Origin of the sequence: Pseudomonas sp. GW456-L13 (assembly GCF_017350115.1) — a bacterium.
In the GTDB taxonomy this organism is placed as follows: domain Bacteria; phylum Pseudomonadota; class Gammaproteobacteria; order Pseudomonadales; family Pseudomonadaceae; genus Aquipseudomonas; species Aquipseudomonas jessenii.
Map to the genome: position 1 here is coordinate 285,026 of NZ_JACNAS010000001.1, position 57,099 is coordinate 342,124.

At 58.0% G+C, this 57,099-nt stretch carries 53 protein-coding genes and 4 pseudogenes (2 of these 57 only partly in view); 21 read left to right on the plus strand and 36 right to left on the minus strand.

Annotated elements, in window-relative coordinates:
- Positions 1-273 carry the 3' portion of a metallophosphoesterase family protein gene (locus J4D25_RS01250; RefSeq protein WP_057716606.1) on the plus strand. Its footprint begins 186 nt before the window's first position, so 273 of the gene's 459 nt are visible here — the last part of the coding sequence; its start codon lies off the left edge, out of view; the stop codon is at positions 271-273.
- A 20-nt stretch (positions 274-293) separates the two neighbouring features.
- Here the strand turns inward: J4D25_RS01250 and J4D25_RS01255 are convergent, their stop codons facing one another.
- On the minus strand, positions 294-752 hold the full coding sequence (locus J4D25_RS01255) for a helix-turn-helix domain-containing protein (RefSeq protein WP_057714854.1): 459 nt from the start codon (positions 750-752) through the stop codon (positions 294-296).
- A gap of 134 nt (positions 753-886) precedes the next feature.
- Between J4D25_RS01255 and J4D25_RS01260 the strand changes: the two genes are divergently transcribed.
- The gene (locus J4D25_RS01260) at positions 887-2,164 is read left to right on the plus strand and encodes an MFS transporter (protein WP_057714855.1); all 1,278 of its coding nucleotides are present in this window, start codon (positions 887-889) and stop codon (positions 2,162-2,164) included.
- On the opposite strand, the gene J4D25_RS01265 is transcribed toward J4D25_RS01260, so the two are convergent.
- Both J4D25_RS01265 and J4D25_RS26870 read right to left on the minus strand, forming a co-directional pair.
- Positions 2,123-2,554: a GFA family protein gene (locus J4D25_RS01265; RefSeq protein WP_079246753.1), complete on the minus strand. Its 432-nt coding sequence runs from the start codon at positions 2,552-2,554 to the stop codon at positions 2,123-2,125. The genes J4D25_RS01260 and J4D25_RS01265 overlap by 42 nt on opposite strands.
- A gap of 191 nt (positions 2,555-2,745) precedes the next feature.
- Complete coding sequence (locus J4D25_RS26870; protein ID WP_008053401.1) at positions 2,746-2,991, minus strand: hypothetical protein; 246 nt, start codon at positions 2,989-2,991, stop codon at positions 2,746-2,748.
- Positions 2,992-3,321: 330 nt separating this feature from the next.
- On the opposite strand from J4D25_RS26870, the gene J4D25_RS01275 reads away from it, so the two are divergent.
- On the plus strand, positions 3,322-4,644 hold the full coding sequence (locus tag J4D25_RS01275) for a DUF1329 domain-containing protein (protein ID WP_057714857.1): 1,323 nt from the start codon (positions 3,322-3,324) through the stop codon (positions 4,642-4,644).
- 107 nt (positions 4,645-4,751) lie between these two features.
- Here the strand turns inward: J4D25_RS01275 and J4D25_RS01280 are convergent, their stop codons facing one another.
- The 14 genes from J4D25_RS01280 to J4D25_RS01345 form a co-directional block, all read right to left on the minus strand.
- The gene (locus J4D25_RS01280; protein WP_057714858.1) at positions 4,752-6,248 is read right to left on the minus strand and encodes an aldehyde dehydrogenase; all 1,497 of its coding nucleotides are present in this window, start codon (positions 6,246-6,248) and stop codon (positions 4,752-4,754) included.
- Entirely contained in the window at positions 6,245-7,150 is a 906-nt protein-coding gene (locus J4D25_RS01285) for a dihydrodipicolinate synthase family protein (RefSeq protein ID WP_057714859.1), read from the minus strand. The genes J4D25_RS01280 and J4D25_RS01285 overlap by 4 nt, the downstream gene beginning before the upstream one ends.
- Positions 7,151-7,245: 95 nt before the next feature.
- Entirely contained in the window at positions 7,246-8,577 is a 1,332-nt protein-coding gene (locus tag J4D25_RS01290; protein WP_057714860.1) for an MFS transporter, read from the minus strand.
- Between the two features lie 172 nt (positions 8,578-8,749).
- On the minus strand, positions 8,750-10,069 hold the full coding sequence (locus J4D25_RS01295; RefSeq protein WP_057714861.1) for an FAD-binding oxidoreductase: 1,320 nt from the start codon (positions 10,067-10,069) through the stop codon (positions 8,750-8,752).
- Positions 10,070-10,168: 99 nt separating this feature from the next.
- Positions 10,169-10,891 carry a GntR family transcriptional regulator gene (locus J4D25_RS01300; protein ID WP_057714862.1) on the minus strand — a complete coding sequence of 241 codons (723 nt, stop codon included), beginning with the start codon at positions 10,889-10,891 and terminating at the stop codon, positions 10,169-10,171.
- Positions 10,892-11,167: 276 nt separating this feature from the next.
- Positions 11,168-12,151: a GlxA family transcriptional regulator gene (locus J4D25_RS01305; protein WP_057714863.1), complete on the minus strand. Its 984-nt coding sequence runs from the start codon at positions 12,149-12,151 to the stop codon at positions 11,168-11,170.
- Between the two features lie 112 nt (positions 12,152-12,263).
- Positions 12,264-13,262 carry a 4-hydroxyproline epimerase gene (locus tag J4D25_RS01310; RefSeq protein ID WP_057714864.1) on the minus strand — a complete coding sequence of 333 codons (999 nt, stop codon included), beginning with the start codon at positions 13,260-13,262 and terminating at the stop codon, positions 12,264-12,266.
- 12 nt (positions 13,263-13,274) lie between these two features.
- A complete protein-coding gene (locus J4D25_RS01315; RefSeq protein WP_057714865.1) occupies positions 13,275-14,126 on the minus strand; it encodes a proline/glycine betaine ABC transporter permease in 852 nt (283 codons plus the stop codon).
- Entirely contained in the window at positions 14,123-14,971 is an 849-nt protein-coding gene (locus J4D25_RS01320) for a proline/glycine betaine ABC transporter permease (protein ID WP_057714866.1), read from the minus strand. The genes J4D25_RS01315 and J4D25_RS01320 overlap by 4 nt, the downstream gene beginning before the upstream one ends.
- On the minus strand, positions 14,968-16,086 hold the full coding sequence (locus J4D25_RS01325; RefSeq protein WP_057714867.1) for a glycine betaine/L-proline ABC transporter ATP-binding protein: 1,119 nt from the start codon (positions 16,084-16,086) through the stop codon (positions 14,968-14,970). The genes J4D25_RS01320 and J4D25_RS01325 overlap by 4 nt, the downstream gene beginning before the upstream one ends.
- A 78-nt stretch (positions 16,087-16,164) precedes the next feature.
- On the minus strand, positions 16,165-17,013 hold the full coding sequence (locus J4D25_RS01330) for a glycine betaine ABC transporter substrate-binding protein (protein WP_057714868.1): 849 nt from the start codon (positions 17,011-17,013) through the stop codon (positions 16,165-16,167).
- Between the two features lie 194 nt (positions 17,014-17,207).
- On the minus strand, positions 17,208-17,894 hold the full coding sequence (locus J4D25_RS01335; RefSeq protein ID WP_057714869.1) for a GntR family transcriptional regulator: 687 nt from the start codon (positions 17,892-17,894) through the stop codon (positions 17,208-17,210).
- Between the two features lie 426 nt (positions 17,895-18,320).
- Positions 18,321-18,482: a DUF2986 domain-containing protein gene (locus J4D25_RS01340; protein WP_079246754.1), complete on the minus strand. Its 162-nt coding sequence runs from the start codon at positions 18,480-18,482 to the stop codon at positions 18,321-18,323.
- A gap of 57 nt (positions 18,483-18,539) precedes the next feature.
- Complete coding sequence (locus J4D25_RS01345; RefSeq protein ID WP_057716607.1) at positions 18,540-19,106, minus strand: nucleotidyltransferase family protein; 567 nt, start codon at positions 19,104-19,106, stop codon at positions 18,540-18,542.
- A gap of 228 nt (positions 19,107-19,334) precedes the next feature.
- Here J4D25_RS01345 and J4D25_RS01350 point away from each other — a divergent pair, with 228 nt between their 5' ends.
- The 9 genes and pseudogenes from J4D25_RS01350 (at position 19,335) to J4D25_RS01385 (ending at position 25,975) form a co-directional block, all read left to right on the plus strand.
- Positions 19,335-20,672: an MFS transporter gene (locus J4D25_RS01350; protein WP_057714870.1), complete on the plus strand. Its 1,338-nt coding sequence runs from the start codon at positions 19,335-19,337 to the stop codon at positions 20,670-20,672.
- 114 nt (positions 20,673-20,786) lie between these two features.
- On the plus strand, positions 20,787-21,323 hold the full coding sequence (locus J4D25_RS01355) for an AAA family ATPase (RefSeq protein WP_057714871.1): 537 nt from the start codon (positions 20,787-20,789) through the stop codon (positions 21,321-21,323).
- Between the two features lie 215 nt (positions 21,324-21,538).
- A pseudogene (locus J4D25_RS27220) lies at positions 21,539-21,841 on the plus strand (PAS domain-containing protein); the annotation flags it as partial.
- Positions 21,842-22,129: 288 nt separating this feature from the next.
- A pseudogene (locus tag J4D25_RS27225) lies at positions 22,130-23,104 on the plus strand (methyl-accepting chemotaxis protein); the annotation flags it as partial.
- 169 nt (positions 23,105-23,273) lie between these two features.
- Positions 23,274-23,609 carry a hypothetical protein gene (locus J4D25_RS01365; protein WP_079246825.1) on the plus strand — a complete coding sequence of 112 codons (336 nt, stop codon included), beginning with the start codon at positions 23,274-23,276 and terminating at the stop codon, positions 23,607-23,609.
- Between the two features lie 312 nt (positions 23,610-23,921).
- A complete protein-coding gene (locus J4D25_RS01370) occupies positions 23,922-24,200 on the plus strand; it encodes a DUF2790 domain-containing protein (RefSeq protein ID WP_057714874.1) in 279 nt (92 codons plus the stop codon).
- Positions 24,201-24,478: 278 nt separating this feature from the next.
- Positions 24,479-25,132, plus strand: coding sequence for a hypothetical protein (locus J4D25_RS01375; RefSeq protein WP_057714875.1), 654 nt, complete (start codon positions 24,479-24,481; stop codon positions 25,130-25,132).
- Positions 25,133-25,204: 72 nt separating this feature from the next.
- On the plus strand, positions 25,205-25,411 hold the full coding sequence (locus J4D25_RS01380) for a co-regulatory protein PtrA N-terminal domain-containing protein (RefSeq protein WP_057714876.1): 207 nt from the start codon (positions 25,205-25,207) through the stop codon (positions 25,409-25,411).
- 111 nt (positions 25,412-25,522) lie between these two features.
- Positions 25,523-25,975 carry a thiol-disulfide oxidoreductase DCC family protein gene (locus J4D25_RS01385; RefSeq protein WP_057714877.1) on the plus strand — a complete coding sequence of 151 codons (453 nt, stop codon included), beginning with the start codon at positions 25,523-25,525 and terminating at the stop codon, positions 25,973-25,975.
- A gap of 114 nt (positions 25,976-26,089) precedes the next feature.
- On the opposite strand, the gene J4D25_RS01390 is transcribed toward J4D25_RS01385, so the two are convergent.
- On the minus strand, positions 26,090-28,213 hold the full coding sequence (locus J4D25_RS01390; RefSeq protein WP_057714878.1) for a TonB-dependent siderophore receptor: 2,124 nt from the start codon (positions 28,211-28,213) through the stop codon (positions 26,090-26,092).
- A 267-nt stretch (positions 28,214-28,480) separates the two neighbouring features.
- Here J4D25_RS01390 and J4D25_RS01395 point away from each other — a divergent pair, with 267 nt between their 5' ends.
- The 3 genes from J4D25_RS01395 (at position 28,481) to J4D25_RS01405 (ending at position 32,489) form a co-directional block, all read left to right on the plus strand.
- Positions 28,481-29,989, plus strand: a complete 1,509-nt coding sequence (locus tag J4D25_RS01395) for a PLP-dependent aminotransferase family protein (RefSeq protein WP_057714879.1) — start codon at positions 28,481-28,483, stop codon at positions 29,987-29,989.
- A gap of 112 nt (positions 29,990-30,101) precedes the next feature.
- A complete protein-coding gene (locus tag J4D25_RS01400; protein ID WP_057714880.1) occupies positions 30,102-31,172 on the plus strand; it encodes a sugar phosphate isomerase/epimerase in 1,071 nt (356 codons plus the stop codon).
- 51 nt (positions 31,173-31,223) lie between these two features.
- Positions 31,224-32,489, plus strand: a complete 1,266-nt coding sequence (locus J4D25_RS01405) for a nitrate/nitrite transporter (protein WP_057714881.1) — start codon at positions 31,224-31,226, stop codon at positions 32,487-32,489.
- 66 nt (positions 32,490-32,555) lie between these two features.
- On the opposite strand, the gene J4D25_RS01410 is transcribed toward J4D25_RS01405, so the two are convergent.
- Positions 32,556-34,346, minus strand: coding sequence for an acyl-CoA dehydrogenase C-terminal domain-containing protein (locus J4D25_RS01410; RefSeq protein ID WP_057714882.1), 1,791 nt, complete (start codon positions 34,344-34,346; stop codon positions 32,556-32,558).
- Between the two features lie 82 nt (positions 34,347-34,428).
- Here J4D25_RS01410 and J4D25_RS01415 point away from each other — a divergent pair, with 82 nt between their 5' ends.
- Positions 34,429-35,346: a LysR family transcriptional regulator gene (locus J4D25_RS01415; RefSeq protein ID WP_057714883.1), complete on the plus strand. Its 918-nt coding sequence runs from the start codon at positions 34,429-34,431 to the stop codon at positions 35,344-35,346.
- Between the two features lie 91 nt (positions 35,347-35,437).
- Here J4D25_RS01415 and J4D25_RS01420 read toward each other — a convergent pair whose 3' ends face one another.
- From J4D25_RS01420 to J4D25_RS01455, 8 genes and pseudogenes are all read right to left on the minus strand, one after another.
- Positions 35,438-36,805, minus strand: coding sequence for an ATP-binding protein (locus J4D25_RS01420; protein WP_057714884.1), 1,368 nt, complete (start codon positions 36,803-36,805; stop codon positions 35,438-35,440).
- Positions 36,802-37,464, minus strand: coding sequence for a response regulator (locus J4D25_RS01425; RefSeq protein WP_057714885.1), 663 nt, complete (start codon positions 37,462-37,464; stop codon positions 36,802-36,804). Before J4D25_RS01425 ends, J4D25_RS01420 begins: the two co-directional genes overlap by 4 nt.
- Positions 37,465-37,475: 11 nt before the next feature.
- Complete coding sequence (locus J4D25_RS01430; protein WP_057714886.1) at positions 37,476-38,120, minus strand: tetratricopeptide repeat protein; 645 nt, start codon at positions 38,118-38,120, stop codon at positions 37,476-37,478.
- A complete protein-coding gene (locus J4D25_RS01435) occupies positions 38,117-38,926 on the minus strand; it encodes an SDR family oxidoreductase (RefSeq protein ID WP_057714887.1) in 810 nt (269 codons plus the stop codon). Before J4D25_RS01435 ends, J4D25_RS01430 begins: the two co-directional genes overlap by 4 nt.
- The gene (locus J4D25_RS01440) at positions 38,913-39,587 is read right to left on the minus strand and encodes a TenA family transcriptional regulator (RefSeq protein WP_057714888.1); all 675 of its coding nucleotides are present in this window, start codon (positions 39,585-39,587) and stop codon (positions 38,913-38,915) included. The genes J4D25_RS01435 and J4D25_RS01440 overlap by 14 nt, the downstream gene beginning before the upstream one ends.
- Complete coding sequence (locus J4D25_RS01445; protein ID WP_057714889.1) at positions 39,584-41,065, minus strand: AMP-binding protein; 1,482 nt, start codon at positions 41,063-41,065, stop codon at positions 39,584-39,586. The genes J4D25_RS01440 and J4D25_RS01445 overlap by 4 nt, the downstream gene beginning before the upstream one ends.
- Positions 41,055-41,732 (minus strand): thermostable hemolysin, encoded by a 678-nt coding sequence (locus J4D25_RS01450; protein ID WP_057714890.1) that lies wholly within the window; start codon positions 41,730-41,732, stop codon positions 41,055-41,057. Before J4D25_RS01450 ends, J4D25_RS01445 begins: the two co-directional genes overlap by 11 nt.
- Before the next feature lie 206 nt (positions 41,733-41,938).
- A pseudogene (locus J4D25_RS01455) lies at positions 41,939-42,130 on the minus strand (LysR substrate-binding domain-containing protein); the annotation flags it as partial.
- Between the two features lie 468 nt (positions 42,131-42,598).
- Between J4D25_RS01455 and J4D25_RS01460 the strand changes: the two are divergent.
- Entirely contained in the window at positions 42,599-45,490 is a 2,892-nt protein-coding gene (locus tag J4D25_RS01460) for a multicopper oxidase domain-containing protein (RefSeq protein ID WP_241781152.1), read from the plus strand.
- 268 nt (positions 45,491-45,758) lie between these two features.
- Here the strand turns inward: J4D25_RS01460 and J4D25_RS01465 are convergent, their stop codons facing one another.
- The 8 genes and pseudogenes from J4D25_RS01465 to J4D25_RS01500 all read right to left on the minus strand — a co-directional run bounded on the left by J4D25_RS01465 (position 45,759) and on the right by J4D25_RS01500 (position 52,897).
- A complete protein-coding gene (locus tag J4D25_RS01465; RefSeq protein WP_057714892.1) occupies positions 45,759-47,264 on the minus strand; it encodes a multiheme c-type cytochrome in 1,506 nt (501 codons plus the stop codon).
- Between the two features lie 411 nt (positions 47,265-47,675).
- A complete protein-coding gene (locus tag J4D25_RS01470; protein WP_057714893.1) occupies positions 47,676-48,134 on the minus strand; it encodes a MarR family winged helix-turn-helix transcriptional regulator in 459 nt (152 codons plus the stop codon).
- A gap of 127 nt (positions 48,135-48,261) precedes the next feature.
- Positions 48,262-48,714: an Ohr family peroxiredoxin gene (locus tag J4D25_RS01475; protein ID WP_057714894.1), complete on the minus strand. Its 453-nt coding sequence runs from the start codon at positions 48,712-48,714 to the stop codon at positions 48,262-48,264.
- Positions 48,715-48,792: 78 nt separating this feature from the next.
- A pseudogene (locus tag J4D25_RS01480) lies at positions 48,793-49,262 on the minus strand (Ohr family peroxiredoxin).
- A 271-nt stretch (positions 49,263-49,533) separates the two neighbouring features.
- Positions 49,534-49,740 (minus strand): hypothetical protein, encoded by a 207-nt coding sequence (locus tag J4D25_RS01485; RefSeq protein WP_057714895.1) that lies wholly within the window; start codon positions 49,738-49,740, stop codon positions 49,534-49,536.
- Between the two features lie 118 nt (positions 49,741-49,858).
- Positions 49,859-50,509 carry a hypothetical protein gene (locus tag J4D25_RS01490; RefSeq protein WP_079246755.1) on the minus strand — a complete coding sequence of 217 codons (651 nt, stop codon included), beginning with the start codon at positions 50,507-50,509 and terminating at the stop codon, positions 49,859-49,861.
- Positions 50,510-51,133: 624 nt separating this feature from the next.
- On the minus strand, positions 51,134-51,829 hold the full coding sequence (locus J4D25_RS01495) for a tRNA (adenine(22)-N(1))-methyltransferase TrmK (protein ID WP_305734407.1): 696 nt from the start codon (positions 51,827-51,829) through the stop codon (positions 51,134-51,136).
- 111 nt (positions 51,830-51,940) lie between these two features.
- Positions 51,941-52,897, minus strand: a complete 957-nt coding sequence (locus tag J4D25_RS01500) for a threonine dehydratase (protein WP_057714897.1) — start codon at positions 52,895-52,897, stop codon at positions 51,941-51,943.
- A gap of 96 nt (positions 52,898-52,993) precedes the next feature.
- Between J4D25_RS01500 and J4D25_RS01505 the strand changes: the two genes are divergently transcribed.
- Complete coding sequence (locus J4D25_RS01505) at positions 52,994-53,872, plus strand: AraC family transcriptional regulator (protein WP_241781139.1); 879 nt, start codon at positions 52,994-52,996, stop codon at positions 53,870-53,872.
- A gap of 110 nt (positions 53,873-53,982) precedes the next feature.
- A complete protein-coding gene (locus J4D25_RS01510) occupies positions 53,983-54,606 on the plus strand; it encodes a DUF4157 domain-containing protein (RefSeq protein ID WP_258536524.1) in 624 nt (207 codons plus the stop codon).
- A 54-nt stretch (positions 54,607-54,660) separates the two neighbouring features.
- On the opposite strand, the gene J4D25_RS01515 is transcribed toward J4D25_RS01510, so the two are convergent.
- The gene (locus J4D25_RS01515; protein WP_057714899.1) at positions 54,661-55,617 is read right to left on the minus strand and encodes an AraC family transcriptional regulator; all 957 of its coding nucleotides are present in this window, start codon (positions 55,615-55,617) and stop codon (positions 54,661-54,663) included.
- 199 nt (positions 55,618-55,816) lie between these two features.
- On the opposite strand from J4D25_RS01515, the gene J4D25_RS01520 reads away from it, so the two are divergent.
- Both J4D25_RS01520 and J4D25_RS01525 read left to right on the plus strand, forming a co-directional pair.
- Positions 55,817-56,770 (plus strand): diiron oxygenase, encoded by a 954-nt coding sequence (locus tag J4D25_RS01520; protein WP_057714900.1) that lies wholly within the window; start codon positions 55,817-55,819, stop codon positions 56,768-56,770.
- 78 nt (positions 56,771-56,848) lie between these two features.
- On the plus strand, positions 56,849-57,099 hold the 5' portion of the coding sequence (locus tag J4D25_RS01525) for an MAPEG family protein (protein ID WP_057716609.1). The gene runs 172 nt beyond the window's last position; 251 of the gene's 423 nt are visible here — the first part of the coding sequence; the start codon lies at positions 56,849-56,851; its stop codon lies beyond the right edge, outside the window.

Sequence of the window (57,099 nt, forward strand, 5' to 3'; positions counted from 1 at the left end):
CGGGAGTTGCCCGATTGTCTGCACCTGGAGTTCAACGGCTGGACTGTTCTACTGGTGCATGACATCGCCGACGTGGCGGCCGATCTTGATAGCCGCATCAAGCTGGTGATCACCGGTCATTCGCACAAACCGCGCATCGACTGGCGCGGTGAACGGCTATTCCTGAATCCAGGCAGTGCCGGGCGCCGACGCTTCAAGTTGCCTGTCACCCTGGCGTTGCTTGAAGTGGTTGACCAGGCAATCGAACCGCGGCTGGTGTCGCTGCTCGACTGAATCGCCTTCAACCGTTCGATTCAAGACTCGCCGGCAACCACCCTCACTCTGTGGCAGTCGGACGGTCCAAGTTTTTGGCCGCTCGAGGAGCGAACTTCAATTGGCATCAGGGACTGGCCGTACTCATTGTCCAACAGCACTGAACGCGTCTCGTCCCCCGTGAACAGAAACCGTTCGCCCCACTGCCTCATACTGACCACCACAGGAAAGATCTCACGCCCTTTCTCCGTCAGGACGTATTCCTTGTAGGCACTTCCATCCGACGCCGGTTGAACGTCGAATACACCGACCTCAACCAACGTCTTCAGGCGCGATGCCAGAATGTTCCTGGCCACCCCCAGGCTTTTTTGAAATTCGCTGAATCGGCGAATGTCGTCAAACGCGTCGCGAATGATCATGAGCGACCACCGATCCCCGATGGTTTCCAGTGTTCGTGCTACCGGGCATTCGCTGCTTTGCGATGAAGGGTCTACGACCATCGTGTTTACCTTTTGGATAACGACTGCCAAGTCCGTCGACCGGTCTTGAGCAATGTGGTTGCAATATGAAACCTGATTCGATAACAATAAATCCAGTTGCTAATTGAAACCAGTTTAGCGCCACGGAGGCTCACGTGAAAGCAGATACCGATTCAGCCACCCATCCTTTCCTCGCGCAGGCTTCGGGGCTGTCTGCGCAACTCACGTTTCTATTTTCTGTCACCTGCGCGCTTGCCGTCGCCAACGTCTACTTCGCACAACCCTTACTGGATTCAATGGCCCGCAGCCTTGATGTTGCCCCATCAATGATCGGGTTTGTGGTGACGGCGACTCAAGTCGGTTACGCGCTGGGGTTACTGTTCATCGTCCCTCTGGGCGACTTGTTAAACCGTAAAGGGCTGATTCTGACGCAAATGCTGCTGTCTGCGATTGCGCTGGCGGGAGTCGGCGCCGCACAGCAATGGCTGACCCTGTTGGGGGCCATGATCGCCGTGGGTTTGCTGGCCGTGATGGTTCAAGTGCTGGTGGCCTGCACCGCCGCGCTGGCAACGCCGTCACAACGTGGCCAGGCCGTGGGAACCGTCACCAGTGGCATTGTCCTGGGCATTCTTCTGGCGCGCTTCACCTCCGGGCTGATCGCCGATCTGGCGGGCTGGCGCGCCGTGTATTTCGTTTCCTCGGGATTGATGCTGACCCTCGCGGCGGTGTTCTGGAAAGTGTTGCCTGCGGCAGTGACGCCACGCAGTCGATACACCTATCCGGCACTCATCCGTTCGCTCTTCACGCTGTTCATGACCGAACCGGTGTTGCGAATCAGGGGCCTGCTGGCCTTGCTGATCTTCGCCGCTTTTTCCGTGTTTTGGACATCCATGGTGCTGCCGTTGAGCGCCCCACCACTGTCGCTTTCGCACACGGTCATCGGCCTGTTTGGCCTGGCGGGCGTCGTCGGCGCCCTTGCGGCCAGAAGATCCGGGCGCTGGGCCGACCAGGGTTTGGGGCAACGCGTCACCGGCATTTCGCTGGCGATCCTGACGCTGTCCTGGCTGCCCATCGCCTTTGCACAGTCGTCACTGATCGCGCTGGTTTGTGGAGTGGTCTTGCTCGACTTCGCTGTGCAGGCCGTACACGTCACCAACCAGAGCCTGATTTTCGCGGCACGGCCCGACGCCCATAGCCGCATGGTCGGCGCCTACATGTGCTTTTACTCGGTGGGCAGCGCGCTGGGTGCCGCCGCCGCGACGCAGGTTTATGCGCTATGGGGGTGGGTTGCCGTCAGCTTGCTGGGCGCTTCGATCAGTGTGACGGCCCTGGTGCTGTGGTTGTTCACCTTCCAACTGTCAACGGGTCCCAAAGCCGACCTCGCGCCTGAGTCAAGCATCGACCTGCAACTCATGCAGAAGAAACCCCAGTGAATCAGGGGCTGCGCAATGACTTTTTGCCGAGCGTTGTTCATCCCACGACATCGCATCATCGGTGCAGAAATCTCCAACACACTCCATGCTCAACTCGCCATCGAGAAGTCCAAGCGGAATCCAGTAGTAAGGCGTTTCGCGAAGAACATTAGGCACGGTCGAGCCACATCGTGAGCAAAAGTCATTTCTGTACCCGCTGGGTTTGAGCCACCCCGTGATCATCCCTTGCCCTTCCTCCCACCGGAAGTCGCGAGCGTTGACCAGCGAGGCAAGATTATGGCCAACCCCGGTTTGCTTGCGGCACAGGGTGCAATGGCAGCGATAGAAAAATCGGGGTTCAACCGCCAGGGAAAAACGTACCGCCCCGCAAAGACATTGCCCTGATGCCATGAGTATCTCCCTTGAAAAATGCTTCATCCGTATTTGCCGGTTAGTGGGTTGGTACTGGAAAAGGGGGACTGTCCTGTTACTGGCCCCCTGTTGCCACGTCGGCTTGGCAAAATGATAACCTTGGGCTTTTCCTGCCCCTATTTTACGCAGCTCCCCACTAGCCCCCCTGCATTTCAATGACGTTGAACCTATCAGTCGTCGTTGTCATCACGATCACGGTAGCGACGGTGATCGCGATCATAGTCACTGCGATCATAGCCACGACGATCATAGTCACGGTCATAACCTCGATCATCGTCCCCTCTCTGGTCGTAACCACGTCGATGGTCATGATCGTGATATCGCCCGTACCGCTCTCCGTCATCCCAGTGCGGGCCGCACCCTCCCAACAAGACGGCGCTGGAAATGGCCACGATCAAGATTACTGCGCGATTCATATGAACGTCCTAAACGTCGGAAGTATGGAAGGGTCATGGCTGCTCGAAACCTTCGTCCGGGCAGTGTTCAGACATAGCTATGACCATTCGGTAACCCAATGATTCCGCTGAAAAATACAAACAAGTGACAGTCACTCTCCCATCGAATGCCCGCCGAGACAGCCCGGGCCTGTCATCAATAGCCAAGGGGCTGTCGTCGAATGAAAAGCGCCCCTGATAAGGGGGCTATCTAATGGCAGTACTGAAAAAGTCTCTGGTGATGAGTCGACGTAAGCGACTGCTGCGCCTGAGTCACGAGTTGCCTGGTACGCCAGGCAGGAGAATAACAATATGACATTCGTGAAAAGTCTTCTGGCTGCCGTACCCCTCATGGCGCTGGCGATCGATGCCCACGCCTATGTATCGAGCCAGGAAGCCGCCCGGCTGGGCACCAGCCTGACCTGGGTGGGAGCCGAAAAGGCCGGTAATGCCGACGGTTCCATTCCGCCCTACAACGGTGGCCTGACCACTGCGCCGCCCGGTTTCAAGACCGGCGACAGCATGCGCCCGGACCCTTTCGCGGGCGAAAGACCGTTGCTGGTGATCAACGGCAAGAACGTCGACGCTTACAAAGGCATGCTGACCGCCACCACTGTAGCGTTGGCCAAGCGCTACCCCGCCTTTCGCGTCGACGTCTATCCGACCCACCGCACGGCATCGCTCCCACAGGCGGTACTGGACAACAGCCGCAGAAATGCCACCAACGCCAGGTCGCTCAACGGCGGGATCGCCATCGACAATGTGATGCCCGGGGTGCCTTTCCCGATTCCGCAATCCGGCGCCGAAGCGATGTGGAATTTCCTGCTGCGCTACCAGGGCGTCAACATCCATTCCAAGTACGACTCCTGGAGCGTCGACACGGCGGGCGTACCGAGCCTGGCGGTCACCGGCGAGGCATTCGTCTCCTTCCCGATCTACGAGAACCTGTCGAAACCGTTCAACAGCTCCGACATCTACTATCAGTTGAAACTGTCCTATACCGGACCTGCGCGCCGAGCCGGCGAATCGATCATGCTCAAGAACGCGACCAACCCGGCGGAGTTCCCTGGCCGCGCCTGGCAGTACATGCCTGCCCAGCGCCGCGTCAAACAGATCTCGATCCTGGCCTACGACACCCCCAACCCCGGTACTGCCCGTGCACTTGAGTTGTACGACTGGACGCTGGTGGGCAAGCAGGAAATGATCGTGCCCTACAACACTTACAAACTCACCTACGCTCGCGCTGCCAAGTCGCTGACCACGCCTGACTTCATTTCCCCGGACTTCGTACGTTGGGAAAAGCACCGGGTCTACGTCGTGGAGGGCAACCTCAAGCCGGGGGCGAAGCACATCTACCAGAAGCGCCGCTTCTACCTGGATGAAGACACCTGGGCCGCGGTGGCCTCCGATCAGTACGACACCAGTGGCCAGCTATACCGCGGCTCCTTCGCGTTCTTCAGCCAGAGCTACGACCAGCAGGTCCCGGACGCCACCCCTTTCATGACTTACGACCTGTCCAAAGGCACCTACAACATCAATGGCGTGGTGGGCCCCCATGGCGGCATCCGCTACATCGAGCCGCTATCGACGGCGCAGTGGGTGCCAGAATCCATGGCGGGTGCCGGTATCCGTTAGGACCGCGGCGAACTCCCGATCATGCATGACCGATGAATAACAAAGCCCCCAGGTTCAAAAGAACCAGGGGGCTTGAGATTTCGGACCGCCGTCATCCGTTCGGTAGATTACCGCTCAGAGACGTCGATCCAGATGGTCTTGATTTCGGTGTACTGATCGTGGGCCCAGATTGACTTGTCGCGCCCGCCAAACCCGGACTCCTTGTATCCACCAAACGGCGTGGAAGCATCACCCTCACCGAAGCAGTTGACCGTCACAATCCCCGCGCGAATTTCGCGCGAGAGCTTGATGGCGTTGCGCAGGTTGTCGGTGTACACCGATGCCGCCAGGCCATACACCGAGTCATTGGCCAAAGCGATGGCTTCGTCGACGGTGTTGAACGTAGTGACCGCCAATACAGGGCCGAAGATCTCTTCCTGGAACAGTCGGCTGTCGGCACCTACGCCATCGACAACGGTAGGCTCGACAAAGATGTCACTCTCGGTGTTGCCGCCATAAACGACGTCGAGTTTTTCAACGGCCGCTTGCTCGAGGTATGAACGAACCTTCTCGAAATGCGCTTTGCTGACCATGGCGCCAAGGCGATTGTCCGGATCCAGTGGATTGCCCATTTTCCATTCGCGCATCTGCACGCCGATGCGCTTCAACAACTCGTCCTTGATGTCCGCATGCACGATCAAGCGCGAGGAAGCCGAGCAGTTTTCGCCCATGTTCCAGAATGCGCCATTGACGACGTGGCTGGCGACCAGATCCAGGTCTTCAACGTCATTCATCACCACTGCAGGATTCTTGCCGCCACACTCCAGCACAATGCGCTTGAGGTTCGAATCCGCCGCGTAGTTAAGGAACCGGCGCCCGGTGGCTGTCGAGCCGGTGAAGCTGACCATGGACACGTCCATGTGGCGGCCAAGCGGCTCGCCTACTTCACCGCCCCCGCCGGACAGCACGTTGAACACACCGGCGGGCACGCCAGCTTCATGAGCCAGTTCGGCGACACGCAGTGCCGTCAAGGTGGTTTCCTTGGCCGGCTTGACGATGATGGAGCAGCCCGCGGCCAGCGATGGGCCGATTTTCCACGCCAGCATCAGCAGCGGGAAGTTCCAGGGCAGCACCAGACCGACGACCCCGATGGCTTCACGCACCACCAGACTCAACGCGCCGGGACCGACCGGTGCGGTGCTGTCGTAGATCTTGTCGATCAACTCCGCATGCCAGCGGATCATGTGAATGGTTTCCGGAACATCCGTGAGTTGGCACTCGCGAACGGGTTTCCCGCTATCCAGGCTTTCCAGGACAGAAAGCTCGTGGGAGTTCTGCTCCAGCAGATCGGCAAAGCGCAGCAACACCTTCTTGCGCTCGCTAGGGCTCAGTTTATGCCAGCGACCATCTTCGAAGGCTTCCTTGGCCTTGGCCACCGCGAAGTCAACGTCTTGAGCGTTGCAGGCCGTGATCTCGGCCAGCACGTCATTGGTCGCCGGGTTGGTTGTCGTAAAGGTGTTGCCCGACACCGATGTGTAGGACTCACCGTTGACGAACGACTGAGTCGGGAACTTCAGGTCCCGAGCGATGGCGGCATATTCTGCCGCGCTGAGAAGGCCAGTCATTTTGCGCTCCCGGTCACCTGGGCGACGTCACGTTTCAGAGTGGTGATGATGTCCTGCAAGGCCTGTTTCTCGTGTTCGTACAGAGGTTGCAGAGGCGAACGTACACCGCCAGTGCGAAGGCCGTTCAACTCGCAGCCAACCTTGATCGACTGCACGAATTTTCCGCTTTCCAGGAAGTCCATCAGCGGCATGAAGGCGCTCATGATCTTGCGGCCTTTATCGAAGTCTTTTTCCACGACACAGGCTTCGTAGAGCGCAACGTGCTCACGGGGAATGAAGTTCGATCCGGCGCAAACCCAGCTGCGTGCGCCCCAGGCGAAGAACTCCAGCGCCTGATCATCCCAGCCGCAGGACAGGCTGATGTTCGGGTATTCCCGTGCCAGGCGATGGACTTGCGCCATGTCGCCGGAGCTTTCCTTGATGGCCACGATGTTTTTGCTTTCGGCAACGGCCGCGAAATACTCCGGGCCCATGCTGACGCCCATGCGTGCCGGGTAGTTGTAGAGCATGATCGGCAAGCCGGCGGCACGATCCACGGTCAGCGCATGGATGGCGTTTTCTTTCTCGGTAGGCAATGCATAAGGCGGAGAGCCCACCAGAATCGCATCGGCCTTGATCTCGCGAGCGGCCTTGGCATATTCGACGGAGTCTTCAGTGCGGATTGCACCGGTACCAATCACCAGTGGCAGTCGTCCGCCGATCACATCTTTAGCCTGGGTCGCCAGTTCGATACGCTCTTGAGAGGTGTGGGCGTAGTACTCGCCGGTCGAACCGCCAATGATAATGCCGTGCACTTTCGACTCGATCAGATACTCCAGCACGTCGGCGAAAGCGGCCTTGTCGATTTCACCGCTCGCGGTCAAAGGGGTAATTGCCGGGGTATAAATGCCTTCGAATTTCATGATTGCCTCTCCATTACTAAGGGAATGTTATTCAACCTGGCGTCCACCGCCATTTATCAGGGACAACTCATCGCTTACGGCTCAGTTGCAGCGTCTCAACTGCTCAGCGCCGCTGCGTCGCGCAAGTTCAACGAACGTGTTTCAGGTGCCATGGCCCAAGCTGCCATCAGCCCGATAAAGGTGACCACGGCGGCCACATACATCGTGTTGCCGATACCCAGGGTCTGTAGCGAAACAGGTACCAGGTAAGTGCCAACCGCTGCTCCCACTCGGGAAAGGGAAGTTCCGATGCCTACGGCAAATGCGCGAATCTCTGTAGGGAACAACTCGTTCGGATAAACAAGCTGCAGAACTTGTGCTCCACCGATAAACACCGCATAGGCACCGAACAGGAAGAGCACCAGTACTTCATTGCTGTGTGAAAAAGTCGCCAAGCCCAACAGCGCCAGGCCCGACCATAGAAAGCTGTGAATAAGCATGCAGCGCCGGCCAATCGTGTTGATCAGCCTTGTCGCGAGCACACAACCGACCACAAACAGCATCGTGATGATCATGGAACCGTATGAGGCCCACTCCCCTTTCAAATTCAACGCCAGGAGAACCTTGGGGGCGAACGCATAGACTGCAAAAACAGGAATGATCGAGCATGACCAAAAGACGGAAACAAAGAACAACCGTTTCCCATATCCGGAATGAAGCAAATCCAGGAATGACGTTTTCTTCTGATCTGGCTCCTCAGGGAGATCGCGAAGCGAATAGTGCTGACCGTACACATGCTTGATCACGCGCTCTGCATCAGCCTCGCGCCCCTTGCTCAAGAGCCAGCGCGCGGACTCCGGGGTGCCGACACGCAGCAATAGCAGCAACAGCCCGATGACGGAGGCACTCGCCAGCGCATAACGCCAGGCGTCATCTCCGCCCACATTGAGGATTGATGTACCGACAACGTAGGCAAATGCCGCACCGGCAAACCACAGGATGGTCAGCGCCGCGAGCCTGGGACCGCGTTGTTTCTTCGGCAAGAACTCGACCAACAACGACGTGGCCACTGGATATTCAATGCCCACCGCCAGACCGATGATAAATCTGAGGGCGAACAATACCGGTGCTGACTCAACCCAGAACTGTGCCAACGAGCAAACGATGAACAGCGTAGGCCCAACGAAATAAACCTTTTTGCGACCCAGCCTGTCGGTCAACCAGCCACCGATGAAACCGCCAAAAAACACCCCCATGAGTGCCGATGCGGCAATCATTCCTTGCCAGAACTCCGACAAGTTCAGGGCGGATGTTATTTGCATCATCGCTATACCGATAATGCTCAGTACATAACCGTCTACAAATGACCCGCCCCCGGAGCGGGCGGTCAGTAAACGATGGAAATTATTGAGAGGAACATCCTCAATAGAGGTATTAGGACTTGTCATTATTGTCTCCTATTCCGCTTCGGTCATTCAAAGGGCTGAAGCTCAAACCCAAAATCCGGGCGAATCAAAGCCGCCTCGATAAGAAACCATCAGCCTTAATGGACTAACCAATAAGCTAAAAACTTCTAACCAATTACTTAACGTTTAACTTGCCTGTCAGAGTGTTGCGAAATCAGCTTTCTTTCCCTGCCCGGCACTGTCCCCATAGCAAGTTCATATTCACGCCTGCTGAAAGTAAGGGTTCCGGTGGGTTTCTGTTAGGTCCTGGGGACGACAACAGAAAATCGATCAGTGGGTCCTTCTTGCCTGCCAGCCAGTCTGCCAGCAAGGTGCCTGTCACCGTGCCACGGGTCACGCCCAGTCCATTGCAGCACAGTGCACCATAGACGTTGTTGGCCAGTTGCCCGAAGTGCGCCATGTGGTTGCGCGACAACGCTAGCGACCCGCCCCAGGTGTATTCGAAATTGACATCGGGGAGCATGGGGAATCTGCGATCAAACGAATCCTTGTGTCGCTGGATAAACCGCTCCAGGTATTTCTGATGGCTGCGTCCGTCGGCATTGAAGCTGAAGCTGTTGCGCACCAACAGGCGGTTATCCGTTGTCCGGCGCAATGTGGTGCCGAAAGGATCGGCAGGAATAACACCCCAATAAGGCCGACCTCCCAAGCGTGCCTGCTCATCTTCCGTGAGCTGCCGGGTCAGGCTTGCGTACGTAAAGATCGGTAGCATGCGCCCTTTCAAAAAGCCGAAGCTCATGGCGAACGCGTTATTGGTCAGCAGCAACTTGTCCGCAACAATACGACCGTTCTTATGGGTGAGGATGGTTTTGTCGCCGTACTCCACGTCGGTAATCGGCGTATTTTCATAAAGCGTCACGTTGGCCGGCAGGCTGTCGGCCAAGCCCTTTACCAAGGCGGCCGGCTGGATGAGTGCCGTGCCCGGGGTGAACAGTGCCTTGCGATAGAAAGGCGTGCCGATGTGATCCGGCAAGTCCTTCTCTTCGATCATTTCGTATTCTTGACCGAGTTTGTCCAGCCCACGGCGATAAGCATCCAGAACAGAGATACCCCGGTCTTCAATGGCCGCCTGATACTTCCCGCACATGCGCAACTGACAGTCGATCCGGTGTTTTTCCACGAGGCTTTTCAGAATGTGTTGCCCTGTCAGGTTCAACGCCATACTGATTTTTGCCGTCTCGATATCGCCGATATAGTCATCGGCACCGATATCGTGTGGCAGGTCGATGGCGAAGCCGGCATTTCTGCCGGAGGCCCCGTAACCGACCTCCTGGGCCTCGATCAGGATAATCTCGTCATCCGGAAAATTCAGCGCCAGTTGCCGAGCTGCCGCAAGCCCGGTAAACCCGGCACCCAGCACGACCCAACGGGCCGAGCGGATGCCCGAGTGGGACGCACGGGCCACTCTCGGCTGGCTAAGGTGGAACCAGCCGCATGTAGAGTCATCTGCAGGTGTGTATCTGATTTTTGCCATTTTTCGCGACCTGGGCTCTTTTATATTTGTAGTTACTAAAAGCGTCCCTTCTGCACGTTCTCGTCACACGGTTCATGCAAGTGGCATCGGTACTGCTTTTTAGTAGGTAAGTGCCACATCCAACCCTTCCGGCGCGGCGTACTCGGACATACGACGTCGCGACAATTCCAGATGCGCGCGCACGATATCTCCCGCCAGAACCTGATCATGGTTTTCAATGGCACTGATCATTTCGTCATGTTGTTGCGCCGCCACTTCCAGGTCTTCTTGCATGTCCACTGTCGTGGGATGGCGATAGAAGATCTTCCCCAGCCGCGCATGGTCGATCAGCAGGCGTTGCAGGCTTGGCATCAAGTAAGTGTTGTGAGCCATCTTGCCGATCTGCAGATGGAACTCGTCGTTGTAGAGCACTCGCTTCTCTACATCTTTCTCTTCGATGGCCGTGCGGAAGAACGCCTGGATGCGCTTGAGCTCTGCAATCTCGGATGGCGTTGCATGGGCGGCCGCCAATTGGGTGGTGGCGATGTAAATCAACGGGGCTGCCAGGAAAAAGCTTCTGAGCGACTGGTAGCTCATCGACGACACGCGGGCGGCACGGTTCGCTTCAAGATCGATGTATCCCTCGGCCGCCATCTGCCGCATGAGCTCGCGCACAGGTGGTCGGGAAAGACCGAACTCGTCGCACAAGGCCAGTTCGTCAACGACTGCGCCAGGTGCCAGCTCCATGCTCAGGATCCGGCGACGCAACGCCTCTCCCAGCACAGCTTTACGGTCAACGGGCAGATCCGCGGTGGCTTGCAGATCGAGTTCTTTGGTAGCCATTTATTAGAAACCTTTGTACGGGTGAGTGAACGCTGTCTACTACCTGTATTCTCACTATAAAACAACGTTATTCTTTGTGTCTACAATTAAAATACACATTCAAAACAGCCTTCATCCCCAGGCGACGGGTGGTTTTTGGGAGGCGGATTTAGGGTGGCGTCAGGGCGCCGGATTTTGGCAAAAACAGGCATTGGCACGCCCAGGCATACCCTGAGCGCACTCGACTCATAAATGGCGGATGGAGAGCGCCGTGAGCATCAAATCAATGGGGTTTCTTTACTTGACCAGACGAACTTCCTTCGACGGGCGATAGCCAAAATAAGAGCTGTAGCACTTGCTGAAATGGCTGGGTGAAACAAAGCCACAGGCAACCAGCACGTCGACTTGCGAGAGCTCGGTATGCTGCAGGAGCCGACGCGCTTCGGTGATGCGCAACTCCAGGTAATAGCGTTGCGGTGTAGTACCCAACTGCTCCCTGAACAGGCGTTCGAGTTGCCGGCGTGAGCGGCCGGCGTAGGCCGCCAGTTGCTCCAGTTCCAGGGGCTCTTCGAGGTTGGCATCCATCAGCTTGACCACCTCCCGTAGCGGCGCACTCAAACAGATGTTTTCTGTCGGCTTGATGCGCCGGTAGCGAGACTCTTCAAAAGCAAGAATGTCCTCGATGCCTTCGACCAGCGCTTTGTCGTGCAGCCCCTTGATCCAGTCCAGCGCCATGTGGAATGCCCCGGAAGGACTGGAGGCTGTAAGCCGGTCTCGGTCTATCACATAAGGCTCACTGCTGACCTGTGTCGCCTTGCAGAACTCGGCGAGTGCGGGACGGTGCTCAGGATGTATGGCGCAACGGTAACCCGTGAGCAATCCGGCGCGCCCCAGGAACCATGCGCCATTCCACAATCCGGCGAGCGTGATGCCCAGGCCCGCAGCTGTCTTGAGTAACTGTATGAACTCATCGCTAGCCCTGAGCTCTGTCCGGTAACCGCCACAGATGACCAGCATGTCCAGGTCTTGAAGTACCGAACAATTGATACGGGCATCTGGCCGGATGACCAGGCCCAGGTCACTGATGACCTCCCCGTCGTTCAAGCCGAACGTCTGGGACGAGAACAGCTTGGGACGCAGTAGATTCGCGGTGACAATCGTATCCAGCGCCTGGGTGAACGCAGGTAAAGAGAAATGTTCGAGCAACAGGAATCCGGCTCGAACCATTTGCGTCGGCTGGTTGGGGTTGTCATTCACATAGCGAAGATTCTTCCCCTTCATGCCTCCGCTAAACTGGCGTCTTTCGATCAATCTTCAATCCACTCTATTACGTTCGAGAATGCGTCATTTGTAGCGTTGAGAAGCCCATCATCCTGACGCCACTCCTGCCGGGTCAAGCCAGCTGAAAGCCATGACGAAGGGGATCTTTGTCATCCACAAAAATGGTGTTGTGTCCGGTGATCTGCGCCCAGCCACCGATACTTGGCCTGATACCGTCAAACGTTCCCACTTTCACCGACGCTTCGACTTTTCCTTCGAAGATCGTACCGATCAGGCTTTCGTTGCGGTACGTGTCCCCGATCTTCAACCGTCCTTTGCCAAACAGTTGCGCCATTCGTGCCGAAGTACCTGTGCCACCGGGCGAGCGATCAATCGCCTTGTCACCGTAGAATACTGCACCGCGCCCGTCTGCTGCCGTCGAGTGTTCCTCGTCACTCCAGATGACATGGTGAACGCCACTGATCCTGCTGTTCTCTGGATGCACGGGGTCACTGACTTCAGCCAAGGCGGCGCGCAGCTTCTGACTCAGGCTGACGATGTCTGCCGTGGTCAATCCGTTCAAACCCGGCCAGTTTTCCTGCGGCTCGACCACTGCGTAAAAATTACCGCCGTAGGCAATGTCCACGACAAGCTCACCTACACCGGGCACATCCACCACCACATCGGCACTGTGCAGATAACTGGCCACGTTGAACAGGCGAATCGAGTCAACGTATTCACCGTTCATGGTGTAGTCGACATCCACGCGACCTGCCGGTGTCTCGATGGCCAGCCGACCAGGTTCGCGAGGCGTGACCAGGCCTTCTTCGATGACGACGGTAGATAATCCGATGGTGCCCGCCCCGCACATCGGCAGGCACCCGCTAACCTCGATAAACAAGGCACCGAAGTCGCAATCCTCGCGGGAGGATGGATAGATGATCACGCCGGACATGATGTCGTGCCCTCGCGGCTCAAACATCAACGCCGTGCGTACCCAGTCATGCTCACGAACGAAAATCTCGCGTCGCTCCGCCATCGACACGGATGGCAGCAATGGCCCGCCACCCGTGACGACGCGAACCGGGTTCCCGCACGCATGGGAATCGACACAAAAAAAGCTACGTCTCATTCTGAAAATCTCTTACACGAGTTTGCGCGGGGAGTGACGCTGCAACGCGCCGCGAGACAGCCGATCCAGAAGGAGTGCGACAGCGACGATCGCCAGGCCGGCACGCAGGCCCAACCCCATCTCCATCCTTGTAAGGCCTCGGGTGACTTCAGCACCCAGTCCACCCGCCCCCACCAGGCCTGCCAACACCACCATTGCCAGCGACAGGAGGATGCATTGGTTCAGCCCCACCAACAGCGTCGGCGCGGCAGTCGGCAATTCGATCTTGAACAGTATCGCCCTCGGCGAAGCACCGATGGCCTGGCCCAGTTCAAGGAACTCCTTGGGCAGTTGCTTGAAGGCAAGGGTCGTCAATCTGAGCATCGGTGGAATGCCGTAGACGATGGTCGCAATGATCGCGGGCACCCGTCCCAGGCTAAACAGCATCACGGCCGGGATCAGGTAAACCCAAGGCGGTACGGTTTGCATGATGTTGAGGATCGGCAAGAATGCCTCGTCGACCCGCTTCACCCGTGCTGCCAGAACGCCGAGCGGAAAGGCGATGGATACCGAAATCAGCACCGCAACCGAGACCAGGGCAATGGTCTGCATGGACGCGACCCACAGCCCGGAGAACAGGCAGAATGCCAACATCAACCCGGCAAACAGGGCCACTTTCTTGTTGGCAAAAAACAATGCCAACACCACTACCCCACCGATCAGGGCATAGGGATGCGGCGCAAGCAATGCACCCTCAACGCCGCCCAGTACCGCCTCGATCACCTGGCTGATGACTTTGAACAGCCCATGCAAATTGGCGTTGAGCCAATCGACGGCGGGTGCGAGAAATGCGCCTGGTGAAAAATGGATTTCTGCTGAACTCATTTCGATTCTCCCATCCGGGAACGTGCGGCGCTCTGCGCCAATCGATCCAGGATCATGGTCAAAATCACGATGGCAATGGCGGCGTTGATCGACTTGGCGATGTCCAGCGTGCGAACAGCGCCATAGATCGATTCACCCAGGCCGCCGGAACCGACGATGCCGGCGATGACCACCATGCCGAAGGCCATCATCAGACTTTGATTGACCCCGGCCATGATGCTTGGCATGGCAAACGGCAGGCGGATCTTGAAGAACATCTGCCATCCGGTGACGCCGCTGGCGTCCCCCAGTTCGATGAACTCTTTTGGCGTCATGCGAATTCCCAGGGAGGTCAGGCGCATGGCGGGTGGCACAGCCACGATAAAAGTCGCCAACAGTGCCGTGGCGGTGCCATAGCCCAGCAGCGCAATGGCCGGCAGCAAGTAGATGTAGGGCGGCATGGTCTGGATCAGATCCAGGAACGGATCAACGACCCGATCAAACGACGGCGCGAGCCCCGCCAGTACGCCCAGTGGAATCGCCACCACCAAGGCAAGCACGGTAGATGTCAGCACCAGGGCAAGCGTGCTGACTGTTTCTGGCCACAAACCAATGACATCACAAAACAACAAGGCCAGCCCGGTGAGGATCGCGAAACGCAAACCGACAGCCCGCCAGCCGATCAGGGCAATGGCTATCGCAATGACGTAGTAAGGTGGGTAGGCGATGCACCACTGCACGCCTTCGTAAACGCCCTTCAAAAACGTATTGGTCGTGTCGAACACGGACTCTCCATTGTCCATTAGCCATTCAAGGCTCGAGTCGACGACCGAATCGAATTGGCTGGAAAAGTCAGGCGTGCTCATGTTGAGGCCTCCAGTGCAGTGGCGGCCTTCGATACCGCGAACTCGTTTGGAATACCTTGGACGCCACGCAGCAAATCACGCGGCGTAATGATCCCCACTACCACTCCGTTATCAACCACAGCGAGTGCGTCGCGCTCGGACTTCATCGTCAAGCCGATAAGCTCGTTGATATCCGCATCGACTGAGGTTTTGATGAGCCTGGCGATGTCGCAGCCGGGGTTTGCTACCTTGAATGACTCCACGGGCGTCATGACGGAATTTGCCCTGACCAGATGCAACCTGGAGATACCGGCGACAAATTCCGCGACGTAATCGTCTGCGGGGTTGAGGACGATCTCCTCGGCAGTTCCCACCTGAATGATCGCGCCGTCCTTCATGATCGCGATCCGGTCGCCGATACGAATCGCTTCGTCCAGATCGTGAGTGATGAATACTGCAGACTTGCCCAGTTCCTTGGTCAGTTGGCGGAACTCATCCTGCAACTGTCGGCGAATCAACGGGTCGAGCGCACTGAAAGGCTCATCCATCAGGATCACTTCCGGGTCTGCGGTGATTGCCCTGGCAAGCCCTACCCGCTGTTGCATGCCCCCGGACAATTCGCTGGGGTAGCGCGACATCCAGTCGCTCAACCCGACTTTGGCCAAGGCCTGCTCGGCAACCTTGTAGCGCTCGGCCTTGCCCACGCCTTGTACTTCCAGTCCAAACGCCGTGTTCTCCAGAACCGTACGGTTAGGCAGCAACGCAACGCTCTGAAAAACCATCCCGATATGACGTGCCCTCACCTCACGCAGTTGTGCGGCATTCAACGACGAGAGTTCTTTGCCCTTGACTACGATCTTGCCGGCGCTGGGTGTGATGAGTTTGTTCAACAGCCTTATCAGCGTAGATTTGCCACTGCCTGACAATCCCATGATGCAGAAGATCTCTCCCCGGCGAACCTGGAGACTGACATCCGAGACCCCGACCACGCAGCCGTAGTTTTGCAGGATCTGAGTCTTGGTGAGCCCCTGCTGAACGACGGCATTCATCGCAGCAGGTGCGGCTTTCCCGAAGATTTTCCAGACTGACTGGCAATCTATCAGCACTTCGTTGGTATCAATGTTGGGCGTTGTCATTTTTCGTACCCGTCGAACCAGTTTTTCTGGTTTTTCTAATGAATCAAAGGGCGGCAGTGGCGTTTAAAAAGATGCTCGTTATTTCTTTATGTTTTCCCAGCGCTTTAACAGGTCAGCGTGCCCATCAGTCCAGCCTTGAATGGCTTGCTCCATGGTCTTGCCGTCCTTTACTTCACCGTTTATTGCCGTGATATCTGAAATCGGCACGTATACGCTGGCCATTACTTCACGTGCACGTGGGTTTTCCTTTGAGAAATCCTTGTGGCCAATCCAGTAGTAACCTTGTGGCGGTGGGAACACATCCTTTGGATCCTTGAGGAACTTCAGGTCGAACTTCTGCGCCATCCATGAAGGCTCCCACACAGTGACGGCAACCCACTCTTTACGATCGACTGCCGATTTCAATGCGGCTGTCATGGCAGCGGTACTGCCTTCGAGCAGTTGCAACTTGATGCCGTAGTCCTTGACCGCCTTGCTCGCGTCATTCATCAAGCCCGAACCTGGTTCGATACCGATGATCTTGTTGCCGAATTTCTCGGCGTTGTCATTGAGTTGTTCGATTGAATCGATGTCGACGTATTTAGGTACGGCGATCGCCTGGTAAAGGCCATAGGAAACCGGGGATAGTTTTTCCAGGCGGTTCTTGTTTTTGTTCCAGTAGTCATTCGCCGCGTAGTCGGTTTGTGAGGCAAGTACCTGGATATCACCTTTGGTCAGAGCGGCATAAGCAATACCCCACTCGGAAAACTCGATGACTTTTACGCTATAACCGGAATCCTCAAGCACCTTTTTGGTAATACCGGTAATGGGTGTCAAGTCTTCCCAGGTCAACGTGCCCATGGTGATTGTTTTTTCTTCCGCGTGAACAGGCAGCATTACCATGCCCATCATCGCGACCGCGCAGACTGCCTTCCAAATCTTCTTCATGGCGTTCCTCGATCTACGTTAATACTTTTTATATTAGTCTCTAAACAATAGAGGCCCGTGGTGCACAGCTATAAGCTCACCATCTGTTTCAGTTGTTGTTGCCTATCAATCCGTACCCGGATTGATATTCAATGCCGCCGTTTCTGCGACATCAACTCGTATCGATCCTCATGCCAATTAAGCGAGGACCGGTATTATTTAAATGGAGTTGGCAGGTCTGCCTTCATTCCATTGGGCGCGATAAACATTTCCATGTTCTCGCGGGAGAGCTCCCAATGCTCAAAGACCAGGTCAACTACAGCGCTCTCGTCACGACGCTCAATGGCTTCAATAAAAGAATCGTGGTGCTCTGCGGAAAGCTGTAGCCGTTGTTCCATGTCCTCATCGCGAGGGCGGAAAAATGTATGACCAATCCGTGCGTGATCAATCAGCAGTCTTTCGAGGCTGGGCTCAAGGTACTGATTGCCCGACATTTCACCCATGATTGCGTGGAATCGATTGTTTTCCACCACCATCATCAGGGCATCACGGGACACCGTCGCAGCACGGAAACGGCGTTGCGTTTCCTTCAGGTCAACCAGCTGCTGAGCCTTGAAATTCTGAACGGCCAGGCGACCTATCGCGGCGTACACCATGGGAGCCACCAGGAAAAAATTTCGCAGTGTCGAGTGGTTCATGGGAATCACCCGGGCACCGCGGTTCTCCCTGATATCGATGTACCCCTCACCGGCAAGACGTCGAAATACTTCTCGCACCGGGGTTCTCGAAAGCCCGTACCGTTCGCTGATGGCAACCTCATCCAGCGCCTCGTCAGGATCGAGCTCCATCGTGAGGATCTGACGCTTGAGGTCGTCATAAAGAGTGCTCTTGCCGTTTTTCACAATGACCTCCCGAGGCAGTCAAATCAGCGGTTACGGCTTGTTGTTGAATTCAGATTCGCACGGGTTTCGGGTGTCGTCAATGATTTGTATTTTTTATGTATACACAGAAAATACTGTAAGAACACACATAGAAAACAGATTATTTCATTACAAATCAAATAGTTAAGATTTCAAACCGAAATCATAGGGTCGTTAACAGAAATGTAACCTGTCGCAAATTGAACGGCCCTTCGGCCTCGGGATCGGGCACCTGGCCGGGTCGGATGTCCGACGGCGCCATTTTCAAGACCGCAAACGACATGCTGCCGACATGACAAACAGGGCAATGTTCGAGAAATGTAGCGAGGGGGATCTGGTCATTCAAAGCCGCGAAGCGGCTTCGACTTGAAGGAAGGGGTCGACCACGTCTACGCGGTCCGACCTGAATCAGCTCTCAGAGGCGATCGTTGACTCGCCAACGGTTTCTGCCGCCAGCTTCAATCGGTCCGCTTTACAAATGTATTTAGGCTTGCTCTTCGGTGCCAGTTTGGCACTGGCCTTTTTGGCCTTAGCCTTGAACAGTTGCTTTAGTTTCTTTTGACGGTTCATGTTGTTCTACTCAGCCTGTAATTCTTGAATGATATCAGCTTGAGACATTTAACCGATTCAACGTTGCTGTTCCACGATCCTGAGCCAGGGCCAGCGAGCCTGATAACTTCTCGCCTTCTGATCGAACAGCTCTGGCTTGAGATTCTTCGGGTTGATTCGAAGTAGCCCGTGCTCGGTGTCGGCCAGGCCGTTGGGCGCATAGACCTCACCCGTTTCGATATCCAGACCAATGCAGGTGCCGGCAATCAGGTAGCGATCTATCCCGTCTTTAGCCGACTGAAGCCTCGGATAATCCCCGCCAAAGCGCTGGCGGTACCACAGGTGGACGCGGGCCTGATTCTTGATCTCAATGTTCACGTCCAGGTCCTGGAACAGACGCTGACCTGATTCGATGACCTCATTCTCAGCTTCCCATGACAGGTCATCATCGAAGTAAAAGACGTCGTAATCCTTCACGCCCCACTCTGGCGGTCGCTGTGCCTGTTGATTCCAGACGGCCTGGAACAGGCAGCCGGCCGTTAGCATGCACTGGTTCAAACCGAGCTCCGGCAAACGAGCGGAAATCTCTGCGTTTACCGGATTGGTCATTGCGATCCTGACCAGGCTTTCGACAGTCAATGTCATCTTCATCCCTTCTGATTGATCTAATCCCGGCGACCGACAATACCCTCAACGCTGTTCAAATTTGCAAAAAAGTCGCCCTTTTCTCTCCCTCGGCCAATCTGGCGCGAATCATGCCTGATGCAATGGCCTGAAGTCGGTACTGACTATGTGGGTGACACTTTTGAAGTGAACCACCTCAGTGCCTGCCACGATAATCGATAGCTTACTGACGAACTGTCGAGGTCAAGCATGACGAACGCAACTACGGAACAAGTCAGCCCACAAACACTGAGAAGAGTGATTGTGGCTGCCGGCATCGGCAATTTCGTCGAGTGGTTCGACTTTGCGGTGTATGGCTTTTTGGCCACGACCATCGCCCAGCAATTCTTCCCCAGCGGCGATGCCAGTGCCGCGCTGCTCAAGACCTTTGCGGTATTCGCCGTGGCCTTTGCGTTTCGGCCCCTTGGAGGGATTTTCTTCGGCATGCTGGGCGACAGGATCGGCCGCAAGCGCACCCTTGCGATGACCATCCTGCTGATGGCCGGTGCCACGACCTTGATCGGCCTGCTGCCCACTTATGCGGCAATCGGGGTCATGGCGCCGATTCTTCTGTCCCTGATCCGTTGCGCCCAAGGCTTTTCCGCCGGGGGAGAATACGCAGGTGCCTGTGCCTACCTGATGGAACATGCGCCGAGTGACAAGCGCGCCTGGTACGGCAGCTTCATTCCGGTGTCGACATTTTCCGCCTTCGCCGCGGCCGCCGTGGTGGCCTACGCGCTCGAGGCATCATTGTCGGCCGAAGCAATGGGGAGCTGGGGTTGGCGCCTGCCGTTCCTGATTGCCGCCCCCTTGGGCCTGGTGGGTCTTTACCTGCGCTGGAAGCTCGATGAGACACCGGCATTCCAGGCGGTGACTCAGGAACATGCTGTCGCACATTCTCCACTCAAGGAAACCTTGCGCAACCATGGTGCGGCGATCTGTTGCCTGGGCGCTTTTGTGTCACTCACGGCACTTTCGTTTTATATGTTCACCACCTACTTCGCGACCTACCTGCAAGTCGCCGGAGGCCTGAGTCGCGCAACAGCCTTGCTGGTGTCACTGATTGCATTGCTGTTCGCTGCGGCGATCTGCCCACTGGCCGGGCTGTATTCGGACCGGGTCGGACGTCGAGTCACAGTGATGACCGCATGCGCGCTGTTGATCGTGGTCGTGTATCCATCGTTCCTGATGGCCAGCTCCGGCTCGTTCGCCGCGTCCATCGTCGGCGTCATGCTCCTGGCAATTGGCGCGGTGTTGTGTGGCGTGGTAACCGCAGCCTTGCTCTCGGAAACCTTCCCTACCCGTACTCGGTACACCGCCTCGGCGATCACCTACAACATGGCGTACACCCTTTTCGGTGGCACCGCGCCGTTGGTGGCAACGTGGCTGATCAGCACCACCGGCAGCAACCTGTCGCCAGCGTTCTACCTGATTGCGATTGCATTGCTCGCATTGGCGGGCGGGCTGGCATTACCGGAGACTTCAAGGATTTCCCTGCACGACGTTGCGGCGCAGGAGAAAGCCGAGGGCGTGGGCGCATCCGCCTGAAAACACGAAACGAGCCGGCCAGGCGTCACGTGATCGAGGTTTCCCTAAGCGGCCGTTGACTGGTCGTCAAAACCCTGCACAATTGCCGGCTTTTTTCGCGACAGGACGTCACTCATGCAACGGATTGTAATTCTAGGCAATGCCGGTAGCGGCAAATCCACCCTCGCCCGCGCCCTTGGCAAGCGTCTGGGCCTGCCCGTGGTGCACCTCGACACCTTGTTCTGGGAGCCCGGCTGGATAGAACCCGACGCGGAGCAATTCCGCGCGCGGGTCAGCGCCGCGATCGCAGCGGATACCTGGATTTGTGAAGGCAACTATGCCCGGCGCACCTTTGACCTTCGCCTGCCCCGGGCCGACCTGATCATCTGGCTCGATACGCCGCGCCTGACCTGCTTCGCCCGAGTGATCATGCGCAGCATCAGCAAGCGCCCTCGCCCTGACCTTGCAGCCGGTTGCCCGGAGAAGCTCGACCGGGCGTTCCTGACCTTTCTGAACTTTGTGTGGAATTTCGATCAGGGTTACCGCCCCGGTATCGAGGCGGTGCGCCTGACCACAGGCCCGCGGATTCCTGTGGTGCATATGCGCAATAGCCAGCAGATTGCCGCCTTTCTCCATGGCTTGCCCGCAATGCCAGGCACCTGCCCTGTATAGAGGGCGCATGATTTCACATTGATATCGCCGATTTGTCATGAAATGACAAGAAATTGTCGTCGAATGAATGGTCGATAGCCTCCCCCGTCCATAAATTTCTCTTCGGGCCCGCGCGTTGAATCCCCCGATCTGACGCCTTGCCCGGCTGGCGCAATGCCTGGGCGCATTTCTGATTTATATGCTCAACATAATAATAATCCGAGGGGTCGCATTGTATGCGTGTGAATTTACCCGTAACCGAGCATGAAAGAGTTTTCCCCACCGAACAGCGATTGATCTCCACGACCGATTTGGATAGCCGAATCACTTACTGCAACGAAGCCTTTGTTGCCATCAGCGGTTTCACCTACGACGAACTGGTGGGTCAGACCCATAACCTGGTTCGACACCCCGATATGCCACCCGGGGTATTCGTGCATATGTGGCACACCATCAAGCAAGGCAAACCCTGGATGGGTATTGTGAAAAACCGCTCGAAGAATGGTGATTTCTATTGGGTCAGTGCCTACGTCACGCCCATCTATGAAAACGGACGCATGAGTGGCTACGAGTCGGTCCGCTCGGTGCCCAGCCGCGACCAGGTCCGCCGGGCATCAGCGCTCTATTCCAGGATGCGGGCCGGCAAGCCGATCATTGCGCGCAGCGCGCGGATTTTCCGGCCACTGCGACAGGGGTGGCCATTATTGATGGCTGGCGGGGTTTCAATGCTGGGTAGTCAGTGGCTATCGACAACCGCGGCACAAGGGGTCCTGATCGCGAGCCTTGGCGTTGCCTGGTACCTGATCGAGTCCCGAAATCGCAAGGCCATCGAGCGTACCCTGGCCGAACATCCGAAAGCCTTTTCCGATCCGTTGGTCGCCCTCACCTACAGCGATAACTACGGCCCCCAGGGGCAACTGGACATGGCCATGGTCAGTGAGGAAGCGCGCCTGCAGACAGCCCTGAGCCGGCTCGTCGATGCCGGGGTCAATGTCAAGGCCAAGGCGGCGCAATCATCCGAGCTCTCAGGTTCCCAGGCGCAGTCGCTTGATCGTCAGCGCAGTGAAACCGATCAGTCTGCCGCCGCCATTTCACAGATGGCCGCCACCATTCAGGAAGTCACGCAGAACGTCATCAGCACCGCACATGCCGCGTCGGAGGCTGACCAGTTGACCCGTGACGGTAGTGAGTTGGCCCGGCAAAGCCTCAGCGCCATGAAAACCATGCATGAGGCGGTCAACGAGATTGGCCAGGCGGTCGATGCATTGGCGAGCGAAACGCAATCGATCGGCAGTGTCGTGGATGTCATCACCTCCATTGCCGAACAAACCAACCTGCTGGCTCTCAATGCGGCCATCGAGGCGGCCCGGGCAGGTGAGCAAGGTCGCGGTTTTGCCGTGGTTGCCGACGAGGTGCGCTCCCTTGCACAACGCACCCGCACCTCCACCGAACAGATCCACGGCATCATCGCTTCACTGTATGCCGGTGCCGATCGCGCCGTATCAACGGCCAATCGTGGCGAGCAGATTTCCCGCGAAAGCATGCAAAGTGTCGAGGCGGTGCAGTCGGCGTTGGTCGGCATCAGCCAGGCCGTCACCCGGATAACCGGCATGAGCCAGCAGATGGCCTCGGCGTCTGAAGAACAAAGTCACGTGGCTGAAGATATCAATCAGCAGATCACCCGGATTGCCCAACTGTGCGACCACAGTGCCGGGCAGGCCAAGCAAGGCGCGGCGATCAGCCAGGATCTGGAAGTAATGGCCGATTATCTGCACAGCCTGGCCGAACGTTTCAGCCGATAGCCATCAGTGCCTGTTGACCATCTTGCATCCGGACAACAGGCAGCCTCAGTGGAAAACAGCGACGCGTCCCTCAACGCCCCTAGTCCCAATGATAGAATCCTGTTTTGAAAAAGGAGTTTCATCTGTGGAGGCTGGAAAAATGAGTTGCCCATATTGCGCGGAAGTCATCATGGCTGAAGCCATTCTATGCAAGCACTGCCAATCCGACCTCAGGCAGAAGATACAAATCCCGCCTGGGCGGCCACTACCGTCAGAAAAGAGAATGGGCCCTGTCAGCAAGGTCCTGATCGGAACCATTATCACCATCACCTTGTACCTGGCTTTCGGCTCTTCTGTCAGTAACAGGTCGCAAGACAAGGAAATGATGCAGGCCCGAGATGCCGTCGAACTATGCCGCCAGGAAGTAAACAGCTACTCCGGCCCTGCAGTCGGGAAAAGCATAATCGTAGAAACTTGTCAGAAGCTTGAAGACGAATTCCGTAAGGGTTTTGGCGACGCACTATAGGAAAAACCGATTACGAAGCCCGCCATTGAGCGGGCTTTTTTGCCTTTGGCATCAGGCAACAAATCACTGATTCACCCAGCATGAAAATCCATCATGACATGTTATGACATCGTTCAAAAACGGACTTTGGTCAACAAATACGGGGTTAAAAGGACGAATGGTCGAGAGGCGTCAAGCGTGGGGAATTGCCGGGAGTTTGCAGCCACTACAGGCTTTTCAGGCAGGCACGTTCGTCGCGGTAAGGTGAACTTCACTTACTCAACGTGTCACATTAGGTCCCCGTCAAGCGAACTTCAGTGGAGGTATAGCCTTATGAGCATGGCCACAATTGTCAGTGCCGTGATTTCCAGTCTCGCACCCAGTGTCTTTGACCAGAACAACCTGCAAGAACCCGGCGCGCATGTTTCAGCCGTCGATTATCACTACGGTATGGACATCGATGTGAAACAGGTACTGCAGCGCACCGATACATCCGACAAGACCGGCGTAGTACCAGTGACTGTGGTCTACCTGGACAGCCAGGGTGAGCTTCACAAGATCCGTTTCCTCGAATGGGGTGCAAGCCCTGCCAACCCCACCAGCATTGCCTGATCCGCTCGTCGATCGGATTCCGGGCCTCACCGCCCCCCCCAGAAGCGGAAGTTAAACCTCCCATGCACTCAGTGCGATTGAGGTTTTTTGTTACCTGAAAATGGACATGATCGAATGACTAAACGTTCATTCGAGAAACTCACTTTTATCTTGGTGGCTTAATGTCGCAAGATTAATTGATAACAATTGCTGGATCTAAATGGCAGTCAGCAACGGTAAGTTCCAATCAAGCCGTGCACAGAGCCAAGTTGATTCACTATTGAAACCAAGAGGTCACCATGGAACTTAGTATGTTCTCTTCGTCCACCGTGGAATATGTGCGTTTAGGCGTTGTATATTTTCATCTTATCGCCTGCTGCGTAGCAATCGGGCTGGTATTGACCAGCGACATTGCAATGGTCAAGCAACTCCTGAAGGGAGATGCGTCAGGCCACCACGATGACGCGCACATGGAAAGCCTTCAAAAAACCGTAGTGCTTGCACTTGTAGCGCTCTGGATTACGGGCATTGGTATTGTCGGGATCGATTATGCCGGCAAGGGGATGGAATATTTCCTCAATCCAAAATTGCAAGCCAAAATCGGCATAGTTGTGCTGTTGACCTTTAACGGTTTCCTGTTGCATAGCGCGGTATTGCCGGCGCTGAAAAAAGCCGGTTCGTTACTCAAACTCTCCTTCAGCTTGCGCATGCTGGCGCTGTTCTCCGGCGCCCTCTCTGGCGTGTCGTGGTTCTATGCCGCCATGCTGGGTGTTGGTCGTCCGCTGGCCTGGAAGTATTCGCTGGTGGAGTTGCTGGCAGCCTATCCGGTACTCATCGTCGGTGGTTTCGGAGCGATGGTACTGCTCACTACCTGGGCAAAAAGCAGAGACACCGAAGCACGTAGGGACCAAGGCACCTGGTCACCAGGAAACGCCGCCCTGGCTGGATGGTGAGACAAGGAAGTTCAGCTTTAGCCAAAAAACCCATTTTTAGCAGTTCGTAAAATGTCACTTGAGGATACCCAAATGAAATCCATGAAAGCCCTTTTCGTAATCGCCGCTCTGACCGCTTCTTCTCTGGCGATGGCCACAGGTGGTGGTGACAAGACGTTCAATCGCATGGAGTCGGCCCGGAAAGTCTCGATGGAGGCCTTCCAGGTTGCACAGAAACAGAAGGCTGAAGCCGCTGTCGCTGAAAGCAAAGCCAAGGCTGCCAATCACACCAACAGCTGATCGATGTAGCCTGTCCTCCCGGCTGACAGAAATGTGCAGCCTCAAGCCTCGCTAGCAGTACCCAAGGTGTTGCTAGCGCCGGTTTAACCGAGATCCCTTGGACCCACGCCTATGCCAGTCTCGCAAACCCGCCCCTCACCCGCGCCGTTGCTCAAACCGGGAGAGACGGTTGTTTTGTTCGACGGTGTCTGCAAGCTATGCAATGGCTGGGTGAGATTCTTGATTCGCCATGACCGCCAGCGGCGCGTGCGGTTGGCGGCGGTTCAGTCACCCGAGGGGCAGGCGCTGCTCGCATGGGCAGGTTTGCCCCTGGATCAGTTCCACACCATGGCGGTGATCCGCGACCGACACTACTGGGAGCGTTCGCAAGCATATTTCGAAGTCATTGCCCAGTTGCCCGCACGCTGGCACCCCGTGCTTCTGTTGCGCATCTTTCCTCGCACGCTTCTGGATTGGGCATACGACCGCATTGCGCTTAATCGTTATCGGCTCTTCGGGAAATACGACACATGCCTGTTGCCGGACCCTGATCATGAACAGCGCTTTTTGAAAGCCCCCCTATGAACGCCCTCACGCGCATTAACCGGATCGCCCCTGAGGAGCCGGCAATCGCTTCAGGAGACAATCCCCTCAAACAAACGCCCGACAATGCCGGGCGTCTGTTCTTCAGGTCTGTACTCAGAAGCGATAGTTGGTGCTCAGTTCCAGCGTCCGTGGGGCACCGGGTGTGATCAGATCCACTGAGCCATGCGCCGAAGCGTAATAGTCCTTGTCGAAAACGTTGCGCAGACGCAGGGCCATGTCCCATTTCGGCTCGTTGTACAGCAGTGCGGCGTCCACGGTTGTGTAAGCCGGCATGACCACATTGTTATCCAGCGCGGTATAGCGATCATCGACATAGTTGGCCCCCATGCCCACACGCCAGGTTTGCGTCAGTGAACGCACCAACCACAGGTTGGCGCTGTGGCGCGGCGTCAGGGTGGGCACCTGCCCTTCGTTGGCGACCCCGTTGGTAAAGCTGTTGGACTTGGTGATTTCGGCATCCAGAAAGGCGTAACCGGCATAGACCTGCCATTTGTCACTCAACTGCCCGCTGGCGGTCAGCTCAAGACCGTCGGTGCGCTGCTCACCCGCAAGCACCAGTTTGGTCGGGTTCGCCGGATCGCTGGTTTTCATATTGGTGCGTTCCAGGCGGAACAGCGCTGCGGTCAACGCCAGGCGATTGTCGAGCAGGTCCCACTTGCCGCCAATCTCGAAGTTGGTGGTTTCCTCTGGTTCAAGATCCTGGTTCGTCGTACTCAGAGCGAACATCTCGGCGGAGGGTTGGTAGGAGCGGCTCACCGAGACGTAATAGGACTGCACTTGATCAGGCTGGTAGACCAGACCGACTCGCGGGCTCCAGGTCGTATCGGTGCGGGACAGCTCGCTGTGCGTCAGGTCATCGGCGTACTCCTGGTCGAACACGTCGTAACGCACACCCAGCAGTGCCTTCCACTGTGGCGCCAGTTCGATCAGGTCCTGTACGTAGAAGCCGGCGGTGTCCTGGGTGTTGGTACCCTTGGCGGTTTGCCGGTTGGCCTGGAACGGCACGTCGACCAAGGCATCGCGGTACACCGGCACCCTGGCCACATTGGATTGGCTGAATACGGACTGGTCCTTCACCTGGCGCCCCAACTCCACACCATAGAGCAGGTTATGGTTCATCCCGGCAAGCACGGCGCGCTGCTTGAGTTCGGTCTGGTTGAACCACCCGTCCTCCTTGCGCTGCACGTTGCCGCGGTTGAGTTTTACCAGCAGTTCACCATTGGGAGCAGTGACGAAACGTGTCGGGCTGGAGTCAGCGAGTGTGTTGTTGCGATCCAGGTCGTAGTGGTAGTAACGACTGGTATTGCTCAGGCTGAAATCGTCGTTGATCCGGTAGTCGACACCCGCCGTGAACGAGAACACTTCGCTGCGGGTGTAGTCATCATCCGGGTCGGCGGCACCGAAGCGCTTGTCGCGGTCCACATCGACCGGTCGGTCGCCTCGTGCCGGGATGCCGAAGTCAATCAGGCGCTTGTCATACAGATAGGTAGCACCCAGGTCCAGTTCCAGATCATCCGAGAGCTTGAAGTAGGCCGAAGGCGCGATGGCCTTGCGGTCGATGTAGCCGTCATCCCGGTAGGTGTCACTGTTCTCCAGCGCGCCTGTCACACGAAAGGCTTTATTGCCTTGCTGCTGATCGGCCCAGCCGGCATCGAACTGAGTGCGTTTTTCGCCCTCGCTGTCGACACTGACGCCGACCTCCTGCTTAGGTGCGAAGTTGGGTGTCTTGCTGATGCTGTTGATCAGCCCCCCCGAAGAGCCTCGGCCATAGAGCACCGCAGCCGGCCCCTTGATCACTTCCACCCGCTCGACGTTGGACAGATCCCGGAAGTACAGCGCATCGTCGCGAATGCCGTCGACATACATGTCGCCAATGGCACTGAAACCACGGATGGTGACCTGATCGCGCTGACCGTCGCCATTGGACAGGCCGATACCAGGGACGTTCTTCAGCACGTCCTCCATCGACCGCGCCCCCTGATCCTTGATGACGCTTTGGGGAATCACATTGACGGTTTGCGGGATATCTCGCAGAGGGGCGTCGATCTTCAGCGCGCTCCTGCTCTCGGTCGACATGTAGCTCTGCTCGCTGTACTCACTGTTCACAGCGGTTGCCGGTAGGGTTAGAGCAGACTCCGTTTCTGCCTGTAATTCAGGTACAACCAGAACACCCAGCAACGACAGAGAGGCTGGGTAAATGCGCGATCGAGCCACCATGGACACCTTTGTTTGAATTATCGCGCGAATAATAACGATTATCTTTTGTAAGTAAATACATATCATTCCTATATGCAACTCAGAACGATCGTCTCAATTTCATGGGCGGTCGACAGAAGCGTTAGTGCAATGCCGTACTCGGCAGCCATATTATTGAGACGCTGACGCTGTGGTGGATGACTTATCCAGCCCCCCTCGATACCCTTTCGCCCCCGGGTGCCTGACGGCAATTCAGGTCAAACCACACTTCATCCAGACGAACCAAAAATGAAATCCTCCGCAGGTTTGCTGTTGTCAGGTATCGAGCTGGACCGTGCCAGTTCCATCCCCTTGTACCGCCAACTCTACTTGCAGATTCGCAAACAGATCCTCAGTGGCAGGATTCAGGGTGGCGTGCGCCTGCCCTCCACCCGGACCCTGAGCAAGGAACTGCAGTTGTCGCGAATCAGCATTCTCAATGCATTCGATCAACTGATTGCCGAAGGTTTTCTGACGTCGAGGACCGGGGCCGGGACCTATGTCGGCCATGAATGGGAAAGCCGCGGTATTGAAGACGATGAACACAAGCGCCAGCCTCCGCGCCTGTCCGACCTGAGCCAGTCCATGCTGTCATTGCGCAGCGATCATTTTCGCGGCGTTTCCTATGCGGACTGGGCGACCGGGAGCCCGACCTCGTTCCTGCCCAGCCACAGCGCCTACGATGCATTCCCGCAATCGGTCTGGAAGCGGCTGTTGAACCGTCACCTGCACAAGCCGACCAAGGCCATGCTTGGTTATGGCGAACTGCAGGGATTGCTGGCCCTGCGCGAGGCGATTGCCGAGTACGTCTTCGATGCCCGTGGCATCGATTGCACTGCCGATCAGGTGGTCATCGTGTCCGGCGCCCAGCAAGCCTTCAACCTGCTGGGCATGCTGTTGCTCAATCCGCAGGACAGTTTCTGGATGGAAGATCCGGGGCATATCGCGGCGCGAATTGCGCTCCAGGCCCAAGGTGGTCAGGTCGTGCCGTTGCGTATCGACGAACAGGGGATCGATGTCCGGCAAGGCCTGGCTTTGTGTCCTGACGCCCGCCTGGTGTTTACCACACCTTCCCGTCAGCATCCCTTGGGCGTCACCATGAGTTATGGGCGACGCCAGGAACTCATCGACTGGGCCGCCCAGAATCAAAGCTGGATCATCGAGGACGACTGCGACAGTGAATTTCGCTACAACGGTCGCCCCCTGCCGGCACTCTATGCCATGGACCAATGGGCCCGGGTCATCTACGCCGGAACCTTCAGCAAAGTGCTCTTCCCCTCGCTGCGACTGGGTTACGTGATACTGCCGAACGCCTTGATCGAACCCTTCTGCACTCTGCGGGCGGTCATGGATCGCAGCCCGCCCACGCTGCTACAGGCCGCCACGGCGGACTTCATGCGCGAAGGCCACTTTCTCGGCCATATTCGTCGAATGCGCGCCCTGTACCAGGCTCGCCAGCAGGCACTGGTCGAACAACTGCAGAAACGACTGGGCTCTTTCTTCAGGATCACGCCAGTGGAAGCCGGCATGCACCTGATCGCCTGGTTACCCGCGCATCTCGATGACGACGCCCTGGCCAGGGAACTCGGCCAGCATGACATTCATACCTATCCCCTGAGTGACTACTGCGTCGAACATGTCTTGCCACCGGCGCTGTTGATCGGTTTTGCCAGCACCCCCGAGGACCAGGCCCAGGCGCGCGTCGAAGCACTGGCCCAGGCCTTGGACAAAATGGGCTACCTGCAACCGGCCACTTGACCCAAGGCAAGTGGTCTTATGATTTAACTGATAATGGATCTATCGAGAGTTCCTGACTGGCGCGATAAAGGCTGCGCCGGTAGACCCGGTGTCTGAACCAGGAACGACTCGAATGAACAATAAGATCCAGGAACGATTCAACGCCTTGCTCAGCCATAAGGCTGTCGAGGCCGGAACTCCCCCCGTACTGACTGAGGCACTGGCCGGCCGGTTGCTCGACCGACTGGCACAGTTGCGCCTGTTTGCCCATGCGTACCCCTTGCTGACCAACCTGACCCACGGCCGTGTCACCCCTGGCGACCTGCTGGATTTTGCCTATCGCCACGAACTGCAGGGCCTGAGCCTGCACCTGCTCGACGGTGAGGAAAACAGCCTCAGTCAAATGACAACCGCGCAGCTTCTGGCGTTCGCTGCCAAGGCCAATGCGCTGGGGCTGGATGTGCATCTGGAAATCAGCAGCACGCTGAAAAAAGACGTCGATCAAGTGATCGCCATTGCCAAGACGCTGGGCACCCGCAACATCCGTGTCTACTCACGCTACGAAGGGGCGTTGTCCCGGGTCATGGACGTGATCGAGTCAGACCTGCACTACCTCGCGCAACAGGCAGACGAGCACGACCTGTTCTTCGACTTCGAACAGCATGAAGAACTCAAGAGCGCCGAAATCGCGCAACTGCTGAACCGGCTGAACCACCCTCGCCTGCACGCGCTGTTCGACTTCGGCAACATGATCAATGCCTGTGAGCAGCCCCTGGCGGCACTGCGCACCCTGGCGCCGCACATACGCCAGACCCACCTCAAGGGTGTGCGCATCGTGCCTGAACAAAACGGCTTCGGGCATTACGGCGTGCTGCAAGGCTGTGACGAAGACGACCTGCCCAACGCACGCATGTTGTTCGAATTGCTGATGCTCGGCGAATCATCCCCGCAAGTGATCGCCTTCATTCTGGAGCAGGAAAACCACTACGTCGCCCCGGCGTTCCGCCAGCTCGACGAAGCCGCCGACCCGTTCATTGCGTACCGGGAAATGAGTGAAACAGCGCTGCCGGAAGGCTTCTCGCTGGAGCGAATGCTGGCCGATGAGCACCGTTGGGCAAACAACCAGGTCGCCTACGTACGAGGTCTGCTGGCCGAGTTCCGCACCCTGGCCGAGTTGACCCTGGCCCATTGCGCTAACGCCTGAACCTGACGTGCCGACCGGCACTGCCTACCCAATAACGCCTGGAGAACAATAATGACATCCCAAGACAAGGCCAAATGGCTCAGATTCCTGATTCTCATCCTCGGTGGTGGCACCATCTACAAGCTGGCGAATCTCAAAGACGCCTTCTACATCCCCATGCAAGAATTCATGGGGCTGTCCCACACTGAAATCGGCGTGCTGCTGAGCGCCAACGCCATCATCGCCACTGCGCTGTTCGTGGTGGGCGGCATGCTTGCCGACCGGTACGACACGCGCAAGCTGATCCCCCTTGGCTTGATCGGTACCGGCGGCCTCGGACTTTACCTGGCGACCTTCCCGCCCTTCAGCAATCTGCTGGTGGTGTTCTGCCTGCTGGCCGTGTGTGCCGACTGCCTCTTTTGGCCTTCGCTGCTCAAAGCCATCCGCAACCTTGGCGACGATAAGGAACAGGGTCGCCTGTTCGGCCTGCTCGAAGGCGGGCGTGGCGTCATCGATACCCTGGTCGCCTTCTCTGCGCTGGGCGTCTTTGTCGCCATGGGCTCCGGTGAAAACGGTCTGAAATCGGCGATCCTGTTCTACTCGGTCATCGACATTCTTGCCGGTACCCTGACCTGGCTGCTGCTCAAGAGCGGCAAAACCCAGTCGACCGTCAAGCCGAAGAACGGGTTGTCGAACCTGTTCGAGGCCATCAAGGTGCCGGGCATCTGGCTGGTCAGCCTCAACGTGTTCATGGTCTACATCGTGTACTGCGGCCTGACCTATTTCATTCCCTACCTCAAGGAAATGTACGAGCTGCCCGTGGCCCTGGTGGGCGCCTACGGCATCATCAACCAGTACTTCCTCAAGATACTGGGCGGCCCTGCCGGTGGCTTCATTGCCGACAAACAGTTCAAGAGTTCCAGCCGCTATCTGAAGTGGGCATTCCTGGCGTTGTTGCCGCTGATGGGTGTCATCATGCTCATCCCGAAAAGCCCGGATTTCATCTACGCAGGCATGGCGGCCACCCTCTCCTTCGCGCTGATAGTCTTTTCCATGCGCGGCGTATTCTGGGCACCCATGGGTGAAGTCGGCATTCCCCAGCACATCACCGGTTCAGCCTTCGGGATCGGTTGCCTGATCGGCTATGCGCCGGGCATGTTCGCCTACGTCATCTATGGCGCCATCCTTGATCACTTCCCGGGTCAACAAGGCTACAACTACGTGTTCTCGTTGATGAGCGTACTGGCCATTGTCGGGTTCATGGTGTCCAGCCTGCTGTATCAAGCGGTCCGCAAGAATGCCACGATCACTGGCAAAGTCAGCGCCGCGCAAGCCTGAACATAGACGGTGCATGCAGCGCGGCGGTAACCGGAATCTCTCGGTTACCGCCGCACTGTGCTGCCATCAAAAGGCGAAGTCAGCCTCGTCCATGGCCATCAGGCAATGGGCTCCGCCCCGCAGGCTTTCGCGGTGGCCACTGGCACGGGGCAGCACCCGGCGCCAGTAAAAATCCGCCGCTTGCAGCTTGGCCCGATAGAACCCGGGTTCGTCGGTACCAGCATCCAGTGCCGCTTGGGCACGCACAGCCGCCTGTAACCACAGCCCGCCCACCAGCACGTAAGCGCTGTACGCCAGGAAGTCCACCGACATGGCGCCGATTTCCTGCACATCACGCCGACACGCCTCGACCACCTCGGTACCCAGTTCACGCCACTCGGCGAGACGCTGCTGCATTGCCTCGACCATTTGCCTCAGCGCTGCTTGCGAGCCGGCCGCGTCGACATACACGGCCAGCTCATCGATCAAGGCGCCCAGTTCCGTTGCGCCGTCGCCCAGCACCTTGCGCCGCAGCAGATCCAGCGCCTGGATACCGTTGGTACCTTCGTATAGCTGAGTGATGCGGCTGTCACGCATCAACTGCTCCATGCCCCACTCGCGGATGTAACCGTGGCCGCCGTACAACTGAACGCCCAGGCTGGCGACTTCCTGGCCGACGTCGGTAAAGAAGGCCTTGACGATCGGAATCAGCAACGCGGCCCGACGACTCGCCTTCTGGCGAGCCTCGGGTTGCGGGTCGCCGTGTTCGAGGTCCAGTTGCAGGGCGGTGTAGGCCGCGAGCAAGCGGCAGCCTTCGCTCAAGGTTTTTTGCGTCAGCAGCATGCGCCGAACATCGGGGTGCACGATGATCGGGTCGGCGCTCTTTTCCAGCGCCACCGGGCCGCTGATGGCCCGCGATTGCAGGCGCTCACGGGCATAACCGAGGCCGCCCTGGAAGGCGGCCTCGGCGATGCCCAGTCCCTGCAAGCCAACCTGGAAGCGTGCATCGTTCATCATGGTGAACATACAGGCCAGCCCCTGATTCGCTTCACCGATCAACCAGCCTTGTGCGCCGTCGAAGTTCATCACGCAGGTGGACGCGCCCTTGATGCCCATCTTGTGTTCCAGTGCGCCACAGCTCAGCGAATTGCGCGGCCCCGGAGTTCCATCGGCAGCGGCCATGAACTTGGGAACCAGGAACAGGCTGATGCCCTTCACCCCGGCCGGTGCATCCGGCAAACGGGCAAGGACCAGATGAACGATGTTGGCGGTCAGGTCCTGCTCGCCACCACTGATGAAAATCTTGCTGCCGCTGACCTGATAGCTGCCGTCGGCTTGAGGTTGGGCACGGGTTCGCAGCAAGGCAAGGTCGGTACCGGCCTGAGGCTCGGTGAGGCACATGGTACCGGACCATTCACCGCTGACCATTTTCTCCAGGTAAGCCTGTTTGAGCGCCTCGCTGCCATGTCGATGCAGAGCCAGCACCGCGCCTTCGGTGAGGCCGGAATAAATGCGAAACGACAACGAGGCGGCCATCAGCATTTCGTGGAAGCTGGCCGAAATCAGCTGCGGGAAACCCTGGCCGGCGAACTCCAGCGGTCCGGTCATGCTCGCCCAGCCGTTATCAACGTACTGCCGGTAGGCGTCGCGAAATCCCTGGGGCGTTGTGACGTGGCCGTCGATCAACTGACAGCCCTGCTCGTCACTGTTGCGGTTCAGCGGCGCGACCACTTCGGCGGCGAAGCGGGCGGCTTCTTCGAGGACGCCGTCGATGGTTTCCCGGTCCAGCCCATTGTTCAACCGCGCGCAATGGCCGCTGACATCGAACACTTCGTGCAGCACAAAACGCATGTCGCGCAGGGGAGCTTGATACTTCATGTCGGCCTCATGGGTTGGCGCAGCGGAAAAGATTGCCGTCACCCTAAGCAGGCGCCTACTATTTTTGAAATTTCATTTTCATATGCCTGGTATTTGTAATTTGAATTTAAAAAGCTTCGATCTGAATTTGCTCCGCGTCCTCGATATGCTGCTGCGCGAACAGAACGTGTCGCGAGCGGCCGAGCGCCTGGCCCTCAGCCAGCCCACCGTCAGCAACGCCCTCGCCCGCCTACGTTCACTGTTCGACGACCCCTTGCTGGTGCGGGTTGGCCGCCACATGCAACCCACCTCCCGGGCGCTGGCGCTTGAGGGGCCGATTCGCGCGGCCTTGCAACAGATCGAACAGACACTCAATGCCGGGGAAACCTTCGACCCACGCCTGAGCCAGCAGCAGGTGCGCATCGCCCTGACCGACTTTGTCGAGCAGCTGTGCATGCCGCCCTTGCTGGCACGCCTGGGAGAGCTGGCGCCAAACCTGCGTATCGACGTTGCTCACCTGGCCCCCAGCCTTCCTGCCGAACTGCTGGATAGGGGTGAACTGGACATGGTTCTGGGACGCTTCGAAGAAGTGCCGGCGCGTTTCACCCGCCGGGCCTGGCACAGCGAAACCCTGCGGCTGGCCGTGCGCAAGCAACATCCGCTGGCACACAACACACTCACACTGGATGACTTTCTGGGGCTGCGCCATCTCTGGGTGAGTGGCGGCCAGTCGCGGGGCATGGTCGACCAATGGCTGGGCAAGCAAGGCCTGTCGCGTAAAATCGTCTACACCACGCCCAACTACCTGCAGGCGGCGCACCTGGTCGCCCATTCCGACTTGAGCGTCGTCCTGCCGACCCAATTGGCCAATCAATTCGCGCAGTTGCTACCGCTACAGGTGTTCGAACTGCCCTTCGACGTCGGCTCGTTCCACCTCGAACTGGTGTATCTGGCGCAACGCCAACATGAGCCGGCGCTGGCGTGGCTGATCGAGCAAATCCTGGCGGTGCGGCCGGCTTGAACGGACGCCCGGCATAACGCCTTGCCTGAGCCAACGCCTGGGGTTTGCCGAAGTGATTTTTCGGTTGCGCCAGACAACACCAGGAACAACGTCAAGAGCGACGAATTTCCAACGTAGCGCGTAACCCTCCAGGGCTGCGGTTCTCCAGTTTGATCTGCCCGCCAAAGCGATCGGCAATGGCCTTGACGATAGTCAGCCCCAACCCTGCACCCTGATGATTTCCGCTGCTGTAGAAACGCTCGAAAAGCCGTTCACGATCCTGCTCATTGATGCCCGGCCCCTCATCTTCGACAGTCAGTTCGTAGCTATTTTCCTTTTCTACGAGCCTGACGGTGATCACTCCGTGCCGGGGAGAGAAATTCGCCGCATTGGTCACCAGGTTGTTCAAGGCAATATCGATCGCAGCGGGGTCGACTCTGGCAAGACTGATGTCGTCCCTGACATCAAAAACCAGCTCAAGCCCCTTGCTCAGTAGCCAGGGCGTCAACTGAACCAGGCTTTCGCGAACGGTGCTGGCCAGATCAATAGGCACAGGCGCTTTAGTCCCTGCTGTAGGTTCTATACGAGCCATCGTCAGCAATTGGTTAACCAGTCGGCTGGTACGGTCCACGCCGGCAATCAAGAATTCGAGCGATGCGCGACGATCCGCTTCACTCCCCGCCGCCATCAGGTTTTCAGCGTGGATCCTGAGCACGGCCAGTGGTGTACGCATTTCGTGGGCGGCGTCGGCGATAAAGCGTCGCTCGCGCCCCATGACGTCCTGAATTTGCGCGAGCATACGATTGAGGGCGGCCTGCATGGGCTCAAGCTCAGTGGGTAGCGGCGTCAATTGCAAGGGTTCGAGTGAACCGGGATGCCGGGCCCGCAGCGTTGCAGCCATATTGACCAGTGGCTTGAGTCCCCAGCCGATGGCCAGCCAGATCATGGCGGCCAGCAACAAGCTCCCCAGGATATTGGGCCACAGTGTGTGGCGTACGATGCGGTCCACCAAGTCCATTCGCACGTCGTCCCGTTCGCCCACCCAGATGCGCAGGTTGTTCTGCTTGTCTACAAGCAGGAAGGCACGCCAATGCCGGTTGTTCAGGTCGACTACATCGCTGAAACCTGGTGTGACCGCGGGTGTGCTGAAGGACGGAGAACTGGCCGTATGTACCAGCACTTCGTTCCTGGCGTTCCAGACCTGAAACGCAATTTTCGTTTCATACGGATGCCCCTCGCCCCCGGGCGTCGCCTCGTTCAGGGCCTGGTTGAAAGCCTTGTACAGATCCGCATGTTCCTTGCTCACCATGGGCATACGCATGACGCCTTGTAGCAGGCGAGCGTTCTGGGCCAGATGGGCATCATAGACTTCGGCGATTTCGTGGTTGCTGTCGTGCAGATTCAACACACTGATCACGGCCAGGCCGGCGAGCATCAGGCCGATGATCAGGACCAGGGTCCGACGCCGGATAGAGCTCATCGACGCTCCTCCACCAAGTAGCCGATACCACGGACGGTGCGGATCAGATCGGTGGAGAACTTCTTGCGCAGGTGATGGATGTGCACTTCCAGGGTGTTGCTTTCGGCCTCCTCGTTCCAGCCGTACAGCAACTGCATCAGATGATCGCGAGTCATTACCCGACCCGGTGGCGAGAGCAGTTCGTGGAGCAACTGGTATTCCTTAGGTGTCAGGGCTACTGGCTCGCCTTTGTAGCTGACTTGCTGGGTGCCGGGGTTCAAGCTGATACCTGCGTGCTCGATCAGCGATTGTCCACGCCCGGCACTGCGACGAAGCAACGCACGTATGCGCGCCTTCAATTCTGCCAGGTCGAAAGGCTTGATCAGGTAGTCATCGGCGCCGGCATCCAGACCGGCGATACGGTCTTCGGTGGCATCGCGCGCGGTCAGGATCAACACCGGCAGATTGGAACCGCTGTCACGCAAGCGCCTGAGCACTTCGAGACCGTCCATGCGTGGCAGGCCAAGGTCGAGCACCGCCAGATCGAAGATTTCACTGCGCAGCGAGTGCAAGGCACTGTTGCCGTCCTGCAACCAGTCGACGGTATAACCTTCCCGGCTGAGGGCCTGATGAATACCCTCGCCGAGCGCCACGTCATCCTCTATGAGTAATAAGCGCACAGGGTCTCCTGTCAGCCGAGTTTCTTGTTCACATCCACCAACAGCGTCTCGATCTCCTTGCGGCGCCCGACGTCAGCGCTCTCGCGGCCAGGACGAGGCGCAGCCTGCAAGGCTTTTTGCAGCGCTGCCCTGGCTTCAACATAACGCTTCTGACGGTAGAGGTGATCGCCCCAGAAGTACAGGCTGTCGATGCCGTTGGGGTTCATTTGCAATGCCAGCTTGAGCAACTGTTCGGCCTTGTCCGAATCGCCGAAACCGATGGGCCAGCCCGGTACGCGGTCATAGAGAGCCCCCAGACTGGTATAGGCTGAGCCTTGCAGGGCCTTGGGGTCCAGGGTCAAGGCTGTTTCCAGATCGGCTTTCGCATCCTTGACCTTGCTCAGCGCACCCAGCCCACCCTGTGCGCCCGCCCAGCTACTGGTGACGATGCCAGACCAGATCCAGGCCTCAGCCACCGTTTGGCGCTCCTGCTTGAAACTCGAAGTCTGAGCGGCCAGCTTTTCAAAAGCCACGGTCCGTTGCCCCTCGGGCAACTCGTATTGAATGTGCGCCCAGCTTTGCTGGATACCGTTGAGGCGTTGCTGGTCGGCGGGGTCCAGCGCCCAGACGCTCTGGCTCATTGCGCCAAGCAGTAGGCAAGCGATGATCTTTCTCATGGTTTGACATTCTCCTGGTCGGGTTTCTGGCTCAGGCGGCGGATCAGGGGCAATTGTTTGCGCAACCCACGGTCCACCAGATGGGGCAAAAAGCTGTTCAGGCGTACAAAAAAACGTTCGGGCCAGCCCAAGTACAAGTCGCGACGGTCACCGGCAATGGCGTGAATCACTGCGGCCGCCACGGCTTGCGGATCGTCGACATTGGTCTTGAGCGCATCATTCAGCGCCTGGGCCGCCGGGCTGTTCATGCTGGTACGGGTCGCTCGCGGGGCGACGTAAAGCACATTGACCCGAGTGTCGGCCAACTCCCGGCGCAGGGCCTCAGAGAACCCGCGCAGGGCAAACTTGGTGGCGCAGTAACTGGCGTAGCCGGGGTAGCCGATGGATCCATAGGTCGAACCGACGTTTACCACCATGGCACTGGCGGCTTGCTTTAGCTGCGGCAACAAAAGTTTTGTCAGGCACATAGGCGCACTGATGTTCACCGCGAGCATCGAATTGATCTCGCTGTCGTCCAGCTGTTCGAGCATGGCGAAATGATTGACCCCGGCGGCATTGATCAGCAGGTTGATGCCACCGATGCCCTGGGCCTGCGCCAACACCTGACGGCGGTCGGAGAGCAACGTCAGGTCCGCACGGACCCAACTCAGGTTACCGGGATAACGCTCAAGCAGCGGCACCAACGGTTCCCGATGCCGAGCCACGGCCAGCACCTGGGCCCCACTGGCGCACAGTGCGGTGGCGATGGCCCGGCCGATGCCGCCGCTGGCACCGGTCAACACGACGCGAGCTTCAGACAGGCGCATGCAGGTTCTCCCCGTTACGCGGCAAGCCACGAAACATATCGGTGTAGAGCCGGTACACCACTTTGGAGGCATGAATGACGGCGGCCTGGTCGCCCGGGTCTTCAAGACGGTTCATCAATCGACGGTAGGTCTGCATATGTTCGATATCCAGCGAGCCGTGGGAACTGAGGTAGCTGAAGGCGCTTTCCGGCAAGTCCAGGCGCCGGCGAATGCTGCCGGCGGCGTGTGTGGCCAAGGCGATGCTCGTGCCTTCAAGTACGTTGACCATGCCGAACAGCCCCACCGGATTGTCCCTGGCAATCAGGTCGTAAAGGAAGCTGACCATCAATTCGATCGGCAATGACGGGCGTCCGTCCCGTACAGCGGCTCTGTCACCGCCGCAGGCTTCAATATCATTGAGTACCCATTGTTCGTGGCCGTATTCGTCCTCGATGTATTCACATACCGCTTCGCGCAGCCATTCCAGACGTGATGCCAACCGCGCACCACAGGCCATCATCAACGGCACGGTATGGCGCACGTGGTAATAGGCCTGAGCCAGAAAGGCCCGGTAACTTTCCAGGCTGACGTCGCCCTCCAGCGCATCACGGATGATCGGCAGGTTGAACAACTCAATGCGTTCTTGCTCAGTGGCTTTTTGCAACGTGTCAAAAAAACTCATGGTGCGGATTCCTCGGAAAATGCAGATTCGCTCAATTGCCCCCGGTAGCGTTCGACGATGGCGTCACGGCGGGGCCGGCCATTGGCGGTGAGCAAGCCGTTGGTGGCAGTGAAGGGTTGGTCGAGCCGGCTCCAGTGATGGACTTGGGCGTACTCGGGCAACGCCTCGTTGGCCTGGGCCACGGCGGCGGCCAGTTGTTCGTCTGTGCAGTCCGGGCGATGGGGCCAGAGCAGTGCATGGTTATGGGGCATGGCCTCGCCATAGACGAAGGCCTGGGCGACAGGCCCGCGTTGGGTCAATTCGGCTTCCACCCACTCGGGGTTCACGTTGCGCCCGAAACTGGTGACGAATTGATGTTTCTTGCGTCCCTTGAGGTAGAGAAAACCCTCGGCGTCGAACTCGCCGAGATCGCCGCTGGGCCACCACTGGGCGGTGTGCGGCGCCTCTCCCAGATAGCCCAGCAAGGTTGAACCCTTGATCAGCACTTCGCCGTCCTCCGCCAGGCGAATCTCTACATGGGGCAATGGCCGTCCGACACTGCCGGGGCGCTGTGCTTGCGGGCGATTGAGGCACACGACCGACGCGCATTCCGACAGCCCATAACCTTCATGGACGGGGATGCGCACGCGTTGAGCGCGATGCAGTAGATCTTCGCTGACCCGGGCACCACCCACGGCGGCAAAACGCAGGTGCTGTGGGTCGAAAGCCTTTTGCTCGGCAGCGTTGACCAGCATCAGCAACAACTGCGGTACCAGAACCAGACTCTGGGGCGATCGGCTGGCCAGGCAACTCAACAATGTCGGCACATCCACACCGCTGGCGCCTTCAATTCCCAGGGTTTTCGGGCCGGGCAGGCTCAAGGTGGCGCCGGCATACAGTGCAGCGTAACAACCGATGTTCTCCAACAAAATGGCCAGCGGCAGCAGCGCCAAGTGGTGTTGCGGATCGGTGGGTTTGCTGGCCAGGTGCAGCTCATGAGCGACCCGCAGAATGCTGTCGGCACTCAAGCACACGCCCTTGGGTGTGCCTGTGGTGCCCGAGGTGAAGGTCAACTTGGCAGTGCCTTCAAGCATCCGGTTCGGGCCATTGAACGTGCGGTGCCAGAACTCGCCGCACTTCTGATACCCGGTCGCCAGCAGTTCGTCGTGCAATTGCGGCTCGGCAATGACGAGCTCGGCCTGGCTTTGCTCCAGGCAATGCCTGCGTTGCGCCGGACTGAAAAAAGGCGGCAAGGCTACACAGGTCAAACCCTCGAACAACGCGGCCAGGTCCCAGAGCAGAGCTTCGACGCCATTGTCCAGCGCCAGGGCGACCACCCTGACCCGTTCATCGCGCAGGCGCTGCTGGCGAAAAATGACCTCGGCATACAGCGTGGCGTAGTCCAGCTTCAGATGATCGCCCCACAACGCAATGGCGTTGGTTTTTTGCTCAGCATGATTACGCAGGGTCTGTTTGAAGCGCTCCATTTCAGGCGACATGGCAGGCACCTTCAATAGAGGTCGGCAAGCCCAGGCGACTGAACAGGCCAATGTTGCGCAAATGAATGAAACCGGAGCGAACATTGCCGAAATGAACCCACGGTTTGCTTTCGTAGTAGCTACCCCAGGCGTGGCGGTCCTCGCCCAGACGCGCCGGGTCGGCAGCACACAGGGTCACGGGCTTCAAGCCAAGGCGGTGAAAGCTATTGACCAGCCCCAGGTTCCCGGTGAAGGCAACCCATTCCAGCCCCCCCATGGCCAGCAGGTAGGTCATCGCGATGATGCTCATCCGTGCGCTGCCGGTGTCGCTGGCAGCCAGATTGCCTACCTCTACGATGGCTGAGCGACTTACGGTCTGGTCGGCCGCGGCACTGATCAGCGGATCGATCGGATCGTCCAGGTAACCTTCCAGGAACAGCGGTCCGCTGCGCGCCAGACGCACGCCAATCACCGCGCAAAGCGCGCCGGACGCCTCGCTCATGCCAAACAGCTCCGGCATGAAGTGGCGAATATCGGCACTGTGGGCCTTACGAAAGCGTTGCTGGATAAAGGCTTCGAAGGCGCTTCGTTGCGGGGCGTCCGGCAAGGCCCTGACGAGATACATCTGCTGCGCTTCGGTCAGGCCAAAGTGCAGCGGCAACTGAACGTTCCAGTTGAAATCGGACATTGAAAACATCTCCCCCGGATCAATTGGGGAGAAGTATCAAAGGCATTTCTTAACGAAGTCTGAAGGTGAAAAAACGATTGTCGCCTTGGGTGACAGTCCGTAATGACATGCCATGGCCTGCTTCAGGAACGGACTTAGGCCAACAAATACGGGGGTTTAACCGGAGCCCCCGACTGGCTGGCCACAGGTACTCGTGGCGCGGATGCTTATGCGCCTTCCAGTTGATCGCGCAAAAACTCGATGAACCGCTGGGTTTTCGCCGGCAACAGGCGCGTCTCGGTCAGCGCAAACACTGAAACCGAAGTGGCGTGCCATTGAGGCAAGACCTTAAGCAGCTTTCCATTGATCAGGTCTTGCTCAGCGATGCCCTCAGGTAGCAAAACGATACCCAGGTCCAGTGGTCAGTATCCCTGCCCTCACGCACTAGTCACTTCTGCCAACAGCGGGCACCGATGAAGTCGGGACGAATGAAAGCAGCCGGTCATCGATACATTCAGAAAACAGCCACTTCTCCTGACCCAGACACCCCGCACAATCGCACCCTTTATTGGGGGATATTCCCCGTCATCGGGGTATTCATCCTGGCTGCCCATACGCCAGCTTGAAGCCCGCGGACAAGGGGGGGCGTGGCGTAGAGCCATTAGTCACCTCCTGTCACTTTCGGCGGGAAATTTGCATCGTTCCCATCCCGGCTCGAAATCAAACATTTCGCCAGCCGGGCCAGGAGCCGTGGCTCGTTGCTCATCTATTGCCACGCTCCGAGGAACCCGTCAGAGGTGTTTGCGATGAAACTGGATACCGGAAGGTTGAATCCTAGTCTTTTGTCCAAAACCAGGCTGGCGCTGAGTATCTCTGCTGCCGCGATCATGTTGGGGCTGGGCTTGTCCCAGACCCAGGCAGTCCCCCTCGACAACACCGATCCCCCGCCTCCTACCGACCCATCGGCGTTCACCAATCCGCCCGCCGACCCCAATGCCGCATTGAGGGACTTGCTCAAGCAGCCTCCCGCAAACGTCGGCGCCTTCGACTTACCCAATGGTGTGGCCGGTAACCGCCAGACCCCCTTGGTCGACAATGTGCTGCCACCCGATCTGCAACCCAGCTTCAATATCCCCACTAACGGTAATGCCAGCCCGGTGTTCGGGGTTCAACCGTTCACACAGAAGCTCGAGCTTTTCGAGGAGTTCGGCTCGAACAAACTGGATGCGGCCGACCCTCCATCACCTGTTCCGTTTCCGGTTCCGACGCTGGGCCCCGCACCGGCGCAGGATCCCTTGAAGGTGGCGCGTAGCGGCCCGTCGCCGGCTGCGCTGGATGCCTTTCTCAGGCAGCCAGCTTTGACGCCCTTCCCGACAGAGTTCTCCAATGTACTGGACCGCAACCCGTGGAAGGCGCAGATCGAGGATTTCCTCAATCGCCGAGTCGATTCGCCCGCAGAAGGCCGGCCACCGGGAAAAGGTTGGTCGCACCAGCGTTTCAATGAGTTTTTCCCGCGCAACGCCTTCAAGACTGTGCAAGCAGGCGCGCACGTCAACAGCGGCTTACGAGATCGTATGCAACGGCATAACTACGCCGTGGGGGAATTTGCGCCAGGCGGGCTCTATCACAACACCAGCGGCAACCCGGCCAACGAGGGCACAACCAAGGGCATACAAGTGCAATTTCACGACAACTTCCCTGTCCAGGACCATAATGCGCTGTGGACTTTCGACGGCACCTTTCCGCCCAAACTGCTGCAAGTACGCTATGGCCAGGCGATGCTGATGCGTCATTACGATGCCTTGCCTATTGACCCATCGGCCAACCGGGGCTTTGGCCTGCACACCATCACCACCCACGAGCATAACGGCCACTCGCCCGCGGAAAGCGATGGCTTTGCCAACGCGTTCTTCTTCCCGGGTCAGTACTACGACTATCGCTGGCCGATCCAGTTGGCCGGTTACGACAGCATCAACACCAGCGCTCAGGATCCGCGTGCGGCGTTCCCGTGCGACCCCGGTGAAAAGCTTTTCGTCAACGACGCCAACCCCGGCTTCAAGACTTGCGACCGCGGCACCATCAAGATCCGTGGCGACTGGCGCGAAACCATGAGCACCCACTGGTTCCACGACCACATGCTCGATTTCACCGCGCAGAATGTCTACAAGGGCAATGCAACGATGATGAACTACTACAGCGCCGTGGATCGTGGCAACGAGTCGGTCGACGACGGGGTCAACCTGCGCCTGCCCAGCGGTTCGGGGCTGGGGTGGGGTAACCGCGACTATGACGTCAACCTGACGATCGCCGACAAGGCCTGGGACAAGGCCGGCCAGTTGTGGTTCAACCCCTTCAATACCGACGGTTTTCTCGGTGATCAGGTCCTGACCAACTGGGAGTACAAGCCCTTCCTGGACGTGCGTGCCCGCCGCTACCGTTTGCGCATTCTCAACGGATCGGTTTCTCGCTACTTCAAGCTGGCGTTGGTGCGTCAGGTCAATGGTAATGGTGGCGAGTTTCCTGGCCCGAAAAGCTCCGGGGTTTCATACAACCGGGTGCCGTTCCACATGATTGCCAACGACGGCAATATCATGGAGCACGCAGTGCCGTTCGATGGCAGCCTGGACCTCGATGGCGACGGCGACACACAGGACCACAATGCCATTTTGCCGATACAGGGCATTGCCGAACGCTATGACATCGTCGTCGACTTCGCGAAAAACGGTATCAAGCCGGGCGACAGGATTTTCTTCGTCAACATCGAGGAGCATGAAAACGGCAAGCGTCCCGAACGTGACATTCCATTGGCGGATGTACTCTCCGGGAAGTACCTGCCCGTTGTCAGGCAAACCAGCCACGGGCCACAGTGGGTCAACGGTGACCCGGGCGTGGGCGTGTTCATGCAACTGAACGTCCAGCCTTACACCGGCCAGGATGTCAGCATGAATCCGGTCGACTTCGAGCCCGCCAAGCCTGGCAAGCCCGAGGGCAAGTTCATGATCCCCCTGCCCTTGCACCGTGATGACCCTGCCGATATCGCCCGGCTTGCCCAGGCGCGGCACCGCACCTTTATCTTTGGCCGCTCCAACGGCACGGATTTCAAGCCCTGGACGATCAAGACCGATGGCGGCGAAGGTTTCAACATGGACCCGCGCCGGATTTCAGCCGCACCACAACTGGCCACTGGCCCGACACCGGCAGGGTTCAAGGGTGAAGGCACGCTGGAAATCTGGAAGATCGAGAACGGCGGCAATGGCTGGAGTCACCCGGTGCATGTGCACTTCGAGGAAGGGATCATTCTCACTCGAGGTGGCAAGACACCACCCGAATGGGAAAAAGGGGCGCGCAAAGATATCTACAATATAGGCCGTCATCCTGAGAGCCTCGACAATGTCGAAATGGCCATCCGCATCCGTGAGTTTGCCGGTACCTACATGGAGCACTGCCACAACACACAGCATGAGGACACGTCGATGCTGCTGCGTTGGGACTCTGAGCACCCGGGCCAGTTCCAATTGATGCCCACTCCATTGCCAAGCTGGGACGGCGTGAGATTCGTGGCCTCGGTTGCGTTACCGACATTCCGTACGGGAGATGGTGTGGGGCCACAGGTCGAGGTCGACAATAACCAGGAAGATGGCAGCGGTAGCGGCAGCAGCGGCAGCGGCAGCGGTAGTAGCGGCAGCAGTAGCGGTAGCGGTAGTAGCGGCAGCGGTGTTAGCGGCAGCAGTAGCGGTAGCGGTAGTAGCGGCAGCGGTGTTAGCGGAGGCAAAGGCTAGCGTCGTCTCTGCTCAACTACCTGAGCAATGCGGTGAAGTTGACCGAGCGTGGGCACATCCTGGTTAAGGTGTGCCTGCGTCAGGCCCGCTTGAAAGTCGACGGTGTGGACATGGTTGGCAGACTCCGACGGGTACTGGGCCGGCACAGTCTGCATGTTGATTTGCTGCGCAGTTACCAGCCCCACAAGAGCCACTTGCTATAGCGCGAGTTACTGGATGCAGTGGCTGTCCGTGACGCGTTACCTGTTCGACGATGGTAATGACATGTTCATTCTTTGTAGTAAGCGCTAGCGTCGTCGAGTTTCAACTTCGCGGGTACCACTCGCTTCGCCGTATCGGATCCGGTCGACAGGGGTACGCTCTGCGTGACATTGGCCATCCGGGTGATTTCCACCTGCAGCTTATCCTTGCCGAGCAGATAGTCGGCCAGCTTCTGGGAAAACGGCCAGTAGTTCAGATCGGCTGTCAGGGTCAGCGGTCCGACGGCGTCGGCCGGCACCAGGAAGGAGAACTCCCCGATATTGTAGCCCTTGGGCAGAATGCGATTGTCCGAGAGTATCTGCGTGGCATTCCAGACCTCGACGTCCAATGGATTGCCGTTCTTGTCGCCTATGTGCACTTTGAAATTTCGCGTGTTGACTTCAGTCTTGCCGTCCTTGATCGAACCCAGGCGATAGAGCTCGCGACCACTGGCATCCTGCACCCGAAAATCGATCCACATCTCCCGCCCCTCGGGAAAGCCGGTTGGCAGCTTGTGCCCTGCGCCGACGTTGGTCACTTTGACGGCTACCGAGGCGTATTGTCCGGGAATGATGGCGGCCGGCAGTTGCTGGAACGTTATTTGCGCCGCGCGCGCGAGCATGTCGCGTGCGCGTTGCGCGCCCTCCTCCTGACCAAGATGCTTGAGCATCGTCGCGTTGGCTCCGCTGAACCAATGCGAGGCCACCTCCTTACGGTCTGGCCCCATGATCGCGGCCTTGCCCGCAAAGCCCGGCATGTGGCAACTCTGGCAGGTCACATTGTTAAGGCTGTACGTGCTCTCCTGCCATTCGTCATAAGTGCGCTCCACCGCCACGCTGCTGAACGGGTGCGTGACGTTGTGGCAGGTGCCGCAAAAGTCCGAGCGCGTGTGCAGAGCGGAATACACGGTGTCGTGATAAGGCGAAACGGCATCCTTGCGCGGGCCGAACTTGGTCGGTTTGCCGTGCGCTCGCGGGCTCAGAACATAGGCGCCGTTATCGAGGCCCGTGCGGGCACTGATGTTGTGGCAGGTGTCGCAATCGACCCCGGGCATCGGATGATTCTTCGCACTGTCTTCAATCGAGGAGCGGTTGACTTGCGAAGTGATCTGCCCGGTGGTGAGACCGATCGGGGTATGGCAGCCGGTGCAGAAGTTATCGACCTTGCCCTCGGTGGCCGCGCTCGCACGCTTGAGCAAGGCCCGATAGATGGGCTCATCCCAGGCCTGGGACATCATCGACGAGCGCCACTGCCTGTAGATCTCCGTATGGCAAGCGCCACAAACCTGGGCATTGTCGAAGTCCTTCACATTCAAGACCAGGTTGCCGGTGGTATTGGCCCGATGCGGAAAGAACGGCATCGCGCCAATCACATGCATGAGCCTGGAGCGTGCCGGCTCCAGCCACTTCTCATTGTTTTGATTGTCATCGCCCTGAAGTTCGTCAGCCGCCACCAGCGTTACCGTCAGCAGGCAGGTTAGAAAGCACAACCGGTGCAGTGCTACCTGCGCGCACGTATGTCTGGAGTGGCTCATAAGCATTTCCCCTGGACGGTTGCAGAGGATGACTGCAGTACTTCTATTGAGTGAGCCCGGTATTGAGAAGCCAGGGCTACTTCGTGATGCAAACCGATGGCTACAGGCAATCACTCAATGGAGTACTGACAGCTCCACAGCATCCCGGCCCTGCACCTTGCATGAACGGGACAAGCTCACTCAGCAATTACTCTGCCAGCGTTGTATTAAATAGGCATGGTGACCTGAAAGATCCGCAAACATTGGCCAGCGATTGAAGTAACCGGCTAATGAAGATGCGAATACCGCTGAGCAAAAGCCCCCATTAGTGGGGGGCTCACTCCGAATCGGGGGGTGTCAGACGGGAGGGCCAGGGTTTCTCTGCGGGGTGCGCCTCGCAAATCCGGGGCCACTCACTTTACTCGATACGACTTACTCTCTGTCCTTGGTCGATCGAATGAGATTGCCCCGTAACTTCACAATGGCCTTCTGCATCTGCACGAAGTCGTCGGGATCAAGACCGGTTTGCGGGAAGCCGTCTTCGGTGAGACCTTCGCGCAGTTTTCGCCCCTCTTTGGTCAGACTGATCCGCACCTGGCGTTCGTCTTCCGGGTCGCGCTGGCGCATTAAATAACCCATCGCTTCCAACTTCTTCAGAATCGGCGTGAGGGTATTGGATTCGAGAAACAGCTTTTCGCCGAGGCTGCCAACGGTCTGGTTGTCTTCCTCCCACAGCGCAACGAGGGTGATGTATTGCGTATAGGTCAGGCCGAGCCGTTCGAGCATCGGCTTGTAGGCCTTGCCGAAGGCCAGGTTGGTGGAATAGACCGCAAAACACAGGAAGTCGGTGAGTTTGAGATCCAGGGCGGATGTCTTGTCGGTGTTTTTCATGGGCGTTCTCCTGGCTCAATCTTGCGAGACCGAAACTATACGTCGTACGCGATGGTATCGGAAGTGCGTATAAACGCCGACGGCCAGCTCACCGGGGAAATCCCCAGTGAGCTGGCCGTGCAGTGGGTTAAGCCGTCAGGACGTTGATGTCGACATCAATGTTGCCGCGTGTGGCCTTGGAGTAAGGGCAGATTGCATCGGCGTTGTGGGCCAACTCGGTCGCCACCCCCTGATCCAGCCCCGGCACCCGCAAGGTCAGTCGGGCCTGGAGGAAGTAAGCTGCGCCGGTCTGGCCCAGGTCCACTTCAATGTCGACGGCGGTGTCGGTCGGCAGTGTCACCTTCATCTGTTGAGCGGCCAGCCCCACCGCTGCGATGTAACAGGCCGACCAGGCTCCGGCGAACAGTTGCTCGGCTTTCGGGTGCGGCTGGACGGCGGTGAGCACGTGTGCCGGTGTATCGCTGCCGGGGGACGACAGCACGATATCGAGGTTGCCGTTATGACCGCGCGAGGTGTTGCCCGCGCTGTTATGAGTGGTGTGGGTTTTGCCGCTGGCCAGTACTTTTTCGATCTTGCTCATGATGATTCCCTCAGGATTACAGTGAGTTATGTTCGTGCACGCTTTTATCGCATGCGATGTTAGTGACGCATCCAGGCATCACGCCGTAATAACGTTCAGGGCAACGTCGATATTGCCGCGTGTGGCTTTGGAGTAAGGGCAGATGGAGTCGGCAATGTGCGCCAGTTCGGTCGCGACATCGTGTGCCAGCCCTGGCACTCGCAGGGTCAGTCGGGCCTGAAGGAAATAGGCCAGACCAGTCTGGCCTGAAGGAAATAGGCCAGACCAGTCTGGCCCAGGTCCACTTCGATGTCGACGGCCATATCCGTCGGCAACACGATATTGCGCTCCTGGGCCACCAGCCCCACTGCCGCGGTGTAGCAGGCAGACCAGGCACCGGCAAACAGTTGCTCGGCTTTCGGGTGCGGCTGTGTAGCGGTAAAGACGTGGGCCGGCTGGGCGGAACCCGGTGACGACAGTTCGATATCGAGGTTGCCGTTGTGACCGCCGACACCGCTGTGGGTGGTGTGGGTTTTGCCGGTTGCCAGTACTTTTTCGATCTTGCTCATGGGGACTTCCTCAGGACTTGATATTTTGTGCGATTATATCGCATGCGATATTAGTGATATTTAAAAAGACAACGTTCATCAATTGGCGTGTGCAATGATCCAGTTGTTGCCGTTTTGGCCATGGGAAGCGTGAGCGGTTGAGATAAACATTGTGCGGCGGCTTCCGGTGTTCATGGCTGAGTCTCCAAACGGCAGGGGTTGTCATTACTTTTAATCGCTACCGATTAGATCGTATGCGATGGATGAATATTCAACCAAAGCCCCAATGATGTCAAAGTTTATTTTGTGCCTTGCCGATGAGCGGTAGACGCGAGATCAACCTCGCTACCCTCTCCCTTGCGGAAAGGATGATGGGCTTCTCACCGTCCGGCCCTCCGGAGCCCCCGGTTACGCGCATCGGATCGCTTTCACCCATGACGATCAACGCTTTGGCGCTGAAGTGAAATGGACGTTTTTCACTCGAAAAAAAACCGGCCATTCGAGCCGGTTCTTTGATTTCCTGAGCCCCACACACAAAAAACCCCCTCACAAGGAGGGGGTCTGATGTTTGAAAGGTTCAGACAGGTTCCCCCGTCTTTTCCTGGAGTCTCGTCAGTTCAGCGCAGCGCAGGAATACCCGCAAACAACCACGAAGTTTCTTGAACCGGAGTTGCTTCGTTGCGCTTACGCGCCCACTGGGTCAGCGCCACCATCATCGCAAAGCCGAGCACGATCAACACCGGATAGGCCATCAGCAACTCGGTGAGCGAATACTTCCAGGCCAGCGGTCGACCGACACCGAGCATGGCGGCATACAACCAGGACACGCCCGACAGTGCGCCAGAGAACAGGGCAAACATTCGCACATTGATCTGTAGATCAAGCAGCGAACCGGCCTTCAGCATTGCCGGCAATACATAGCGGTGCAACAGCATGCCGTTGAACGTCAGCAACAATACAATAATAACTTTTGCTTGAAGTTTCGGATTGGCAAAATAGGTCATGCCTTTTTCAAGGTAATCAATACCTATAATCGCAGCTCCGGTGACCCACAAGAATATCAACGCATTGGAAACAGACTTCTGGAGACTGGCCATATGTTCATTATCGTGCCCCGACGACACGCGACCTTTCAATAAGTCCTTTACCATTGCCGCGTCGCTGGCAAACACCAGGCCAATAGCTACGCAGCAAGCCAACAGGTGAACGTACACAACGCCTAAACGCAAAAACTCCATGGATTCTTTCTGGCCGATCAGGCCGATCATTGTACTAATATCCAAGATTACATCTCCACTTATTGCGGCAGTGCAAATTGACCATGCCCCAGGCATGCGAATTAATTAATTAATTAATTGCGCCTGCACGATCAAGTTCGCATTGATTGAATCAACTAAATAATTTGGTATTACAAGAGAGAGCGACTCGCCCAGCAAGTCAGTGATGACGACATACTATCACTCCAGGTCTCAGGTAAAAAAAATCCCCATGCGCATTCCATTCAATGCAGATGAGGTATACGTCCATTTTATTAGTGAGTGCAGCGCGAACTATCAAAGGATCCGCCTGCCGGTAAATCAGAGCGAAGCATATCAAAATCGTTCACTTTTTGAGCAGTACGCTCGACAAACGGTACTAAATTCAACACCTGGAGGTACCTGTTTTCCTGGCTGAAACCTGCATAGCTACGGTGCTGAATCGATTCTCTTAGCATACCGAAAAAAAACCCGCTATTGCGCTGAACTTTCGTCGCCAGCCCCGACCAATGGCGAAAATTGCCTACTGGTCACCGGCAAATTCGAGTCGCCTGAAGGGGCCGTCGACGCGTCTCGCTCGACTCAGCCACACCCACGCTGAATCGAGGTTCTTTTTGAGCGGTGCCCCAGGCTTGCTCAAGCCAACAATTGGGTGATCCACCGGGCCTGCCGAGCGATGTCCTGCACCGTCTCCTCGGGCACGGCCTGCTGCGCCAGGGCAAAGTGGCTCAGGGTCTTCTGTTTCTGGCGCAACTTGCGCTGCCACTTGACCAGGAACGCCGGGCTGCGGGTCTGCATCTGCAACGGGCCGAAGTACAGCTCCTGGGCGGTGTAGATCACCGGCCCTGCGCGTTCGGCGACGATGATTTCGTAGTCGAAACGATTTTCCCGCAGCACTTCCTCGCAGAGGATGCGATAGCCATTGTCCATCAGCCATTGGCGCAGTGGCTGCTCGCCGCCGTTGGGCTGCAGGATCAGGCGCTCCTGACCGCTCAGGTACGCCTTGCCACTGTCGAGGATGTCACGGATGGTTTCGCCGCCCATGCCGCAGATGCTGACCGCTGTAATCCCGTCTCCCGGCTCGATCGCCGCCAGGCCGTTGGCCAGGCGCACGGTGACTTGCGAGTCCAGGCCGTTCTCGCGCACGGTGCGGTTGGCCGCGTGGAACGGCGTCAACGCCACCTCGCCGGCCACCGCCGCCGCAATGGCGCCACGGCGCATCAAGGCCACCGGCAGGTAGCCGTGATCCGAGCCGATATCGGCCAGGCGCGCACCGGCTGGCACATAGGCGGCAACGCGCTCCAGGCGCATGGACAATGTCTGTTCGTTCAACTGCGGCCCCTTTTCACCACTAACGTCCGGCGACTTGGGCCGGATCGGGGCGTGATTCTGTCGAGCAATGCCGTGCATTTCAAATTTATGTGACCAGGGTCATGGCCCTTTTCACGCAATAACTTGCGCATACACCGATCTGTCGACGTTGCCACCGGAGAGAATCACCCCCACCCTTCTTCCCGACATGGCTTCACGCTCCGAGATGAGCGCTGCCAACGCCGACGCACCGGCCCCTTCGGCAAGGTTATGGGTATCGGTGTAATACACGCGCATGGCTTCGGCGATCTGGTCATCGCTGACCGATACGATCCGGGCAGCACCTGCCGCGTAGACGGCAAAGGCTTCAGGAATCGGCTTGCGTACGGCAAGGCCGTCGGCAAAGGTGTTGGCCGATGCGGTTTCGCAGATTGCGCCAGCGTCAAACGATAACTGTGCAGCCGCCGCCTGCGTGGAAACCACGCCAACCACTTCGGTTTCCAGATCCAGCGCATCGCGGGCGGCGATCACCCCGCAAATCCCCGATCCACAGCCAATCGGTACATAAACGGTATCCAGGTCCGGTGCTGCGTTGAACAGCTCCAGCGCATAAGTGGCGACGCCTTTGACCAGCTCGGTGTGAAACGGCGGAACCAGGAACAGGTCCTGCGCGTGCGCCAGACGGGCAGCCTCTTCACGGGCATCATCGAAGTCGCGGCCATACTCGACCACTTCAGCGCCAAAGCCGCGCATGGCGTTGTTCTTTTCTACCGAGTTACCTTCCGGCACGACGATCAACGCCTGCAAACCCAGTGTGCGAGCCGCCAGTGCCAGGCTCTGGCCATGGTTGCCGCGGGTCGCGCTGACAATGCCCTTCGCGCCCGGGTGCTCGCGCTTGAGCCAGTGCATGAACGTGATACCGCCGCGCACTTTGAAGGCACCGGTAGGCGTGTGATTTTCGTGCTTGACCCACACCGTGCAACCCAACCGCTGAGCCAGCAAGGGCCAAGGGTACTGGGCTGTGGCGGGCATGACCTGGTAAACGTGGCGAGCGGCCTGTTCGATATCGTCGCGAGTCAGTGTGTACATCGGTTATCTCCCGGGGATTTTGCCCAGTCTGAACACGGGTGCCGTATTGCGGCTTTCAAAAAACCGACCTGACTTTTATCCCCCCTCTTCACTACTATGGTGTCCATGAGTCATCGGAATCGCCCGCCGCCACCACGCTTGTCCGAACCGGTCCGTCGTATCGAGGCCGGCCCTTGGGCAATCGAATTGCTCCCCGGCTGCGCCTACGCGACCCGCTATGTCGCGACCCAGGCGGGAATCGGCTTCGCCTTCGACAGCCAGCGAGGCCTGCACGCCATCGGCAGCGACCGAATACGCCCCTTCGATGCCGTGCCCAACGGCCTGGCGTTCGTCCCCGCCGGGTGTGACGTGTTGTCCGAATCCCCCCAGGGCGGCGAATACTTGCGGGTGATTCGCACCGATGGCATGGCGTTGATGGGGGATCGTGCCTTCAACAATCGCATCGACCGGCAGGCCACCGCTCTCGCGTGGCGTATGCGTGCGGCGCTGTTGCTGTCCTCTGTGGAGGACGATTGGGAGGCCTGGGCGCTGGCATTGTCCGAACGGGCGACCGGTAGCGAAGCGGTGTCGACAACACCCCATGGCTCGATAACCGGCAGCCGGATGCGCTTGCTCGATGAGTTCATTGATGCAGGCCTCGAAGACCCGTTGAGCGTACCGGCGATGGCGGGCCTGCTTGGATTGTCCGAAGGGTATTTCATGCGGGCCTTCAAAAACGCCACCGGCAAAAGCCCGCACAGCTACCTGATCGACCGACGCCTCGCCAAGGCCCGTGCCCTGATGCGCGATTCGACCGCCACCCTGACGGAAATCGCCTACGCCTGCGGTTTCAACTCCCAGGCGCACATGGCGACCACCTTCAAGCAACGTCTTGGAGTGAGTCCGGCGCAGTTGCGTCAGTCTTTGGGGCTAGAGCAGATTGACAGCGAATCCCACGCCAAAGCTGACCTGCTCGGCGTGGCCAAAAGAAACTGAGGAACCCAGGGAATCGAACGGTGTCGCAGCGGTCCAACACGCGGCAGCACAATGGGCGCGAGACGCCCAACGTATTGCCTGCCGACCGCCATTGCCCATGGGAGAACCCATTGCCAGCTATTTTTTTGCGTCAAGTTTTCCGGTTAGCGATCGTGCTCTTTTGCGCTGGCACCTCGTCCTCGGTTTTCGCCTGCCCGGCCGGGCAGTATCAGGTCTGCATGGTCGCTTGTTTTTGTGCTCCAGGTTCCGAAGAGGAAGCTGGAACGATCTTCGACGACATGAACCAGATGGCGGCCTCTGGATTGCAGAACTGGATTGTGCAATCGCGCAACACCGCGGCAACCGGCGATATCCAGCCAATCCCGCTGAATGTCCGGGCCCAGCTCGAACCCTACTATGACATTCAAGTGCTCGATTCGGTTCGCTACAAGGTAGGCGATGATGTGGAGCTGAACGCCGCACACACCATGCTGCAGAATCCTGATGTACGTGCGGTCACCCTTATCGACATCATCGTCTTTCGAAATCCCGAAGATGCACTTAACGATGTCGCGCTGTGGGCGCATGAGTTGAAGCACGTGCAGCAGTACCAGCAATGGGGCGATCGCGAGTTCGCCACTCGTTATACCCGTGATTACGAAGCCGTCGAGGCGCCTGCCTACGAGATTCAAGCCCAGGTAGCCAGAACGCTACGAGCCAGCCAGGCTCGGGCAGAATCGCCTCGGCTTCCTTGAGTTCAAAAGGTCAAGCCTGGTCAGGTCAACATGGAAAGGTGGCACCGCCCCTTCTCATGCGGATTGTCTGCGCCAGGTGCCGGGGGATGTGCCGAATTGGCGTTTGAATGCGCGACTGAACGCCGCTTCGGAGTCGTAGCCAACGGCAAAGCCGATTTGCGCCACATTGCCGCGACCTTCGCGCAACTGTTGAGCCGCCACGTGCATGCGCCACAGCGTCAGGTATTGCATCGGTGGCTGTCCGACCAATGCCGTGAAGCGCTCGGCGAACACCGAGCGCGACATGCCCACCTCAAGCGCCAGGGCTTCTGCCGTCCAGCCTTCGGTTGGACGGGCATGCAATAGCGCCAGTGCGCGGCCGATATGCGGATCCCGCAACCCCGCCAGCCACCCACGCCGCTCAGCGGGAAGGCTGGCGACATACTGGCCGACGGCTTCGACGAATAGCAGCTCCGATAGCTTGGCGATGACCGTTGTCGAACCGACGCGGCCCGCCGCGATTTCACTGACAGCAAAACGAAAGGAGCTTTCGATCCAGGTGCCCGAAGCCGTCGCGCGCAAATCCAGCTTCAATAAGGAAGGCAACGACGAAAGCAACGGACTGAAGGGTGTTTCTGAACCGAGGAACCCGCACAGCAACTGCGTGGCCTCACCGCCCCCGCCGTACTTGATCCGTGATATGCCGCCGACTTCTGGCGGCTGGATGACTTCTCTGGCTGGCATGGGCGCAATGCTCAGGTCGCTGCCAAAAGAATGTGCGTCGTTGCGAGGAAGCAAAACGAGCTCGCCTGCCCCTACCTCGATGGCGGCACCACCGTCGATTTGAATTTGCATGCGCCCAGCGGCGACAAAGTGCGACGCAATGATGTGTCGAGGTGCCACCAGGAACGGCTTGCAATCATCCGCCGAGATTCTGCCGTTGATGCACCAGGGCGCAGTGAGCTCCGCCTCGAGGAAGACCCCTCCAGACAGCCGAATCACACGCAACACATCAGAAAGCGCATCCAACACTTGACCGCCCTCCTTTCCGGAGTCCGGAGCAGGTTTTCAGGCGCACCGGTCATTCACCGCCTGAACTGCGACGCCTAGATTAGCACCAACGCGGAATCAGCGATCGAAACTGTCCCCAGAGGCTTCACCCAGGGTCATTGGCTCCGACGTCAACCGAAATTGCCCCATTCCAACGCCACCAGGGCAGCAGGAGATCCATATGAACAGCGTCGTTACCCTATCCGGCTCAGCGTCAGGCAACACCGCCCGTTATGCGAAAATGGTCAGGTCATCGAAAAAGTCCGAATGGCAGATCGATCGCGATTTGTTCCAGGACCGCAGTTTCGACTTCTCGCGCAAATTCCTCCCCGACGGACTGTCGCAGGTCGACCGCCTGACCTTTCTCGATGCGGACCAGGCGCGCCTGCTCAGTCAGATACAGGGCCGGACCTATGCGTACATCTTTGGCCTGGTCGAGCGTTTTATCAGTGCCAAGATGCTCGATCAGGGTCGGGCCCATGTATTTGACAATCAACTGGCCCTTGAAGCGCTGGTGCGTTTTTCCAACGACGAGATCAAGCACCAGGAGTTGTTTCGGCGCATGGAGACGATGATGAGTTCGAAGTTGCCTGCGGGATATCGTCAGGTTGCCGATCCAAACGAGGTGGCGCGCTCGGTACTGGCGGCCAGTACCTGGTCGGTGCTGGCGCTGACCTGTCACATCGAGCTGTTTGTTCAGGCGCACTACGTGCAAAGCATCGCCCCGCGCGAGGAACTGTGCCCGTTGTTCAAGGATGTCTTCAAATTCCACTGGAAGGATGAAAGCCGGCACGTCGTACTCGATGAGCTGGAATGGCAGGACGAGCACGCGAAACTCTCGTCGGCCGAGCACGACCAGGCAGTGAATGACCTGATTGCGCTGGTAGCGGCCGTCGACGCGATCCTGCAGGCACAATCGGCAGCCGATGCCGACTACTTCATCAGTCATGCTTCACGATCGTTCAGTGTCGATGAGACCGCGCAAATCAAGGCCTGCGTACTGAGCGCCTACCGCTGGCAATACATTATCTCGGGTGTACGGCATCCACACTTCGGTCGACTGCTGACGCAGATGACAACGCCAGCACAGATGTCCAGGATTCAGACCGCTCTGGCCCCCATCATGAGCAATTGACCGACAGCGCGCGACTGACTGCTCGTCGGTCGCGCTGCGGGACGACGTGCTGACAATGAACCATCGAGGATGGCGGCCATGACGATACCGATGTGGATGCTGCTTGGGTTTGCGACCTGGACCTTGCTGCTATTGATGGCAACCGTCGGGGTTTATCGCTGGGTCGCAATCCTGTTCTCGAGTGTTCCGATTGCCTCTTTCCGAAGCGATCGGCTCGAAGGCGAAGATTGGTATCGCCGCGGGACAAGGGCCCATGCCAACTGTGTGGAAAACCTGCCTGTGTTTGGCGTCATCGTGTTTGTGATTACAGCCCTTGATGTCAACGGCGC

What these genes read in the sequence shown, in the direction of transcription:
- J4D25_RS01255 (WP_057714854.1), bottom strand. Translation starts at nt 752, where the DNA reads ATGGTCGTAGACCCTTCATCGCAAAGCAGCGAATGCCCGGTAGCACGA.
- J4D25_RS01265 (WP_079246753.1), bottom strand. Translation starts at nt 2,554, where the DNA reads ATGGCATCAGGGCAATGTCTTTGCGGGGCGGTACGTTTTTCCCTGGCG.
- J4D25_RS26870 (WP_008053401.1), bottom strand. Translation starts at nt 2,991, where the DNA reads ATGAATCGCGCAGTAATCTTGATCGTGGCCATTTCCAGCGCCGTCTTG.
- J4D25_RS01275 (WP_057714857.1), top strand. Translation starts at nt 3,322, where the DNA reads ATGACATTCGTGAAAAGTCTTCTGGCTGCCGTACCCCTCATGGCGCTG.
- J4D25_RS01280 (WP_057714858.1), bottom strand. Translation starts at nt 6,248, where the DNA reads ATGACTGGCCTTCTCAGCGCGGCAGAATATGCCGCCATCGCTCGGGAC.
- J4D25_RS01285 (WP_057714859.1), bottom strand. Translation starts at nt 7,150, where the DNA reads ATGAAATTCGAAGGCATTTATACCCCGGCAATTACCCCTTTGACCGCG.
- J4D25_RS01290 (WP_057714860.1), bottom strand. Translation starts at nt 8,577, where the DNA reads ATGACAAGTCCTAATACCTCTATTGAGGATGTTCCTCTCAATAATTTC.
- J4D25_RS01295 (WP_057714861.1), bottom strand. Translation starts at nt 10,069, where the DNA reads ATGGCAAAAATCAGATACACACCTGCAGATGACTCTACATGCGGCTGG.
- J4D25_RS01300 (WP_057714862.1), bottom strand. Translation starts at nt 10,891, where the DNA reads ATGGCTACCAAAGAACTCGATCTGCAAGCCACCGCGGATCTGCCCGTT.
- J4D25_RS01305 (WP_057714863.1), bottom strand. Translation starts at nt 12,151, where the DNA reads ATGAAGGGGAAGAATCTTCGCTATGTGAATGACAACCCCAACCAGCCG.
- J4D25_RS01310 (WP_057714864.1), bottom strand. Translation starts at nt 13,262, where the DNA reads ATGAGACGTAGCTTTTTTTGTGTCGATTCCCATGCGTGCGGGAACCCG.
- J4D25_RS01315 (WP_057714865.1), bottom strand. Translation starts at nt 14,126, where the DNA reads ATGAGTTCAGCAGAAATCCATTTTTCACCAGGCGCATTTCTCGCACCC.
- J4D25_RS01320 (WP_057714866.1), bottom strand. Translation starts at nt 14,971, where the DNA reads ATGAGCACGCCTGACTTTTCCAGCCAATTCGATTCGGTCGTCGACTCG.
- J4D25_RS01325 (WP_057714867.1), bottom strand. Translation starts at nt 16,086, where the DNA reads ATGACAACGCCCAACATTGATACCAACGAAGTGCTGATAGATTGCCAG.
- J4D25_RS01330 (WP_057714868.1), bottom strand. Translation starts at nt 17,013, where the DNA reads ATGAAGAAGATTTGGAAGGCAGTCTGCGCGGTCGCGATGATGGGCATG.
- J4D25_RS01340 (WP_079246754.1), bottom strand. Translation starts at nt 18,482, where the DNA reads ATGAACCGTCAAAAGAAACTAAAGCAACTGTTCAAGGCTAAGGCCAAA.
- J4D25_RS01345 (WP_057716607.1), bottom strand. Translation starts at nt 19,106, where the DNA reads ATGACATTGACTGTCGAAAGCCTGGTCAGGATCGCAATGACCAATCCG.
- J4D25_RS01350 (WP_057714870.1), top strand. Translation starts at nt 19,335, where the DNA reads ATGACGAACGCAACTACGGAACAAGTCAGCCCACAAACACTGAGAAGA.
- J4D25_RS01355 (WP_057714871.1), top strand. Translation starts at nt 20,787, where the DNA reads ATGCAACGGATTGTAATTCTAGGCAATGCCGGTAGCGGCAAATCCACC.
- J4D25_RS01365 (WP_079246825.1), top strand. Translation starts at nt 23,274, where the DNA reads ATGGCTGAAGCCATTCTATGCAAGCACTGCCAATCCGACCTCAGGCAG.
- J4D25_RS01370 (WP_057714874.1), top strand. Translation starts at nt 23,922, where the DNA reads ATGAGCATGGCCACAATTGTCAGTGCCGTGATTTCCAGTCTCGCACCC.
- J4D25_RS01375 (WP_057714875.1), top strand. Translation starts at nt 24,479, where the DNA reads ATGGAACTTAGTATGTTCTCTTCGTCCACCGTGGAATATGTGCGTTTA.
- J4D25_RS01380 (WP_057714876.1), top strand. Translation starts at nt 25,205, where the DNA reads ATGAAATCCATGAAAGCCCTTTTCGTAATCGCCGCTCTGACCGCTTCT.
- J4D25_RS01385 (WP_057714877.1), top strand. Translation starts at nt 25,523, where the DNA reads ATGCCAGTCTCGCAAACCCGCCCCTCACCCGCGCCGTTGCTCAAACCG.
- J4D25_RS01390 (WP_057714878.1), bottom strand. Translation starts at nt 28,213, where the DNA reads ATGGTGGCTCGATCGCGCATTTACCCAGCCTCTCTGTCGTTGCTGGGT.
- J4D25_RS01395 (WP_057714879.1), top strand. Translation starts at nt 28,481, where the DNA reads ATGAAATCCTCCGCAGGTTTGCTGTTGTCAGGTATCGAGCTGGACCGT.
- J4D25_RS01400 (WP_057714880.1), top strand. Translation starts at nt 30,102, where the DNA reads ATGAACAATAAGATCCAGGAACGATTCAACGCCTTGCTCAGCCATAAG.
- J4D25_RS01405 (WP_057714881.1), top strand. Translation starts at nt 31,224, where the DNA reads ATGACATCCCAAGACAAGGCCAAATGGCTCAGATTCCTGATTCTCATC.
- J4D25_RS01410 (WP_057714882.1), bottom strand. Translation starts at nt 34,346, where the DNA reads ATGAAGTATCAAGCTCCCCTGCGCGACATGCGTTTTGTGCTGCACGAA.
- J4D25_RS01415 (WP_057714883.1), top strand. Translation starts at nt 34,429, where the DNA reads ATGCCTGGTATTTGTAATTTGAATTTAAAAAGCTTCGATCTGAATTTG.
- J4D25_RS01420 (WP_057714884.1), bottom strand. Translation starts at nt 36,805, where the DNA reads ATGAGCTCTATCCGGCGTCGGACCCTGGTCCTGATCATCGGCCTGATG.
- J4D25_RS01430 (WP_057714886.1), bottom strand. Translation starts at nt 38,120, where the DNA reads ATGAGAAAGATCATCGCTTGCCTACTGCTTGGCGCAATGAGCCAGAGC.
- J4D25_RS01435 (WP_057714887.1), bottom strand. Translation starts at nt 38,926, where the DNA reads ATGCGCCTGTCTGAAGCTCGCGTCGTGTTGACCGGTGCCAGCGGCGGC.
- J4D25_RS01440 (WP_057714888.1), bottom strand. Translation starts at nt 39,587, where the DNA reads ATGAGTTTTTTTGACACGTTGCAAAAAGCCACTGAGCAAGAACGCATT.
- J4D25_RS01445 (WP_057714889.1), bottom strand. Translation starts at nt 41,065, where the DNA reads ATGTCGCCTGAAATGGAGCGCTTCAAACAGACCCTGCGTAATCATGCT.
- J4D25_RS01450 (WP_057714890.1), bottom strand. Translation starts at nt 41,732, where the DNA reads ATGTCCGATTTCAACTGGAACGTTCAGTTGCCGCTGCACTTTGGCCTG.
- J4D25_RS01460 (WP_241781152.1), top strand. Translation starts at nt 42,599, where the DNA reads ATGTTGGGGCTGGGCTTGTCCCAGACCCAGGCAGTCCCCCTCGACAAC.
- J4D25_RS01465 (WP_057714892.1), bottom strand. Translation starts at nt 47,264, where the DNA reads ATGAGCCACTCCAGACATACGTGCGCGCAGGTAGCACTGCACCGGTTG.
- J4D25_RS01470 (WP_057714893.1), bottom strand. Translation starts at nt 48,134, where the DNA reads ATGAAAAACACCGACAAGACATCCGCCCTGGATCTCAAACTCACCGAC.
- J4D25_RS01475 (WP_057714894.1), bottom strand. Translation starts at nt 48,714, where the DNA reads ATGAGCAAGATCGAAAAAGTACTGGCCAGCGGCAAAACCCACACCACT.
- J4D25_RS01485 (WP_057714895.1), bottom strand. Translation starts at nt 49,740, where the DNA reads ATGGCCGGTTTTTTTTCGAGTGAAAAACGTCCATTTCACTTCAGCGCC.
- J4D25_RS01490 (WP_079246755.1), bottom strand. Translation starts at nt 50,509, where the DNA reads ATGATCGGCCTGATCGGCCAGAAAGAATCCATGGAGTTTTTGCGTTTA.
- J4D25_RS01500 (WP_057714897.1), bottom strand. Translation starts at nt 52,897, where the DNA reads ATGTACACACTGACTCGCGACGATATCGAACAGGCCGCTCGCCACGTT.
- J4D25_RS01505 (WP_241781139.1), top strand. Translation starts at nt 52,994, where the DNA reads ATGGTGTCCATGAGTCATCGGAATCGCCCGCCGCCACCACGCTTGTCC.
- J4D25_RS01520 (WP_057714900.1), top strand. Translation starts at nt 55,817, where the DNA reads ATGAACAGCGTCGTTACCCTATCCGGCTCAGCGTCAGGCAACACCGCC.